The organism is Brooklawnia propionicigenes (assembly GCF_030297015.1).
GTDB lineage: Bacteria > Actinomycetota > Actinomycetes > Propionibacteriales > Propionibacteriaceae > Brooklawnia > Brooklawnia propionicigenes.
This window is the reverse complement of sequence record NZ_AP028056.1, coordinates 2299642-2356939: the sequence shown is the minus strand read 5'-3', so window position 1 is coordinate 2356939 and position 57298 is coordinate 2299642. Positions and strand designations below refer to the sequence as shown.

Here is a 57298-nt window from a genome sequence, read left to right as displayed (position 1 = left end):
CCGCAGCCGATTGCGAACCAATACGGTGCGCCGGTGGACGGTGCACTCAGATACTGATCGCCATTTGACGGCGCTCCGACTGAGGTCGGCAGCGTAGACTTAATAGGTGGCCCCCGGACGCTAGCGTCCGGGGGCCACCCACTTGTCTGCAGGCCGGAGATCTGCGGGACCGGATCGCTCGGACCCGATTCCTTCTGGTGCAGGACTGCTGGGCTGCGCCTGGCGGGGAGGCCTCACCAGAGTTGCATGCGATAACGATTATCGTTATTGTTCGGTGGTCAACTCGCTCACCTAAGGTCCTGCCTGCATGATCCTTTCTCGTCGCCAGATCCGCTGGCTCATGGTGCTCGCCGCGGCCGTCACTGTCGGGGCGGTCGCAGCCATCTGTATCGGCCCGGTCAATGTGCCCACGAGTACCGCGCTTCATGCGGTTGGCCGAATGCTCGCGGGCACCAGCGACGGCGCACGCGACGCCCTGATCACCCAGATCAGGCTGCCGCGCATTCTCATCTCGATCCTGGTGGGAGGCGGCCTGTCGGTGGCCGGCGCCGCCATGCAGGCAGTCTTCGGCAATCCCCTGGCCGAGCCGGGTATCACCGGTGTCTCAGCCGGCGCAGCGGTCATCGCGGCCGGCCTGATCGTGACCGGCATGGTCGGCGCCACCTCCTGGCTGCTGCCGGTCGGCGCTTTCGTTGGGGCGCTGGGCGCGACCGCGATCGTCCAAGGTGTCGGCTACGGACGAGCCAGTAGGTCGACGGCTTCGCTGCTGCTGGTCGGCATGGCCCTCAACTCGTTTCTCGGCGCGATCACCGCTGCGCTGATCGCCAACGCGCCGGACGCGGAGAACGCCAGATCGGCCATGTTCTGGCTGAACGGCGACCTCACCGGGCGGACGATGGCCGACGTCTGGATGGTGGTGGCCCCGCTGATGATCGGAGTGAGCGGTGTGCTGTTCTTCGCCCGCGAACTCAACATGCTGGCGCTGGGAGAGGCCACCGCACAATCAGCAGGCGTGAACGTCCGTCTGGTGTCCAACCTGGTCTTGGCGTTCGCTGCGCTGGCCACCGCCGCGGGAGTGGCGGCCACCGGGATCATCGCCTTCGTCGGCCTGGTGGTACCGCATCTGGTGCGTCTGGTTTTCGGCGCCGATCACACCTTCCTGCTGCCGGCATCGTTCTTGGTCGGGGCCATCTTCTTGACCAGCGCAGACACCGCCGCCCGAATGATCTTCAACCCCGTGGTGCTTCAGACCGGAACCATCACCTCGCTGATCGGTGCGCCATTCCTGCTCTTCCTGGTCTTGCGCAAGAAGGATCCCAGATGAGTGCGGGGCTATCGCTGACCGGGCTGACGGTGAGCTATGGGCCGCGGACCGTCCTGAATGAACTGTCTGTCGATCTGACACCCGGCAGAGTCCATGGTCTGATCGGACCCAATGGAGCAGGCAAGTCCACCCTGGTGAAGGCTGTTCTCGGGTTGATCGCGTACGAAGGCTCCGTGACGGTGTCCGGGCGCAGTCTGGCCTCCATGAACCCTCGGCAACGAGCCCGGCACCTGGCCTATCTTGCCCAGGAGACTTCCTCGCCGGCCGATTTCACCGGGCGTCAGCTTGTGGAGATGGGGCGCTACGCGCGCCAGTCCCGGTTCGCAGCAATGAGTTCGGCCGACGAACGCGCCGTGGACGCCGCCCTGAGACTCACCGGCGCCGACGCATGGGCGCAGCGACCGGTAGCAGGCACCAGCGGCGGGGAGCGTCAGCTCACCGGCCTGGCCAGAGCACTGGCTCAGGAGGCTCCGGTGCTGGTTCTCGACGAACCGATCTCGGCGTTGGACATGTCACACGAGATGGCCGTGCTCTGTCTGCTGCACCCCTGGCTCGACGAAGATCCGGCGAACAGGCTCGTCGTAGTCGTCCTGCATGATCTGTCGCTGGCCGCTCGGTTCTGCGACGACCTCATCCTGCTCACTCCCGGCCGGCACGGAGCCGTGATCGCCGCTCACGGAACCCCCGACGACGTGCTCACCGTGGACCTCCTGCGGGCCGCCTACGGCATCGATGTCGACGTGCGTCGTTCGCCGGTCACCGACTCTCTCAGCGTGACCGCTCTATGACTTCCAGATGAAAGGACCCATGACACGACCTCTTCACCCACTCAAGGCGCTGATGGCCCTGGTGGCCGGCGGAGCGCTGTTGGTCGGCTGCTCGGCCCCGGGCGCGGCATCGGCCGCCGCCCCGGCCACCAGCCAATCCGAGGCGTCAGCCGACATCGTCCGGCCTCAGCGCATCGTGGCGATAACCAGCGAAACCGCGGACATGGCATTGCTGCTGGCCGGTCCCCAGTCGATGGCAGCCATTGCCGTTGGTTCCCAGTCGCCGACCATGGGGATGGTCCCCGATCTGGCCCGACAGGTCGAGACCACGCTGCCGGCCGGAGTGACTCCCGATCCCGAGCAGATCTTGTCCTACCAGCCCGATCTGGTGCTGACCACCTCGCGCCACGGCGGCGAAAAGACCGCCAACGAGCAACTCGCCGCCGCGGGAGTGCCGATGATCACCTTCGAGTCGGCGGATTTCAACACGCCCGAGGCCTATGAATCCGCACTGCGCACCGTGGGAGACGCCGTCGGACAACCCGAGAAGGCCGAAAAGTACGCCAGTGAACTGCACGATGCCATCGCCGAGATCGACTCGCAGCGGTCCGACAAGCACCCCAGCGTGCTGGCGCTGATGGCGCGAGGGGGCAACGTGATGGCGATGTCGTCGGACAATATGCTGCCAGGCCTTGCGCTGCGCGCCGGTGCCAGCGATGCGGCACAAACGGCAGGCATCACCGCCACCGGGACGATTGATGCCGAGCTGTTGATACGAGCCAACCCCGACATCATCTTGCTGGAGGATTTCCAGGGAAGCGGCCAGGCTCCCTTCGCCGAACTCCTCGCCAACACGGCCGTGCAAGATGTGCCGGCCATCGCCAACCAGAATGTGCACCTGATTGCGATGACGGAGGCGTCCTCCTTGGCCGGGATCAACCTGCCGGTCGGATATCGCAAGATCGCCGAACTCATCGCGCAGTAAGCTCTGCCACCGCGGCAGCAGCTGCAGTGCTGGGCCCGCCCGTCACCCCGGGTGGGCCCAGCACTGTGTGCGACGACTAGGACGAACGGGTTACGACCTCATCGCAGAGGCGGTCCAGCATGTCCTTGGCGGGACCGGCGGGCAGCGGGGTCAGGTAATCGCGGGCGACCGACGCGCGACGGGCGATCTCCGACCGGGTCTGATCGATCACGGCACTGGCCCGAAGCGCCGCGAGCGCCTCGGCCAGATCGCCATCATCGTCCAGGCCGGCGGCAATACGCTCAGCCAACTCGTGATCGCCAACCGCCGGCGACGAGGCCAACAACAGCGTCGGCAAAGTGGGGATGCCCTCGCGCAGGTCGGTGCCCGGGGTCTTGCCGGTCGTGTCGGACACGATGTCGATCAGATCGTCCGAAAGCTGGAAGACCATCCCGATCTCGAAGCCGAAGCGTCCCAGGGCGTCCAACGCCAGATCCGAGACGCCCCCGACCATGCCCCCGAACAGCGCAGATGCCCGGATCAGTGAGGCGGTCTTACCCGCCAGCACCTTGAAATGGTGATCGATCGGGTCCTCACCGGCCAGCGGCCCGGTCGTCTCGGCCATCTGTCCCTCGACCAGCTCGGCGAAGGTCTGCGCCTGCAGATCGACGTACTCGGGGCCCAGCCTGGCCACTTCACGAGAAGCCCGTGCAAACAGGTAATCGCCGACCAGGATCGCCGTCGAGTTGCCGTATCGGTTGTTGGCGCTGGAAACGCCGCGCCGCAGGTCCGCCTCGTCCATGACGTCGTCATGATAAAGACTCGCGACGTGGGTCAGTTCCATCACCAAGGCCGCGCCGATCACCTCGTCGAGATCGAAATCGGAGCCGAGGTGGGCAGCGGTCACCACCAGGGCCGGACGAAATCGCTTCCCCCCGGCCGAGACGATGTGCTGGGCGGCTTCGGTGACGAACGAATACTGCGAAACTGTTGCCTCCATCAGCCTGTCTTCGATGAGGGCAAGCGTTTCGGCAACAGTTTGCGCAAATAGTTCGTCAGCCATTGTCAGCGTATGAATCCTGCAGAGTTGATCGCGATATCCAGCAGCGGGCCAGGTAGCACACCAAGAAGAAGCGTACCGGCAACACCCACCCAAATCACTATCTGGGTGCCGATTCCGGGGCTCACCAGGGCGGTCTCATCATTGGGGTTCGGCCCGAACATCACCCAGATGACATGGAAGTAGAAGCCGGCAGTCACCAGGCTGGCGATCACGGCGATCAGCACCAGCCAGGAATAGCCACCGTTCCAGGCTGCCGCGAAGACCGCCACCTTGCCGATGAAACCACCGGTCAGCGGGATGCCGGCCATGCTCAGCAGGAAGATCGTCATCAGCACACCGAGCAGCGGATCACGGCGTCCCAGCCCCGACCAGGCGGCGAAGCTGGTGGCCTCGGCACCCGAACGACGAACCAGGGTGACGATCGCGAAGGCGCCCATGGTGGCCAGTCCGTAGGCTGCGAGGTACACCAGAATCGCGGCAACCGAGCCGACCCGGTCGTCCGCAAGACCATTCGCGGTGGTGACAGCGCCGACCACACCCACCAGGATGAACCCGGCGTGCGCGATGGACGAGTACGCCAGCAGCCGCTTCACATCGGTCTGGATGAGGCCGATCAGCGAGCCGACGACCATGGTGGCCACCGCGATGACGGCCAGCGCGGTCTGCCAGTCCCAGCGCAGCGACCCCAACGCCACGTACAGCAACCGCAGCAGGCCGACGGTCGCCGCCAGCTTGGTGCAGATCGCCATGAAGGCAGTGACCGGGGTCGGTGCGCCCTGGTAGACGTCCGGCACCCAGTTGTGGAAGGGCACCGCGCCCATCTTGAACAGCACCCCGACGCCCAGCAGGGCCAGACCGGCGAGCAGCAGCCACGGCGACTGCGCATTGGACTGGACGGCCAGATCGATGTCACGGAAGTGGAAGGAGCCCGCATATCCGAAGGTCAGCGCCACACCGTACAAGAAGATGGCCGAGCTGAGCGCGCCGAGCAGGAAGTACTTCAACGAGGCTTCCTGGCTCAGCAGCCGGCGGCGCCGTGCCATACCGCACAAGACGTACAGCGGGAACGACAGCACCTCGAGAGCGACGAACATGGTCAGCAGATCGTTGGCGGCGGCGAAGACCATCATGCCGGCAAGCGAGAACAGTAGCAGCGGGAAGACCTCAGTCTGCTCCTGACGGGCGGCGATGGCCTCACGCTCGGCCTGGGAACTGGGCACCGCGGACGCGTTGGGCGCGAACGGCGACTCGCCGCCGCCGACCCGCCGCTCGGCGAACAACAGCACCGCGAGCGCTCCGAAGAACAGCAGCAGCATCCAGGTCAGCTGGGCCGGGCCGTCAAGCGTCAGCGCGTTCATCGCGGCCAGCTGTGGCGCATTGGCCGACCAGTTGACCAGCGTCCAGCCGAATGCGCCGATCAGCACCAGCAGCGCCCAGGCCGCCTGAACCGTCGGACGAACCAGTCGCGGTACCGCACCTTCGAAGACGATGGCGATCGTGCCACCCAGCAGCACCAGCAGGACCGGTGCGGCGGGCAGAAACTCCTCGAGCATCACTTTCCTCCCATCGACCCGGGCAGCGGATCGGTCATGCCTACGACGTTCATGGTGGTACTGGCCGTCTGCTCGACCACGTTGATCATCGGCTGCGGGTAGAACCCGAACAGCAGCAGCAGCGCGATCAGCGGGCCGATCACGAGCTTCTCGCGACCACCCAGATCACTGGTGACCGACTGTTTCACCTCGTCGGTGGGCTGGCCGGTGAACACCCGCTGGTAGGCCCACAGCACGTAGACCGCAGCCAGCACGGTACCGAGCACGGCGATCACGACGGCCGCCGTCTGGCGCTGCCACGAGCCGGTCATGATCGAGAACTCGCCGACGAAGTTCGCGGTGCCGGGCAGGCCGAGGGTGGCCAGGCCCGAGATGAGGAAGACTCCCGCCAGCAGCGGGGCGAGTTGCTGCACGCCACCGAAATCGGCGATCTCGACCGATCCGCGGCGGTTCAGCAAGAACCCGACAGCCAGGAAGAGCGCCGCCGAGCTGAAGCCGTGGGCGAGCATGTAGAAGATCGAACCGCTCATCGCGGTGGTGGTGAAGGCGAAGATGCCCAGCACCATGAACCCGAAGTGGCTGACCGAGGTGTAGGCGACCAGCCGCAGCAGGTTGGTGCTGGTAATGGCCAGCACTGCACCGTAGATGATCGAGATCACCGCGAGCACCACCACGAACGGGGTCGCCCACAGGCTCGCACCGGGCAGCATGCCCAGGCAGATCCGGATCATCCCGAAGGTGCCGATCTTGTCGAGGATGCCCACCAGCAGGGCGGTCGCGCCCGGGAGCGCCTGTTCGGCGGTGTCCGGCAGCCAGGTGTGCACCGGAACCATCGGCGCCTTCACCGCGAAGGCGATGAAGAACCCGGCGAACAGTACCTTCTGCACGGTCTCGCTCATCGGGATGGACGCGAAGTCGTCGATCAGGAAGCTGGGCTGTCCGGCGCCGGCCGTGATGCCGTAGACGCCGATCACCGCGAACAGCATGACCAGGCCGCCGGCGAGCGAGAAGAGCAGGAACTTCATGGCTGCCCTGCCCCGCTTGGCCCCGCCCCATCCGGTGATGAGGAAGAACATGGGGATCAGGGTCGCCTCGAAGAAGATGTAGAACAGCAGCACATCGGCCGACATGAAGACGAACAGTGCGAAGCCTTCCACCAGCAGGGCGAGGGCGCCGAAGACGTTGCCGCCCCAGCGGGGTTCGGCATGTGCCTCGGCCTTCTTCTGGTCGAGCGTCCACTCGGCGCCCAGGACGATCGGCACCAGGATGACGGTCAGCAAGACCATCGCCCGGCCCATGCCGTCCAGCGAGAGCGCGTACCAGGCGCCGATCTGCGGAATCCAGGGAACCAGCTCCGAAAGGTCGCCAGAACCTGCGGCGAAGAACGCCCACACGCCCACCGCGAGGGTCACCAGCGAACCGACCAGCGCGAGCTGTTTGCCGGCCTTTCCGCGCACCACGAAGGCGATCAACGCGAAAGCCAGCGGCAGCACACCGAGGATCGTCAGCAAGGGGATCGAGTTACTCATCTCAGCTCCTCCCCTCAGGCCAGCCGGCCGAGGATCAAGACCGCGCCGACCACGACGACGCCGATTACCATCGTCAAGCCGTAGCTTCGTGTGTAGCCGTTCTCCAGCTTGCCGAGCGCGCCGCCCAGGCTGGTGGCCAGCGTTGCGGTGCTGCGCACCCCGCCATCGACCAGGAGATCGTCCACTGCCGCCACACCGGCCGCGGCCTTGCCACCGCCACGGACGAAGACCGCGTCGTTGAACTTGTCGGCCAGCAGATCGTTGCGTCCGATGTAGACGATCGGATTGGTGGTGTGCGGCTGCTCGAAGCTGATCTCACCGCGATACATCAGGTAACCGATCGCGACACCGACCAGGACGACCAGCAGCGTCACCCAGCCCTGCCACGGAATCTCCCACAGCGCGGCGTCATGCGGATGGCCGCCGGTCGGTGGAGCCAGCCAATGCTGGATCGAATTGTTGAGAATCATGCCGAGCACCGCGGCGCCGATCGACAGCACCACCAGCGGGCCGACCATGATCTTCGGCGACTCGTGCGGGTGAACGCCGTCGGCCCACCGCTTCGTCCCGAAGAAGGTCATCATCATCAGCCGGGTCATGTAGAAGGCCGTGATACCGGCACCCACGATCGCCAGCACACCGAAGTACCAGCCGCGTTCCCAGGCCGCAACCACGATGTGGTCTTTGGAGTAGAAGCCCGCGAACGGCGGGATGCCGATGATGGCCAGGTAGCCGATCGCGAAGGTGATGAACGTCCACGGCATCACCTTGCGCAACGCACCGAAGTGCCGCATGTCGGTGTCGTCGTTCATGGCATGCATCACCGAACCGGCACCCAAGAACATGTTGGCCTTGAAGAAGCCGTGGGTGAACAGATGGAAGATCGCGAATGCGCCGCCGGCCGGGCCGATGCCCGCGGCCAGCATCATGTAGCCGATCTGGCTCATGGTCGAACCGGCGAGCACCTTCTTGATGTCGTCCTTGGTGGACCCGATCCAGGCGCCGGCCAGCAGCGTGACCACACCGACGATGCAGACCGCCAGCGAGGCGGCGGCGGTCAGCTCGTAGATCGAGTGGCTGCGCACCACCAGGTAGACGCCGGCGGTGACCATGGTCGCGGCGTGGATGAGCGCCGACACCGGGGTGGGGCCCTCCATCGCGTCCAACAGCCAGGACTGCAACGGCACCTGGGCCGACTTGCCACAGGCGGCCAGCAGCAGGAACAGACCCAGCGCAGTCAGCCAGCCGGAGCCGGCGGAGCTGGCCGCCTGGTTGACCTCGGTGAAATTCACCGAGCCGAACAGCGCGACCATGGTGAACATCGCGAGCAGCAGCCCGAGGTCACCGATGCGGTTGACCACGAAGGCCTTCTTGGCTGCCAGTGCCGCGGAATGCCGCTCTTGCCAGAAACCGATCAGCAGGTAGGACGCCAGGCCGACACCCTCCCAGCCGACGAACAGCAGCGCGTAGTTGTCGGCCAGCACCAACGTCAGCATCGCCACGATGAACAGGTTCAGGAATGCGAAGAAGCGACGGCGGTTCGGGTCGTGGGCCATGTAGCCGACCGAGTAGATGAAGATCAGCGATCCGACCCCGGTCACCAGCAGCGCGAAGAGAATCGACAGCTGGTCGACCAGCAGGGCGGCCTTCAGATCCAGGCTGCCGACGCTGATCCAGTCGAACATCGGCACGTGCACCGCCCGCTGGTCGACCGGTGCACCGAGCATCTGGATCCACAGCACCGCCGTGACGACGAACGAACCCAACGCGCCGAGTACCCCGAGCCAATGGCCCCAGGCGTCGGTGGCTTTGCCGCCGAGCAGCAGGATCGCCGACACCACCAGGGGTATCGCGATCATCAGCCAGGCGTAGGAGAACAGCCCAGTGGCTTCCACCGGGATGACGATTTCCAACAGACTCACCACAGCCCCCTCAGTGCTTCAGCTGGTTCTGGTCGTCGACCGAGGCCGAGCGGCGGGTCTTAAAGATGATCATGATGATGGCCAATCCGATTACGACTTCACAGGCGGCGACGACCATCACGAAGAAGGCGCCGACCTGGCCCAGCAGAGTGCCGTTGGCATAGCTGAAAGCAACCATCGCGAGGTTGGCGGAGTTCAGCATCAGCTCCACCGACATGAAAGCGATCAGGACATTGCGGCGGATCAGGAAGCCGAGCAGCCCGATCGAGAAGAGGATCGCCGACAGCACAACGTAGGCGTTCGGGCTCATCACTGCTCCTTGGGGGTGTCAGGATCGCCATCGGTCGTCTCGATGGCGGTGCGCTCCACAGAACCCGGATCGGCGAGCTCTTCGGCGACCTTCGGCGCCTCATCGCTGCCGGTGTTCTCGTCTTGAACCTCGACGAACTCGGTGATCGCTGCTCGATGCGCGGCACGCAGACCGTCGTTCTCGACGACCGCGACTCCGCGGATGGCCAGCGTCGGCGAGACCGACTTCTCGGCGATCGACCCGTCCGGCAGCAACGCCGGGTACTCGATCGAGTTGTGCCGGGCGTAGACACCGGGGCCGGGCAGCGGACCAGGATCCTTCCCGGTCTCGGCGAACTCCAGAGTCTTGCGGCGGGCCCGTTCGGCCTGGGTCTCACGCTTGCGCAGCGACTCACCGTGTGCCAGGACGATGGCTGCCAGCGCGGCGACCATCAGCAGGGCGGCGGTCAACTCGAAGGCGAAGACGTAGGTGCCGAAGATGATCTTCGCGATGCCTTCGACGTTGCCCCCGGCATTCGCCGTCTCCAGGCCACCGGCACCGGTGACGATGCCGTTGCCGGCCACCACGATGATGAACGCCGCGAAAGCGAAGACGAAGATCGCTGCGGCGACCCGCTGGCCGCGCAGCGTCTCGATCAGGGAGTCGGTCGTGTCAACGCCGACGATCATCATGGTGAACAAGAAGAGCATCATGATGGCGCCGGTGTAGACGATGATCTGCGCGACGAACAGGAAGGGCGCGTCCAGCGAGGCGTACAGGCAGCCCAGCGCCACCATCATGCCTGCCAGGCTGATCGCCGAGTGCACGGGCTTGCGGGCGATCACCATGCCCAGGGCCCCAGCGATGGACAGGGGCGCGAAGATCCAGAACGCCACCACCTGCCCGGTTATGAGCGGAATCACTTCTCAGCCTCCTTGGCTGCGGGCTGGCCGGTCCGGGTGTCGGGCTGGCCGGTGGGCGGAAGCCCCAGGAAGTAGTCCTTTTCGTCAGCGCCGAGCCTGCGCGGGTGTGGTGGCTCCTCCATGCCAGGCAGCAGAGGCGCCAGCAACTGATCCTTCTCGTAGATCATCAGCTCGCGAGTCCGGTTCGAGAACTTGAAATCGTTGGTCATGGTGAGCGCGCGCGTCGGGCAGGCCTCGATGCAGTAGCCGCACAGGATGCAGCGCAGATAGTTGATCTGGTACACCTTGCCGTAGCGCTCACCGGGCGAGTAGCGCTCCTCCTCGGTGTTGTCGGCGCCTTCGACGTAGATGGCGTCGGCCGGGCACGCCCAGGCGCAGAGCTCACAACCCACGCACTTCTCCAGTCCGTCGGGCCAGCGGTTCAGCTGGTGACGGCCGTGGTAGCGCGGAGCGGTGATCTTCTCCTCACCTTTTTGCGGGTAACCCTGCGTGAAGGTCTTGCGGAACATCGTCCTGAAGGTGATGCCGAATCCTGACCAGGCGCCCATTACAGTTCAGCTCCATTCGATGTCGCCGCGCGCCGGGCGGACGAGGCCGTCGCCCCTGCCGGCTCGGCGGTACCTTCTGCCACCACCGCGGTGATCAGCTTCTGGCCGGGCATCGGCGGTACCGGATAGCCCCCGGCGAAGGCGTCGAACTCGGCGTCCAGGTCGATCGGCTCGGCTTCGGGTTGCGGTTCGGGACCGCTGAACCAGATCGCCGCCACCACCGCCGCCAGGAAGACGATCAGGATGCCGATGAAGATCGGGTCGGCCCACCAGCCGTGCACCGATGCGCCGCGCACCAGGGCGAGCAGCACGATCCACGCCAGGTTCGCCGGAATCAGCACCTTCCAGCCGAGCTTCATCATCTGGTCGTAGCGCACGCGAGGAACCGCTGCCCGCACCCACGCGACGGTGAAGATCATGATCTGCACCTTGAGGACGAACCACAGCAGCGTCCACCAGCCCTGATCCAAGAAGGTGCCGTTCAACGGCCACGGTGCGTGGAAACCGCCGAGGAACAGCGTCACCGACACCGCCGAAACGGTCGCGACGTTGATGTACTCGGCGAGGAAGTAGAGCGCGTAACGGAAGCCGGAGTAGTCGGTGATGTGTCCCGAAACCAGTTCCGATTCGCATTCGGGCATGTCGAACGGCTGACGGTTGGTCTCGCCGAACATCGAAACGTAGTAGATGACGAAACTCGGCAACAGCAGCAGGCCGTACCAGCTCGGCAACGCGATCGTGGCGCCGAACAGATTGATCGGCTCCGCCTGAGCCGCGACGATCTGGCTGGTCGACATCGTCCCCGCGTACATGAAGACGGCGACCAGGGAGAGACCCATCGCGATCTCGTAGCTGATCACCTGCGCGGTGGCGCGCATCGAGCCGAGCAGCGAATAGGTGCCGTTGGACGACCAGCCGGCCAGCACGAAGCCGTAGAAGCCCACGCCGGCGATGGCCATGACCAGCAGGGCTGCCACCGGCAGATCGGTCAGCTGCAGCCGGGTCTCGATCCCGAACATCCGCACCGGGCCGCCCAGCGGGATGACCGACCAGGAGGCGAATGCGGCGACCGCGGTCAGCATCGGTGCGATGTTGAACACCAGCGCGTCGGTGCGGGCCGGGCGGAAGTCCTCCTTGAAGAGCAGCTTCACGCCGTCGCCGAGCGCCTGGCCCAGGCCGAGGGGGCCGTTCATGATCGGGCCCTTGCGGTTCTGCATCTTGCCGAGTACCCGGCGCTCGAACCACACGTTGAAGATGGTCCAGGTCAGCAGCAGGACGAAGACGCCCACCACCTTGATCAGGATGAGCCACCAGGGATCGTTGAGGAAGACCGTTTCCATGCTGGTCATGCCGCACCTCCTGCGGTCTTGACTACCGCCAGCCGGACCCGGTCACCCGGGCGGGCATGCAGCGTACGGAACAATTCGACGCCCGAGTTGGTCGGCGCCCAGACCACGTCGTCCACCATCGAGGCGGTGACCGCCGCCGGTAGCACGACCTCGCCGCTGTCGGTGCCGATCGTCACCGGCTCGCCGTCGCGCACTCCCAGCGCGGCCGCGGTGGCCGGCGAAATCCGTGCCAGCGGGGCCGGGGCGGTGAGCCGCAGGGTTTCGGCACCGTCGAGGCAGCGGGAGTCATCGATCGCCTGATGCCAGCTGGCCAGCTTCAGGCCCTCGCCGCCGGCCTGGGCCGGTGCGCCGGCCGCGGCGGTGAAGCCGGGCTTGGCGCCCTCCCAGTCGGTGATCTCGTAGTAGGCGGCCTGCGCCTGCGGCGGCGTGCGCATGCCCAGGTCGGATCCGAGCGCATCGGCAAGTGCCGCCAGCACCCGCACGTCGGTCATCACCGATGGCGCGTCGGTGTTGATGATGTTCACCGGACGAAGCCGGTGCTCCCAGTTGATGAAGGTGCCGAGCTGTTCTTCGAGCAGCGCGACCGGGAAGACCACGTCGGCCACCTCGGTCACCGCGCTGCGCCGCTGTTCGAGGCTGACGACGAAGACATCATCGCTTGCCAAGGCGGCGTAGGCGGCTTCGGGATCGGCCATGTCGGCCAGATCGACAGCCGCGGTCACCAGGGCCTTCAGCGAACCCGCGGCAGCCGCCGCGAGCATCTGCTCGGCGTCCAGGCCAGCGGTATCGGGCAGATGGTCGATACCCCAGGCAGCCTGCAGGTCGACGCGCGCCGACGCATCGGAGGCGGGGCGTCCACCCGGCAGCAGCTGCGGCAGGCAACCGGCTTCCAGGGCGGCCAATTCGCCGGCCCGGCGCGGAATCCACGCCCAGCGCAGGCCCTTGGCGGCGTACTCGCGGACCTTCGGCAGCAGCCCGGGAACCAGTCCCGCCCGCTCCCCCACCAGCACGATGGTGCCTTCGTCGAGTTCGGCAGCGATCGAGTCGAGTGCCTGCACTTCGTCGCCGGGCGCCGTGGGAACCAGAACGGCACCCAGCTTCCGTGATCCGTTGGTCAGGAATGGCGCGACCGCGAGGATCCGCGTGCCGTTCTTGCGGTTGCCCTTGCGCAGCCGCAGGAAGACCGCCGAGGATTCCTCCTCCGGCTCGAAGCCGACCAGCACGACCTTGGCAGCGTTCTCCAGGTCGGTGAAGGTGACGTCGATCTCGCGGCTGGTGACCTCGGCGGCCAGGAAGCCGGCCTCGTCGGCGCCGTAGGGGCGCGTCCGGAAGTCGATCGAGTTGGTGCCGAGTACCGCGCGTGCGAACTTCGAATAGGCGAATGCGTTCTCCAAGGTCAACCGGCCGCCGGTGAGCACACCGGACGAGGCTCCGGCGGCTTTCAGGCCGGCGACTGCCGCGTCGATGGCCTCCGGCCAGCTGGCGGGTACCAGTTCACCGTCGCGGCGTACCAGCGGATAGCTCAGCCGGTCGGCCTGTCGTCCGTAGTAGAAGCCGAAACGGCCCTTGTCGCAGTTCCACTGCTCGTTGACTTCGGGGTCGTCGCCGGCCAGTCGCCGCTTCACCTGGAAGTGCCGGTGATCGGTGCGCAACTGGCAGCCGCTGGCGCAGTGCTCACACGTCGTCGTGGTGCTGACCAGGTCGAACGGGCGAGCCTGGAAGCGGTAGTCGACGCTGGTCAGGGCACCGACCGGGCAGATCTGGACGATATTGCCCGAGAAGTAGCTCTCGTAGGGATGACTCGCGTAGATGTTGATCTGGCTCAGCGCGCCCCGCTCCGACAGCGAGATGAAGTCGTCGCCGCTGATCTGTTCACCGAAGCGCGTGCAGCGTTGGCACAGCACGCAGCGCTCCCGGTCGATGAGGATCTGCGCCGAGATGTTCACCGGCTTCGGGTAGGTGCGCTTGAGGCCCTCGAACCGCGATTCGCCCGGACCATGACTCATCGTCTGGTTCTGCAGGGGGCATTCGCCGCCCTTGTCGCAGATCGGGCAGTCCAGCGGGTGGTTGATCAGCAGGAACTCCAGCATGCCCTGCTGGTGTTTGGCGACCTTCTCGTTGGTGGCGGCGGTCTCGACGACCATGTTCGGCATCACGGTCAGCGCACAGGCAGGCTGCGGCTTCATCGGACGCCCATTGCCTCCGTCGGGCACCTCGACCAGGCACTGCCGGCAGGCGGCGACCGGATCGAGCAGTTCGTGATCGCAGAACCGCGGGATGTCGATGCCCAGCCGCTCGGCAGCCCGGATGACCAGGGTGCCCTTCGGCACGCTGACCTGGATGCCGTCGATGGTGGCGGTCACCAGGTCGGCCTTGGCCACCTCGCCGTCAGGCTTCTTGACGTCGGTGCTCACTGGTCTGCCCCCTCACTGACAGCGATCCTCTCGCGTTCGTACGGGAAGTAGACGCTCTTCTCGTAGGGGAACAGTTCCCAGGCCGGGGTGTGGTATCCGGCCTCGAACTCGTCCCGGAAATACTTGATGGAGCTGGTGATGTTGGCCACGAAGCCGTCGGCCAGGGTACAGAAGCTCTTCATCGTGACGTTGTCGCACAGGTCGAGGATCTTCTCGATGTCGCCCTCGTGGCCCTTGCCCTGCTCGAGATTGTGCAGGGTCTGCACCAGCCACCAGCTGCCCTCTCGACATGGCGTGCACTTGCCGCAGGACTCGTGCTTGTAGAACTCGGTCCACCGCAATGTCGTGCGTACCACCGAGACCGTCTCGTCGAAGGTCTGCAGCGCCTTGGTGCCCAGGATCGAGCCGGCCGCCGCGACGCCCTCGTAGTCGAGGTGCACGTCAAGTTGGTCGGGGGTCAGGATCGGGGTGGACGAGCCACCCGGTGTGAAGAACTTCAGCTGGTGACCGTCGCGGATGCCGCCGGCCAGGTCGAGCAGCGTCCGGTAGGTGGTGCCCAGCGGCGCCTCGTACTGTCCGGGGCGCTTGACATGACCCGAGACCGAGTAGATCGTCGAACCCGCCGACTTCTCGGTGCCCATCAGCTTGTACCAGTCGGCCCCACGGGCCACGATGGCCGGCACCGAGGCGATGGACTCGGCGTTGTTGACCACGGTCGGCGATGCGTACAGGCCGGCGACCGCCGGGAACGGCGGGCGAAGCCTGGGCTGGCCCCGGCGTCCCTCGAGGGAATCGAGCAGCGCGGTTTCCTCACCACAGATGTAGGCGCCGGCACCGGCATGGACGACGATGTCGAGGTCGTACTCGGTGCCGAAGATGCCCTTGCCCAGGTAGCCGGCCTGGTAGGCGTCCGCGACGGCCTGCTGCAGCCGGCGGATCACATGCAGCACCTCACCGCGCACGTAGATGAAGGCGTGATGGGCGCGCACCGCGTACGAGCTGATGATGACGCCCTCGACCAGCGTGTGCGGGGTCGCCATTAGCATCGGCATGTCTTTGCAGGTGCCCGGCTCGGACTCATCGCAGTTGATGACCAGGTACTTGGGCTTCGGGTTGGTCTGCGGGATGAAGCTCCACTTCACGCCGGTCGGGAAGCCGGCGCCGCCACGACCGCGCAGTCCGGAATCCTTGACCAAGGTGATGATCGCATCCGGATCCATGCCGACCGCCTTGCGCGCGGCCTGGTAGCCGCCCTGGGCGACGTAGTTGGCGATCTTCCATGCCTCGGGCTGATCCCAGTTATCGGTCAGAGTCGGGGTCAGGACGTCAACGCTCACTCGGACGCACCTCCATCGAGAGCAGCAGAAGTGGGAGGAACCGGCGAAACCCAGCCCTTCTCGCGGGCGATGTTCAGACCTGCCAGCGACGCCGGGCCCGCGGTGGGACCTTCGTCGGCCAGCCCGTCCGGGAATCCCGCGAGCACGCGTTCGGCCTCGGCCCAGCTGGTGATGTGCGCTCCGCGGGTGGAGCGGACCTCGCGTCCGGCCTCCAGGTTGTCGATCAGGGCGGCGGCCTTCTCGGGGGTCATGGAATCCATGAACTCCCAGTTGACCATCATCACCGGGGCGAAGTCGCAGGCCGCGTTGCACTCGAGGCGCTCCAGGCTGAACATGCCGTCCTCGGTGGTCTCGCCCTCGTCGATGCCCAGCCGTTCCTTCATCTGATCCAGCAGGATGTCGCCGCCCATGACCGCGCAGACCGTCGTGGTGCACACCCCGATGTGGTGATGGCCGGCAGGACGCCGCTTGTACATGGTGTAGAAGGTGGCCACGCCGTTGACCTGGGCGGTGGAGATGCCCAGCAGGTCGGCGCAGATCTGCACGCCGGCATCGGTGACACGTCCGTCGACGGACTGCACCAGATGCAGCATCGGCAGCAGCGCCGAGCGCGGTTCGGGATAGCGCGCCATGATCTGGCGCAACTCCGCGATCGTGTCTTCGCCGATATTGGTGCGGTCGTCATGCACGTCAATACCGGAGGCATCGTCGAATGCCGCGACGAACTCATGCCCGCTCATCGAGTCTCACTCCTTGTCAGCAAGATATCCGTCATCGGTCGACGCCTCCCATGACCGGGTCGATGCTGGCCAGCGCCATCAGCAGGTCGGACAGCATCGCACCTTCGGACATGATCGGCAGGGCTTGAACGTGGTTGAAGCCTGGGTCGCGCATATGTGCCCGGTACGGCCGGGTACCTCCGTCGGAGACCAGATGAGCGCCCAGCTCACCGGCGGGGCCTTCGATGGCCACGTAGACCTGGCCCGCCGGCACCTTGAAGCCTTCGGTCACCTTCTTGAAGTGGTGGATCAGCGCTTCCATGGACTCACCCATGATGTGCTTGATGTGCTCGTTCGAGTTGCCCTGGCCATCGGCGCCCACCGTCAGATCGCTCGGCCATTCGAGGTCGGGATCCTGTACCCGGAAGGGCTCGCCCTGGCTTTCGACCAGCTCGTCGCGCACCTGCTCGAGGATGCGCAGCGACTGCATCATCTCGTCGCAGCGGATCTTGAAGCGTCCATAGGCATCGCAGCTGGTCTCGGTGCAGACATCGAAGTCGTAGTGGTCGTAGCCCAGATACGGCTGGGTCTTGCGCAGATCCCAGGGGTAGCCGGTCGACCGCAGCACCGGGCCGGTCATGCCGAGCATCATGCAGGTGCTCAGATCCAGCACGCCGATGTGCTGAGTGCGGGCCTTGAAGATCGGGTTGTCGAGCATGAACAGCGCGATCTCGGGGACGTTGATCCTCAGCTGCTTGATCAACTCGTCCAGCAGGTCGATGCCGTCGTCCGGCATGTCGTTCTGGACGCCGCCCGGCCGAATGTAGGCGTTGTTCATGCGCAGACCGGTCAGCGCCTCGGTGAACTCGAGGATGCGTTCCCGCTCGCGCAGGCCGACCTCCTGAGGTGAGGTGGCGCCCAGTTCGAGGCAGTTGGCGCCCACCGCGGTCAGGTGCGAGGCGATGCGGTTGGTCTCCATCGCGAGCACCCGCAGCTGGTTGCCGCGCCGCGGGATGTCATCGGTGATGTCGAGCAGCTTGTCCACGGCCAACGAATAGGCGGCCTCATTATGAATGCCGCCTACGTAGTTCATCCGGGTGAAGAAGGTCGAGCCCTGCGTCCAGGTGCGGTACTCGGAGTTCTTCTCGATGCCGGTATGCAAGAATCCGATGCCCGGACGACAGCTCATCACGTTCTCGCCGTCCATCTCGAGCACCAGACGCATCACGCCGTGGGTCGAGGGGTGCTGCGGGCCGAGATTGACCACGATGATCTCGTCGGCGCGTTCGCGCTGGGATTCGATGATCTGGTCCCAGTCGGCACCCGAGGACAAGTAGGCCTGATCGGCGATCGGCTCGCCCGGTACCGCGAAAACGTCCTCCGAGCCGGGAACGCCCGCACTCCGCTTCGTCTGTTCGCTCATGCCTGGTAGCTCCTGCGCTCGTCCGGGGGCGGCACGACCGCTCCCTTGTACTCGACCGGAATGCCGCCCAAGGGGTAGTCCTTGCGTTGCGGATGACCGACCCAGTCGTCGGGCATCAGGATACGGGTCAGCGCCGGATGGCCATCGAAGATGATGCCGAACATGTCCCAGGTCTCGCGCTCGTGAAAGTTCGCCATCGGGTACACCGGGACGACGCTGGGAATATGAGCGTCACCATCGGGGCAGGTGACCTCCAGCCTGATGCGGCGGTTGTGGGTGTAGCTGAGGAGGTCGTAGACCGCGTGCAACTCGCTGCCGGTCATCTCCGGGTAGTGCACACCGGAAACGCTCATGCAGACCTCGAAACGCAGCGCGGGATCATCGCGCAACGCCTTGACCACCTCGAGCAGCTTCTCCCGCAGCACGACGAAGGTGATCTCGCCGCGCCAGATCATCACCCGGGACGCGAAGTGCGGCACCAGCTCGGCCACCCGGTCGGCGACATCATCGAACCAGCCGCCGAACGGCGGGGTGGCGGTGCCCGGCATCTCGATGATGCGGGTCATGCCCGAGAAGCCGCTGGTGTCGCCGGATCCGTGGCCGGGACCCCACATGCCCTTGCGGACCGTGACCACGGGGCCTTCGGTCGGGGCCTGGGGCACCAGCACCCGGTCCAGATGCGCGTGCGGCCCGCTCGCCAATTCGCTGGCCGAGCCGGTCCCCTCGGCGATCAGTTGGCCCTTGGTCACTTCTTCGGGACCGGCGACCGGGTTGTCTGCCGTACCGACCACCTTCGGATCCCTGCCTTCGGAGTTCTTCTCGCTCATCGCATGAGCCCCTTCTGCTCAAGCAGCGCCGGAGCCTCGAGAGCAGCAGCCTCCTTCTCGGAGATCGCCTTGTCGCGATCGGCACCGATCGGGCCCCACTGCAGTTCTTTCTCACGCAGCTTGAAGACTGCATCGATCAACATGTCGGGACGCGGCGGACAACCCGGCACGTACATGTCGACCGGGACGATGTGATCGACGCCCTGAATGATCGCGTAGTTGTTGAACATGCCGCCGGTGCTCGCGCACACGCCCATCGAGATGCACCACTTCGGGTTGGGCATCTGGTCCCACAGCTGGCGGACGACCGGCGCCATCTTCTGGCTGACGCGTCCGGAGACGATCATCAGATCCGCCTGGCGGGGTGAGGCGCGGAAGACCTCTTGACCCCATCGTCCGGCATCGTGACGCGGGCCGCCGTATTGCATCATTTCGATGGCGCAGCAGGCCAGGCCCATCGTGAGTGGCCAGAACGACGCCTTGCGCGTCCAGCCTGCGATCGCTTCGACGGTGGTCAGCAGGACACCCGAAGGTACGTGGTCTTCGATACCCATGAGTACTCCCCTTCCGATTCAGTCCCAGTCCAGGCCACCACGACGCAGGTCGTAGTAGTAGGCAACGACGACGGTGACGATGAACAAGATCATGGCGGCGACGGCGAGCGTGTCCAGCGCACCGAAGGCCACCGCCCAGGGGTAAAGGAATACGATCTCGATGTCGAACATAATAAACAACATTGCTGTTACGTAATACTTCACCGAGAAGCGACCGCCATTTGTGGGCTGAGGCGTCGCCTGAAGCCCACACTCGAAGGAGTCGTACTTGGTGCGGTTGTATCGCGCGGGCCCGATTACCGTGCTCAGCGGGATCGCTGCCAGCACGAATACCGTAGCCAGAACCACCATCCCGGCAATGGGAATATAGGGGTTCATGTCTGCTCCGCCCTTCTCTACTTTTTCGCGATCAACAATGGGTGGCGATCAAGGACCATTCTGTCCTATCACGTCGTGATCGTCATGTCGAAGGCGCCACCCTGGACATTAATGCAATAAGACGATCACTTAAATCAGCCGGTGGCTCATCGGTGAGGTGCGCCAACAGTTTATGCACCAGGTACATCAGGTGCTTACGCGGGAGTCCATACGTGACGCACAGGTGCATGATCTCGGGCCGCCCGATCAACTGGACGAAGACCGTGCCGAGCCGGTAGTAGCCTCCCCAGGCCTGCTTCACCTGGTTCGGGTAGGACTGGAAGGCCAGTTCGGCGCCCGGGCTGCCGAAGCCGCGTGCCCGGGCGTCCACGATGGCACGGGCGGCCATCTCGGCCGACTCCATCGCATACGAGATGCCCTCGCCGTTGAACGGATTGACCATGCCGGCGGAGTCGCCGACCAGCATCAGGCCGTCGCGGTACAGCGGGGCCCGGTTGATCGCCATCGGCAGCGCGGCGCCGCGGATCGGTTCGAGCCGGTTGGCTTCGCGGAAACCCCACTCCTCGGGAGTGTTGTCGAGCCAGGTGCGCATCAGCTGGCGGTAGTCGGTCTTGCCGAAGGCCTTGCTCGAATCGAGCATGCCCAGCCCCACGTTGGCCGAGCCGTCACCCAAGCCGAAGACCCAGCCGTAGCCCGGCAGTAGGTTCGACTCGCCGGGCTTGCCGTCCCAAAGCTCGAGGTAGCTCTCGATCCACTCCATGTCGGATTTCGGGCTGGTGTAGTAACTGCGTACCGCCACTCCGAGCGGCCGCTTGGCCAGCCTGGTGCGCCCGGTCGCCTCGGCCAGCCTGGACGAGACACCGTCGCAGGCGACCACGATGGGCGCCCGGTACTCGCGGCCGCGCGCATCGGTGACGCCGACCACGCGGCCGCTGCGGTCGTCGACGATCGGGGCGCTCACCCGCACGCCGGTGTGCAGCCGCGCACCGGCCTGCACGGCCGTGCCGGCCAGCAGGTCGTCGAAGACCGAACGCGGACAGACCAGGCCGAAATCAGGAAATGCCGTCAGCTCGGGCCAGGCCATCGTGAACGGCTCGGTTCGTCCGCCGTGGATGCGCAGCCCCTTGTTGCGAACCCATCCCGACGACGGGCTGGTGTCGATGCCCAGCCTGCCCAGCATCCGCACGGTGCGCGGGGTCAGCCCGTCGCCGCACACCTTCTCACGGGGGAACTCGGATTTCTCCAAGAGCAGAACATCGAGACCCTGACGGGCCAGGAACGTCGCCGCCGATGAACCGCCGGGTCCGGCGCCGACCACGACCACATCGGCGTCCTGGGTGGCTTGTGGATCGGCAAACGTCATCGCCGACGCTCGTGGCCCAGCGATACTCGAGGCACGGGAAGCTTCCGGCATAACACACCTCCTCGACCTGTGATCCACTCGGGGAAGTCTAGCCCGCGGGCATCGCCCAGCCCTAACGAGGTCGCGCCCCCCGGGCCCGGTCGCTGTCATCAGGTACTGTCGTGCAGGTGATCATCAACCCGGGGTCATCTCGTCTGCATGCCTCCACTATCTGGATCGACGACCCTGGCCCGCTCACCGACTTCCTCTGCGCCGAAGACGCCTGCTTCCTGCGGGGCTCCGACGGCTTCGTCGCCCTGGGCGAAGTCGCGCGCCACGAAAGCACGTCGATGACCGAGGCGGACGCCTGGTGGCGCCAGATGGTGTCCGAGATCGAGAACGAGTCGGAGATGCCGGGGCGCTTCGGCACCGGTCCGCTGACCTACGGCACCTTCTGTTTCGATCCTGGCCACACCGAGTACTCCTCGGTGCTGATCGTCCCGGAGATCATCATCGGCCGGCACCGGGGCCACTCCTGGCTGACCCAAATCGGATACGACCGGGTGAGCCCCGAGTTGCCGCCCTGCCACTCGAAGCCCAGCCCACCCACCGGGTTGCGGTTCAGCTCCGGAAGCATCACCGAGAGCGAGTGGATGGGCGTGGTCCGCGACATGACCCTGCGCATCCGCGCCGGCCAGGCGAGCAAGGTCGTGCTGGCCCGCGACATCGAGGCGCGCACCGACGGCCCGATAGACCCCCGCTGGCCGCTGCGCCAGCTGCTGGCCAGCTACGGTTCCTGCTGGAATTACCTGATCGACGGGCTGGTCGGGTCGACCCCCGAGATGCTGGTGCGCCGTGAACGCGGCCTGACCACCTCGCGGGTGCTGGCCGGCACCGTTCCCCGGGTCGAGGGAGTGGACGACGCCCAGCGGGCCGCCCAGCTGGTCTCGTCCGCGAAGGATCTGGAGGAACACCGCTTCGCGGTGAACTCGGTGATCGAGTCCCTGCGCGGGCATCTGCTGGCCATGCATGTGCCCGAGGCACCCTATGTGTTGACGCTGCCGAATGTGCTGCATCTGGCCACCGACATCTGCGGCATCTCGGAGCCCGGGCTGAGCACGCTGGCGCTGGCCGACGCCGCCCATCCGTCGGCCGCGGTCTGTGGTGCACCGACCGATGTGGCCCGGCAGCTGATCGCCCACTACGAGCAGTTGGACCGTGGACGGTTCGCCGGGCCCGTGGGCTGGATGGACGCCCAGGGCGACGGCGAGTGGGCGGTCGCGCTGCGCTGCGGTCAGATCGACGCCACCGACGCCACCCGGATGCGGTTGTACGCAGGCGGAGGGATCATGGCCGCGTCCGACCCGCACGCCGAACTGGTCGAGACCGACGCCAAGTTCTCGCCGATGAAAGCCGCCTTGCGCGAAACACTGTGATCGCCTCCAGCTGAGCGTCCTACGCTTGGTGCCGTGCCAGCGACCCGAACGCGCCGTCCCAGCGACGGGCCCGCAGTCTGGACGCTCACCGGCACCGGAGCCACCCTGGCGTTGGCCATGAGCTGGGTGGCGCTGTCGCCCAGCCTGCTGCCCCGCAACTGGTGGGCCACCGGTATCACCGTCGGATTGTCGGCGATCGTGGGCTACGCGGTCGGCACGCTCGTCCAAGCCGGCTGGGTGGCGCTCAGCCGGGCGTCCAAGCTCACCGTCAGCATCAGCCCCGGTTGGAAGCGGTGGTTGCGTCGCGGCTGGTTCGGTGCGCTGGTGGTGCTCACCGCCGTCTCATGGTGGGCCAATGTGCAACGCCAGCAGGGGCTGGCTACCAGCGTCGGAGTCTCCTCGGCCGGCTGGCGAGGACAGTCGCTCGGGCTGTTGCTGGGCATCGTCATCTTCGCGCTGCTGCTGGGCGCCGGCCGCACCACGCTGTGGATCGCTCACCTGATCGGGCATCGCCTGCGCCTCGTGCTGCCCGGCTGGCTGGCTCTACTCACCACGGTCAGCACCGTCACCCTGATCGTGGTTCTGCTCGCCCGCGGCGCTGTCATCTTGCCGCTGCTGGACGAGATCACCAAGGCTGCCGCGGCCAGCAACGGCATCACCGGGTCCGGGCGCCAGCCACCTGTCGAACCGGAGCGTTCGGGCAGTGCAGCCTCGAACGAGTCCTGGGAGTCCCTGGGACGCCAAGGCCGGGCCGTAGTCGCTGACGGCCCTCGCGCGGCGGACATCGCCCGCGTCACCGGCGAGCCGGCCATGGAACCGATCCGGGCATACGCGGGGCTGAGTGCGGGACGCGATATCGAGGCGACCGCCCAGGCCGTGGTCGCCGAACTCGACCGCACCAACGCGTGGCAGCGTTCCTATCTCATGGTCGCGACCGCCGTCAGCAACGGCTGGACCGAGGAGTACACGCTGGCGTCGGTCGAGTACCTGACCCGTGGCGATGTCGCCTCGGCCAGCATGCAGTATTCGTTCCTGCCCAGCGGCGTGGCCTACGTCATCGACCGCAGCAGCGCCGCAGAGGCCGGCCGGGACCTGTGGCAGGCCATCTACCAGCGCTGGCTGCAACTGCCGGCCGATCATCGTCCGAAGCTGCTGGTCAGCGGGGAATCGATGGGCGCCTTCGGCAGCCAGGCCGCCTTCGACTCGCCCGGCGAACTGCTGGACGAGGCCTACGGCGCGGTCTGGGCGGGCACTCCGCGCTTCACTCCGCTGTGGGCACAGCTGACCGCGGCCCGCCGGATCGGCTCCCCGGAGGTCGCCCCGGTGATCGACAACGGGCGCAGTATCCGATTCGCCACCAACGTGGCCGAGTTGGAGCACGACCATTTCGGCGGCCTGTACGAACCATGGCAGCAGCATCCCCGGGTCGTGTACCTGCAGAATGCGTCGGATCCGGTGGTCTGGTGGTCGGCGGATCTGCTGTGGCGCGAGCCGGACTGGATGCGGGAACAGACCAGCAACCAGTCGGGGGCCACGATGACCTGGATGCCGTGGGTGACGTTCTGGCAGATCACCCTCGACATGCCGGACGCCCTCACACCGCAGGCAGGTCAGGGACACCAGTACCAGAGCGAGCTGATCCCGGTCTGGAACGCCGTGCTCGGCCAACCGGCCTCGGACGCCGAACTGGCGGCGATCGCGCAGGCGATCAACGCTTCCCTGGTGCCCCGCTGAGGCTGGCTCATTCCTGGTGCCCCGCTGAGGCCTGCCCGCAGATCACCCCGGGCGCCCCAGGGCGATCCATCGATACCGCTCGCGGGTCAGCGCTTGCTGCGGGTGTAGGTGATCTTCTCCCGCTGCCCGGAGACACCGCCGCCCTTCTTGGCGGCGGCCAGCTGGCGCTGCGCCTCCTCGTTCTGCTCCATCAGGTCCTGGGTATTGATACCGCCGGAGCGCAACACCATGTAACAGATGATCGCGATCACGATCGAGATCATCGGGCTCCAGCCGAACAGCACCGGCAGGGTGATCAGGGCGATGACGTCGAAGCCACGCACCAGGTTGAACATCAGCCCGGGCGGCAGCGCACCGAAGCCGGTGGCCACCATCGGGGACGAGTAGTCGGCCGACTTGGCCGTCACCCAGCGCATCGCCGCGATGTACCCGGCCACCGCCGTGATCAGACCCTTCATCAGGCCGTTGCCGAGCCCTGCGGGGGTCGGGGCGTCCGGCCCGATCAGCACGAATGCGGGTCCGGCGGCGATCGCCCACAGCAGCGCCAGAACGGCCGGCACCACCGTCAGCGAACCGTTCAGCTGGGAAGTGGACATCGGGAAGGCTCGCGCCAGGCCCCGGGTGCGGCTCAGCACCCGCAACGAGTCGAAGAATGGCACCATCACGAACATCAGCACGATCGCCGAAACCGCCGGGGTCAGGTTCCCCAATCCCAGCGACAGCAGCGCGTAGGGCACCACCGCGCTGACCAGCAGGACGACCACGCCGCGAGGATTGCGCAGCAGCCGCTCGACCTCACGCCAGATCAGCGCCGCGCGTCCGGACGAGCGTCCCTTCGACGGATGAACATGGCCTTTCGCCAGCCAGCGGCGGTTCACCACGATGTCGCGCATCAGCCCGAAGTCGAGCGCGAACATGGCGCCTTGCATGCCCGACAGCAGGTCACCGCCCGAGACCAGGCGGGTCCGCCGGACATTGTGCAGGTTGCGGCGGGCGATCACCGAGCAGACGATGGCAGCCACGCCAGCGACGGCCAGCACGCCCACGCCGAACTCCTCGGTGTGCGCCGGATCGATCGGCAGGCTGATCCAATCGGAGGCCACCGCGATCATGGCGACCAGCACGCCCATCGCGAGCACGGAGATCACTGCCTGCAGCACGGCCAGCACGGTGGTGCGCTCGGCGGCCTGTTCGATGGCCGCCAGAGCGACCACCGCGGCGGTGGCCAGGCCGATCGCCGCTGCCCAGGTGCCGATCGCGGTCCAGCTGAGTCCGGTCACCATGGTGACCGCACCACCCAGCACCACACCGATCGCGCAGGCTCCGATCACCACGGCCCACAGCCGCCGGTTGAGCAGTCGGCTGCGCCGCACCGGGGCGTCCAGCAGCCAGAAACCCTCGGCGGCCGAGGCGATGACCGGCCCGAAGATCCGTGACACGCTGACACCGACGACGACCACCAGCGTAAGAACCAGCCAGGGCAGCAGACCGCGCGCCGTCAGGCAGCCGGACGTGCTGCAGCCGGCCGCCGATTGCTGAACCGACATGATGCCGCTGACGATCATCGCCATGATGACGACCAGCGAGAAGATCACCACATAGCCGTCGGTGATCATGTCCCAGATGGTCCGGGTGGCCCTGCCCTTGCGCCAGTCCTTCATCAGCAGCTGAAGCTGCTTCTCGTCGGCCAGTCCGGTCTCGAAGTCCTCCACGTCGGCGAACGCGGTCTGACGCTCGTAGAGCACGGGCTCGGGCGCGGCCGGCTCCGGCTGTGCCTGTTCGGGGCGGGGGGCCTGCTGGGGCTTGGGTTTCGACTGACGCCGATTGCGTTTGCTGGTGCGACTCACAACTCGTACTCCGGTTCGACCTGCGATTCGCTGGCCTCGGCGGCTGCACCGAGGCGCACGATCCGCGCCCCCAGCGCGTTCACCAGCGTCGGCTCATGGCTGGCCATCACGATCGCCAGGCCCTTGCTCATCTCATGCTTCAGCCGAGCGCCCAGCCAGGCGACGCCCTCGACGTCGAGGCGCTGCTCGGGTTCGTCCATCACCAGCAGCTTGCGCGGACGGACCAGGGCGGTCGCCAGGGCGAGCCTGCGCCGCTGGCCACTGGACAGCGTGCCGGGCAACTGAGCCGACTGCGGGACGAGTTGCACCTCATCGAGCACCTCGTCGACCAGCGCGTCGGGATCGGCCAGTCCGTGGGCACGCGCGAGCAGATCGAGATGCTCGACGACCGACAGGTCGGGGAAGAAATCCAGGTCGTCCACGATGGTGGCAACATCGCGGCGGAATGCCGGGTCGGTTTCGCTGACCTTGCGTCCAAATGCCTCGACCCGCCCCTCACTGGGACGATCGGCGCCGATGATGCAGCGCAGGACGGTCGACTTACCGGAACCGTTGCGTCCGGTCAATGCCACAGCCTCACCCGAGTACACAGTCAGGTTGAATCGGTCGACGATCACATGATCGCCATATTTCTTCATCAGGTCGGTCACCTTGAGGACCGTCTCGCGCTTGGCCATGGCTCCCATTGTGGCCTTCGGACCCAACCGGTTTCACCTCAGGTCATCGACATGGACGGCCCGGCCGCGTGCAGCAGGCGAACCAGGCAGAGAAAAGGCAGGACCCGGCGCTTCGCAACGAGGTGACGATGGGTTGTTTTGGGAGGGAAACCCATCCGTTGGAGTGCCGGGCCCTGCTCAAGAGCCTCCTCAGCGCGACCGTGGATTCGTGCTGGAGGCGGAAGGGAGCGATCGACAAACAGGCCGCGTGCTAGCACGGAGGGAGCTAGTGGGACTACGCATCGTGATGCCTCTCGGTTCCCGAGCCTTGTGCGACATTGCTTGTCCGGGGAGCCCGAGGGCTGGCCCAGTCTCGCTTTACCGCGACGAGACGGTTCTCTTACTCTCCACGTTTCGGTCCGGCTCTCGGCTTTTGCGGCCAATGACGGTTGCGGGTCAGCTCGGGAATTTCACCCGATTCTCCACGCGGATTGACATCAGCATAGCAGCCCGGCCGCACATTGCACCGATTGGCGACCGGCCGGCACGCTACTTTCGGCGCGGGCTGTGGCAATGTAGTGGGGTGCCAAACCGCGCAGATCTCGATAAGCAGCCCGGCGATGTCGCCGGCATGTTCGACGACGTTGCCCGCCGTTACGACCTGATGAACGACCTGATGACCTTCGGCCAGGTCAGGTTCTGGCGCAAGGCCGTGCTGGCCGCGATCGCACCCCAGCCGGGCGAGCGCATCCTCGATCTGGCTGCCGGCACCGGCACGTCGTCCGAACCGCTGGCCCGAGCCGGTGCCATCGCGTTCCCCACGGACCTGTCGCTCGGCATGCTCACCGAAGGACATCACCGCTACCCCGATCTGCGGTTCGTGGCCGGCGACGCGCTGGCGCTGCCGTTCGCCGACGACAGCTTCGACGCGGTGACGATCAGCTACGGCCTGCGCAATGTGCACGACACCCGGGCCGGGCTGGCCGAACTGCTGCGGGTCACCAGGCCGGGCGGACGCATCCTGGTCTGCGAGTTCAGCACCCCCACCTGGACGCCGTTCCGCGTCGCCTACCGCTGGTACATGCATCATGTGATGCCCCGCTTCCGGGTGGTCTCGTCGAACGCACCGGCCTACGACTACCTGGTGGAGTCGATCCTGGCCTGGCCCGACCAGCGCAGCCTGGCCGAGCTGATGACCGAGGTGGGCTGGCGGGACGTCCAGTGGAAGAACCTGACCGGCGGCATCGTCGCCATGCATCGCGGCTGGGTGAAGTGAGCCTGCCGGACGATCCGGTTCTGCTCGATTCCTACGCAGCGATCCGTTGCCCGGTGAAGGTGCAGAACCATTTCGATACCTCGATCTCGTCGCCGGTGGGCGGCAGTATGGCCGGGGTGCGCATCAGCAGCGAGCTTCAGGCCGAGCGTTTCGCCAGCCGGGAGTTCATCGACCAGATGCTCGACCGGCTGGCCCGCGTCACCGGAGCGCTGGATCTGCGGCTGCTGGCCGGTGAAGACCTGGCGGTCATCCGCGACGCCACCCGCGACGCGGTGGGCTCGGGTGTGCCGCTGATCATCGCCCCGCAATTGCCGATCGACTACGCCGGACACCGCTGGGGCAGCCCGTCGGTGCTGGTCCGGGGCGCCGACCATGCCGAGGGAACACCCGGCTATCTGCCCGTCCACGTGAAGCCGAAGCGGATGCTGGAGCGCCACAGCCGCGCCCATCAGCTGGCCGGCAGCCCGCTGGCGACCCCGTGGCACGGCGAGCGGCTCGAGATGACCGATGCCCGGCTGCGCACCGGACGCGAGAACGATCAGCTGCAGCTCGCCCACTTCTGGCGGCTCCTGGAGGCGGCCGGCTGGCAGTCGGCCGGGGAGCCGGTCGCCGGCATCATCGGCAAGGACACCGTGCGCCGCACCTTCTTCACCGAGGGTGAGCGGGCCAGCGAACCGGCGCTGAGCCTGGCGAGCGGGCCGGGATCATCGGGAACCCAGATGGTCGCCTGGGTGGAGTTGAGCCGCAAGCAGATCCGCACCTTCTCGCGAACATCATCGTCCGGCTGGACGCTGCGTTCGCCGCTGGAACGCTACGACCACGAGCACACCTTCCGGGTCAACCTGGCCCGGGCGGCCCGCGAGCGCGCGCACGGCGAGACCGGCGTCGGCCCGATGGTGCGGCCCATCTTCGTCCGCGAATGCAGCTCCTGCCAGTGGTGGGCGGTATGCGCGCCGATCCTGGGTTCGGACGATCTGTCGCTGCGCATCGACAAGTCACCGCTCGACGTCCGCGAGGTCAGCGTGCTGCGCAGTCTCGGCATCCAGTCCATCCACGACCTGGCGACCACCGACCTGGACGCGCTGCTGCCGCGTTATTTGCCCGAGGTGCGCCACCGCGATCATGCGGACGACCGGCTGCTGCTGGCTGCCCGCCGGGCCCGGATGATCAGCAGCGGGGTCGACCTGGAGCGGACCACCCGTGGTGCCATCGGGTTGCCGTCGTCGCAGATCGAGATCGACTGGGATATCGAGACCTCGGCAGCCGACCGGATCTATCTGTGGGGGTTCTGGGTGGCCGGCAGCGACGACTGGCAATCGGGGCGCTATGCCTGGTTCGGTGAGTTCCGCGATCTGGACGCCGAGGGCGAGATCCGGCTGGCGATCCAGGCGATGAGCTGGCTGACCTCGATGCTGGCCGAGCATCCGCACACCCGCGTCTATCACTACTCGGACTACGAGATGGTGCACCTCACCAAACTCGTTCAGGTCTCCAAGTCCCCGGAGCTGCGCCAGGCCCTGGACCTGCTCCGCAGCGCCCATGTGGACCTGTTCACCGTGATCAGGAAGCACTTCTTCGGCGCGCACGGGCTCGGCCTGAAGACGGTCGCGCATGCGGGTGCGGGATTCAGCTGGCGCGACGACTCCCCCGGTGGGCTCAATTCGCAGAGCTGGTTCGCCGAGGCTGCGCACGGTCCCGACCCGCGGACCCGGGACGACGCCCGGCAGCGCGTCCTCGACTACAACGAGGACGACGTACGGGCGACGGCCGCACTGCGGGCCTGGCTACGCGCCGAACACGGCGACCAGCACCTCGATGCCGTGCACCGGCCGGCCGAGATATTCGAGTAGCTCATCGACGCCGTCGACGCGTCGGGCGGGCCAGCCGTAGCCTTCGGCGATCGCGGCCAGATCGCGTCCGTGGGGCATGGCGAAAAGCGGCTGGTAGCAGGGCGCATCGGCGACCTCGAGCGTGCCGAAGATGCTGCCACCGTCGTCGTCTCCGACCACGATGCGCAGATCAGGCACCGGCTGACCGGCCGGGATGTGCAGGGAGCCGGCGTCGTGCAGGAAGCCCAGGTCGCCGATCAGCACGGTCGCGGGGCGAGCGGTGGCCAACGCGATGCCCGCGGCGGTCGAGATCACCCCGTCGATGCCGGACAGTCCCCGGTTGGCCCAGCAGATGGTCGGCGGGTCGTCGGGTACCGGGTCGGCGATCGGGGAAAGGTCCGCGTTGCGGATCAGGCTGGACGCGCCGAACACCAAGTTCTGCGGTGCGGACGCGACCACGGCATCGGCGACCGACTGCCCGGTCAGCACACCGCCGCCACGGCCTGCGGCGCGCCGGCCGGCCGGACTCGGGTCGGTGGGCAGCTCGCGGTCGACCAGCCGCCACTCGTTCAGCCAGTCATCGTCGCCGGGAGCCAGCTCGACATCATCGCAGACCTGGCTGGCGGCCCATCCCGGATCCGGCCAGCTCGCCGAGGGGCTGACCACGACCAGTTCGATGTCGCGCCGGCTGAGCAGCCGATGAACCGGCCTCGACAAGGTGGGATGGCCGAAGACCAGGACGCGCTCGATGCGCTCGCCCAGTGCGGTGTCGAGCAGCAGCCGGTACCCGGCGATCGCGCACCGGCCCGAACGTGCATTGCTGGACGGTTCGGCGAAAAGCGGCAGCCGGGCGGTCTCGGCCAGTTCGCGGGCGCGGTGCCCGACCTGGGCGGGGGCGTCCCCGGCCAGCACGACGGTGCGCGGGCCCGCGACCAGCTGGGCCGGCACGGCCGGACGCGAACGGGCGACCGAGGTCAGCCTGGTCGGCTCCGGATCGGCCATCAGATCATCGACGAAGGGTTCGGTGAAGGCGGCGTTGATGTGCACCGGGCCGGGCTCGCGGGTGCGCAGCCCGAACCCTGCCGCGAACAGCCGCGACAGTTGCGCGGACCACGCTGCGGGCGCGTCGTCGCTGCCGGCCAGCGCCAGGTCGCCGACGACATGGCGGCCGAAGATGCCTACCTGATGGGTGGTCTGGTTGGCGCCGGTGCCCACCAACGTGGCCGGACGATCGGCCGTGATGACCACCAGCATCACCCCGGACGCGCGGGCCTCCATCACCGCCGGCATCAGATTGCCGACCGCGGTTCCCGAGGTCACCAGCACCGCCGCTGCCCCGCCCGCCCTGGCCAGCCCCAGGGCGAGGAAGCCGCCAGCGCGTTCATCGGTTCTGGTGTGCAGCCGGACTCTGCCCTCGCCGGCCAGGCGGGCCAGGGCCAGCGCCACCGGCGTGCTGCGTGAACCCGGGCAGACCACGACCTGCGTGATGCCCGCCGACGCCAGCCCCTCGGCCAGCGTCAGTCCCAAACCGGCTGAGCCCATCAGTGCTTGTCCATGGCCAGTGCGAGGCAGCGGTTGAGCCGGTCGCGCCACCAGGTCTGGCGCGCGGAGTCCGCGCGAACACGCAGCAGCGCGATGGGCGACGGTATCGGGCGCTCCCCCAGCACCAGATAGCCGTCGGTGGCGATCAGGGGCTGATCGATCACATCGTCGGCGAGCATCTTGACGGTGTTGAGGCCACACGCCAGGTCGAGGGACGGCAATGCTGCCGCGGCCTGCAGGCCCGCCCAGATGCCGACACTGGTCTCCAAAGCAGAACTGATCACAGCAGGCAAGCCCAGATCGGTGGCCAACTCGACGCAGCGACGCCAGCCACCCAACGGCTGGGTCTTCAGCACGATCACGTCGGCGGCATCGAGTTCGGCGACCCGGTAGGGGTCCTCGGCCCGGCGGATCGACTCGTCCGCGGCGATCGGCACGTCGATCTGCTTGTCTCGCAGCCGGCGCCGCAGCTCGGCCAGCTCTTCGACGCTGGCGCACGGCTGCTCGGCATACTGCAAGTTGTAGGCCGCCATCGCGGTCAGCGCCCGTTCGGCGCGATCGACACTCCAGGCGCCATTCGCGTCCACCCTGACCGCACCCTCGTCGCCGAGTGCGGCACGTACCGACGCGAGCCGCGCGAGGTCGTCTTCCAGGCAGGAGTTGGGGTCGGCGACCTTGACCTTGGCGGTTCGGCAGCCCGAGCAGCGCACCAGGTCGGCTGCGCGGCGCGGCGAGACGACCGGAATGGTGACATTGACCGGGATACGGTCGCGCCTGATCTCCGGATCGGTTCTCAGCAGCGATGCCTGCAGCCAGCGGGCGGCGTCGGCGTCCGAGTACTCGAGGAAGGGGCTCCACTCGCTCCACCGGTCCCGGCGACGCAGCAGCATGCCTTCACGGGTGGTGATATTGCGCATCGGCAGACGCATGGGGATGCTGTAGACAAATACCTCGTCGAAGACTCCGGCGAACATTTCAGGCTCCGATCAACATTCCGGCAAAAATGCCCAGGCCACCGGCCAGCTCGGCGAAGCCGGTGAATTTCAGTGTGCGGACGAGCGTCAGGCCCTGGCCACCGCCGAGCACATGCTGGGTGGCAGGGATGAGGAAGATCACCATGGCGAGGCCGGCCAGCGCCCACCAGGTGGTGCCGGCGGCGGTGGCGATCACGGCCAGCACTGCGATGCCGGCGAGGATGGCGTAGAAGATGCGGCTGCCGCGCTCACCCAGTCGAGTCTCGAGGGTGCGTTTGCCGGCGGCCTTGTCATTGGCGATGTCCCGCAGGTTGTTGCAGACCAGCACGGCGCAGGCGAGCGCTCCCATGCCTGTGCCGGCGGTCCAGGCGGGCCAGGGCGCCTGCCCGAGTTGCACATAGGCGGTTCCGACGGTGGCGACCAGGCCGAAGAAGATGAAGACGAACACCTCGCCCAGTCCGAGATAGCCGTAAGGATGCTTGCCGCCGGTGTAATACCAAGCGGCCAGGATGCAGGCAGCTCCGACTCCGATCAGCCACCACTGGCCGGCCAGGGCGACCAGTACCAGCCCGAAGACTGCAGCCAGACCGAAACAGCCGAACGCCGCCGCTCTCACCTGCCCCGGACGGGCCGCTCCGGACCCCACCAGCCGCTGCGGGCCGACCCGCTGCGCGTCGGTGCCCCGCACCCCATCCGAATAATCGTTGGCGTAGTTGACTCCGACCTGCAGCCCGAGGGCGACCAGCGCGGCCAGGATCGTGCGGGTCGCGCTGAACCCCTGCTCGTGAATCGCGATACCGGCACCCGCCAGCACTGGTGCGACGGCTGCGGGCAACGTCCGCAGACGCGCGCCCTCGATCCACTCGGCGACACTCGCCACGTTCAATTCCCCCTCGGCTCGGCTGGCCGGTTTCAGCGCTGAGGTCCCTAATCTTGCCACGCTCGGCGTGCCTATCCTTCTTCACTTGGGGCCGCTCGGGCCCGGATTCGGCTTTTGGATCGATCCAACGCGCCAACTGAAGAAGATCTGTCACGATCTGCCCGGCTGAGCGGCCCATTCGGCGAGCCGCCGGCGATCCAGCTTGCCCGAATCGGTACGCGGGAAGGCCTCGACCACGAGCAGCTGCCTGGGCAGCGCGGCCGGCTCCAGGTACGGACGCAGTTCGTCGCGCCACTGGCCGATCACGGCCTCGTCGCTGGTCGTCGCGACCACGACTCTGGTGCCCCACTCGGGATCGGGCACTCCCACGACGACCGCGGGACGATCGATGCGGGCATCCAGCACCCGTTGCAGCCGGGCGAGATCGACGTTGACACCACCCGAGATGATCACATCGTCGATGCGCCCGAGCACCCGCAGCTGCCGCTGCCCGTCGTCATCGATCACCCATTGCCCCCGGTCGTTGGTCAGCAGCCTGCCGTTCACCAGGACCTTCGCCGTGGCTTCCGGGTCCAGCCGGTAGCCGGAGAACAGCATCGGGCCGCCGATGTCGATGCGCCCGTCGTCGCCGATTGCGATATCGGCACCGGGCAGCGGGCTCCCATCGAAGGCCACCCCGCCACAGGTCTCACTCATGCCATAGCTGGTCAGCACCGCGATGCCGGCGGCCTCGGCCTGGTCGAGCAGCGCGGGCCGGATGGCCGCTCCCCCCACCAGCACCGCGTCGTAGGCGGCCAGTTCGGCGGCCGAGGAAGGCTCGCGCAGCGCCCGCACCAGCTGGGTCGGCACGATCGAGATGGCGGTGCGTCCATCGGCATAGGGGCGGTCGAGCAGATCACGGGCCTGCACCATCAGGCCCGCCACGTGCTGGGCGCCCAGCACGCAGGTCCAGCTGAAGGCCCCGTAGCGCTGCCGGAAGGCGCTCGCGGACGCCCGGATCGCGGACGCGGACAAGACGACCTGTTTGGGATCGCCGGTCGAGCCGGAGGTCGTCACGATGACGGCGGCGTCCGGCTCGGTGACCGGAACGGCAGCATCGATCAGTTGCGCCGCACGATCGTCGGCGACCGGCGCCAGCACGAACTCACCGTCCAATGCCCGCGGCAGCAACCTGCCGGCATCGCGAGGGTCACACAGCTGCAAACGGGAGGCCACGTAGCCATGGTAGGTAGACTGGAGCCATGGCCCGCATTATCCCGATTCTCGTGCTGATCGCGTTGACGATCTACTGCACGATCGAGGTGGCCCAGGCACGTACCTGGGAGGTGCGGCGCGCACCCAAGTGGCTGTGGGCTGTGGCCGTCATCTGCGTGCCGGGCATCGGACCGCTGGCGTGGCTTTTCTTCGGTCGTCCGCTGCCACCGGGACGTGGTAATCCGCCGCCGCGCTCGCTTCCGCCGGACGAGAACGAGGATTTTCTGCGCGGGCTGTGACCCGGGAAGCGGTTTCCGGCTGGGCATAGCCTTGGCCTGACATGAACGCGACTTTCAGCTCCCTGGCTCTCCCTGGTTACCGTCGGTATTTCACTGGTGCTCTGACGAGCAATACCGGCACCTGGGTGGGCCGCACCGCCGTCTCCTGGCTGGTGCTGATGGAGCTGACCGACGGCAGCGCCTCGGCGTTGGGCATTGTCACCGCGATTATGTTCACTCCGCAACTGGTGCTGTCCGCCTATGCCGGGTCGATCGCCGACCGCTTCCCGAAGCGGCGCATCCTGCTGGTCACCCAATCGATCATGGCGATGGATTCGATCATCCTGGCGGGCCTGGTGCTGAGCGGGCACGCCCAACTGTGGATGGTCTATCTGCTGGCGCTCAACGATGGCTTGGCGAATACCTTCGACAATCCGGCCCGGCAGTCCTTCGTCAGCGAGGTGGTGCCGCCGGCCAATCTGCCGAACGCCATCGGCTTGAACTCGGCGAGCTTCAACACCGCTCGACTGATCGGGCCTGGCGTGGCAGGCCTGCTGATCGAACTGGTCGGCACCGGCTGGGCGATCGCCGTCGATTCGCTGAGCTATGTCGTGATGCTCACCTGCTTGGCGATGCTGAGAGAAGAGCACCTGCACCCGGCGCCGGTGGTCAAGGGACGCGGGCGCACCCGCGAGGGTCTGCGCTATGCGTGGCATCGTCCGGACCTGATGATCTTGCTGGCCTGCGGATTCACGGTCGGCGGGCTGGGATTCAACTATCAGATCTCGAATGCCGTGATGTCGACGCAGTTCTTCGACCGTGGTCCCGGCGAGTTCGGCATCGTCGGTTCGGCGATGGGCCTGGGTGCGCTGTTCGCTGCGCTGTGGGCGGCCGGACGCGAGCGTCCGCGGTTGCGTTTCGTGCTGGTGGGGATGGGCGGCTATGTGCTGTTCAACGTGCTGGCGGCATTCGCGCCGCAGTTTGGCTGGTTCGTGGGCTGGCAGATCCCGGTCGGCTTCGCCACCATCACCGTGCTGGTTACCGCAAACACGATGCTGCAGTCGGCCACCTCACCCCAGATGCGGGGACGCGTGATGGCGCTGTGGGGTCTGGTGATCATGGGCGTCACTCCCCTGATCTCGCCGGTGGTCGGATGGTTCGGTGACAACGTCGGCCCGCAGTCGACGGTGCTTTTCGGGGTCTTCTTCGTGGCACTCGGACTGATCATCATCACCTGGGTGATCATGCGGACCGATCAGCTGCGGTTCAGCTTCGACCCGCATCGTCGTGGCTGGCTGCATCTGGAGCGCGGTAGCCTCAGTGAAGAGGTCGATGGCGGGACAACCCGGTGATTGTCCGACGAACAGAGAGGTCTCGATGGCCGACCAACGTGAGGGGCTCCGCAAGAGCATCGTGATTGATGACGAGGGTTCGCGCATCGGAAGCGTCGGCCGGATCTATCTGGACGATGCCACCGGTGAGGTGACCTTCCTGACCGCGAGGGCGGGATTGTTCGGCCAGCGTGAGGTCTTCGTCCCGCTGGCGGGAGCCCTAGTCAGCGATGGCTTGGTCGAGGTGCCTTTCAGCACCGAACTGGTCAAGCGAGCGCCGCTGGCTACCGATGATCCCCACTTGACCCCCGATCAGGAGGCGGCGATCCTGCGACACTACGGTTTGCCGTTCATCCTGCCCGAGCCCAGCAGCCTCAACTAATCTTGGGCATGAATGAAAGGATTGCCGCTATGGCCGATAACGCTTACGAAGAACTTTTCAACTGCGACGTCATCGACGTGAACGGCGACCGGGTCGGCAGCGTCGGCCAGGTTTACCTCGACGATCAGACCGGACAGCCCAGCTGGGTGACGGTCAAGACCGGGCTGTTCGGTTTGAAGGAGACCTTCGTACCGTTGGAGCAGGCAATCGTGGCCGACGGCAAGATCACCACTCCGTACTCGACGGAGAAGATCAAGGAAGCCCCACGAGTCGATCCGGACAAGCATCTGGACGCCGATGAGGAAGCCCAGCTGTACAACTATTACGGGATCGCCACCATCGTGGCAGTGGAACCGGATGTTGCCGCCGAGGCCGCCAGCGAGGACGACACCGCTGACGAGGCCGCCAAAGACATCGTCGATGTTCAGGTGGAGGCCACCGAGACCGAGCCACTGACGGAGGCCGACGACCTCGGCCTCGCCGAGGACCTGACCACCGCCGAGGATGCTGCAGCCGCGGAGATCACCCAGGACGACGTGATCACCGAGGTGGCCGACAACGATGCCGTGGCCGAGGTCACCGACGACGACACCGACAGCGCGGATCTCGACGTGACCGAGGACGATGTGACCGGCGAAGTCATCGAGGGCGCAGCCGGGCAGCCGACGGAGTTCACGACTGGCTCAGCTGGGTCGGCCACCGCGGATGCGCCCGAGCAGGCCGCCGCCCAGCAGGACGAAGCACAGTCGGACGATGCCGAGGCCGGCGAGCCGACCGTCGCGATCAACGGCGAGGATCTCTACGACGCCCGCTGACAACCGGTCGCGTTGACCGGGGACGGCCAACGCACGACCACTGACCGGGACGGCCACGCACGCCCACTGACCGAGGACGACTACTGAGCAACCCTCAGTAGTCGTCCTCGTCTGCGTAGGAGCGTGGATCGTCGATCGGCTCGAGATGGGCGGAGACCCGGATGTCCGGGACGACCTCGACGAGCGCATCGATGACGTCCTCGGTGAGATCGTGGCCGCGATAGACGCTCCAGGTGCCGGGGACGAGCACATGGACGTCCATGAACTGACGGCTGCCGGCGCGCCGCGTGCGGAAGGCGTGGAATTCGATGGCGCCGGGCTGACGGAAGCGGTCGAGGACTGCTTCGAGTTTCTCGTTGGTCTCCTCGGGCAGGGCAATATCCATCAGGCCGTTGACGGAGTCGCGGATCAGCGCGATGCCCGTCCACAAGATGTTGAGGCCCGCCAGCAACGCGACGATCGGGTCGAGTCGCGGCTGCTGGGTGATGGCGACCAGCGCAACCCCCAACAGCACCGCCGCCGAAGTGACGACGTCGGTGAGCAGGTGTTTCCCGTCCGCGAGAAGGGTCGCCGATCGGGTCTCACGGCCCTTGCGCAGCAGCAGGTATCCGACCACACCGTTGATGATCGCGGCGACCACCGAGATCATCAGGCCCAGACCGAGCCGCTCCAGCGGACGCGGATTGATCAGGCGCTCGACCGACGTCGCGATGATGAAGGCCGCAGCGACGAAGATCATCACGCCTTCGATGACCGCGCTGAAGTACTCAGCCTTGCTGTGGCCGTAGGGGTGGTTGTCGTCCGCGGGCTTGATGCTGACCTTGAGTGCGACAAAGGCGACGATGGCAGCGACCAGATTGACAAGTGACTCTGCGGCGTCCGAGAGCAGGCCGACCGAGCCGGTGAGCCAGGCAGCGCCACCCTTGAGGATGATCGTGACGACAGCCGCCGCGATGGACAAGATCGCGTACTTGCTGAGGTCGGGCGGTGGTGCGTACCGAGGCGAATGGTCGGGCTCGGGTTCGATAGGACGTCGTGGGGTCACTGACCAAGTATGTGCACGTCACGACGACCCGGCCAAGGACCGTCTCACGACAGCGCCCGCGGCCCGCTACAGGTCGGCGATCACCAGCTTCTTCATGGCGAGCATTCGCTGGTAGGCGCCGGGTCTGGTCATCAGCTCGGCCATGTTCGCCGGGACCAGCTGCCAGCTGAGCCCAAACCGATCGGCGCACCAGCCGCATGCCTCGGCCTCGGGTACCGCACTGAGCCGGTCCCAGTAGCGGTCGATCTCGCCCTGATCAGCGCACTTCACCAACAAGGAGACCCCGCAGTTGAACGTGAACTGCTGATCGGCCGAATCCATCGCGGCGAGCCACTGGTCGAGGATCCGGAATTCGGCGAAGTTGACCTCGCCGGCTACCGCACCTGCCTCGGCCGGGTAGAAGGTCGCCGTCTCGATCGTCCCGCCGAAAACTCCCGTGTAGTAGTCGATCGCCTCCTTGGCCCGCCCCTGCACGCTGCTCCCGAACATGATGCTCGGCACGATGAACGGCCTCGGCCCGGCCGACCCGTCGGTCAGCATCAGCTGCCAGCTCACCGAGTACTTGTCCTCGATCCAGCCGAAGTGCGGGCTGAAGTCGTAGGCCTGGAGGGGCATCAGCGCCCGTCCGCCCTCCACGAGCGCAGCCCACAATTCGTCCAGATGGCTCCGCGCCTGCGGATCACGCGATGAGTCGAACAGCACCATGAAGGAGACCGACGGATTGACTGTGAACTCCGGGCCGGCATTGATCGCCGTGAACCGGTATCCGGCCAGTTCGAAATCAACCGTCAGCACCTCGCCTGCCAAGCCCGCCTGAAAGTCCGGCAGGCCTTCGGTCGGGTAGTACTGGGTGTCAAGCACCCGGGCGTCCGGGAAGACAGCGGTGTAGAAGTCGGCCGCCTCAGCTGCATTGCGGTCGAACCAGATGTTGGGAATGATGCGCTGCATGGCAAGTTCCTCTCGTCGGCGATGACCGTTCACCTACAATTCTGTACGCGGGGAGAAACGCAGTGACGCAAATGATCATGGGCAAAAGCCTGTCCGACTGGCTGGCGGACTGTCCCCCGCTGGACGATGTGGTCCGGCTCCGCGAGACCACCTGGTTCAATCCTGCCTTGCTGCCGGCGGCCGAGGGGTTGGCCGCGGTCGGGTTGACTGCGGTTGACATCGACGATGCAGCCGACCGCCTGAAGCGGTTCGCGCCCTATCTGGCCGAGGTCTTCGCGCAGACGCGACCCAGCGCGGGAATCATCGAATCGCCGTTGGTGGCGATCAGCGGGATGCAGCAGGCCCTCGGCCACAGATACGGATTCACCCTGCCCGGTCAGCAATTCGCCAAGCTCGACAGCGTGCTGCCGATCAGCGGCTCGATCAAGGCCCGCGGCGGCATCTACGAGGTACTCGCCCACGCAGAATCGCTGGCTGTCGAATCCGGACTGCTGACGCCCGGGGCCGACTATCGCGCCCTCAACAGCCCCCAGGCCCGCGAGTTTTTCAGCCACCACACCATCGCTGTCGGATCGACCGGGAACCTCGGGCTCTCGATCGGCATCATGGCGGCCCAGCTCGGCTTCCGGGTGACCGTGCACATGTCCGCAGACGCCCGGCAGTGGAAGAAGGATCTGCTCCGCTCCCATGGCGTCAATGTCATCGAATACGACGCCGACTATTCGATGGCCGTGGCGGCCGGACGCCAGCAGGCCCTCGACGATCCGTTGACCTATTTCATCGACGACGAGAACTCTGCCCGGCTGTTCCTCGGCTATGCCGTCGCGGCCAGACGGCTGGCGGGTCAATTGCAGGCTCTCGAGGTGCAGGTGGACGCCGACCATCCGCTGTTCGTCTATCTGCCCTGCGGTGTCGGCGGCGGCCCCGGCGGCGTGGCGTTCGGGTTGAAGACCCTGTTCGGGGACGACGTGCACTGCGTCTTCGCCGAACCGACGCACTCATCGAGCATGCTGCTGGGCATGGTCACCGGCGCCCACGAGCGGGTCAGCGTCGCCGATTTCGGGATCGACAACGTGACCGCCGCCGATGGCCTCGCCGTCGGGCGCCCATCCGGATTCGTCGGTCGCCGGATGCAGCACCTGATCGACGGCTGCTACACAGTCTCCGATGACGAACTTTTCCGGCTGATCTGGTTGCTGCACGAGGCCGAGGGCCTGGACGTCGAGCCTTCCGCAGCGGCCGGGCTGCCCGGACCCTGGCGCCTACTGAGCGATCCTCACTACCGTGAGGAACACGACCTCGACAGCGCTCGGCTGGCGCAGGCCACCCACATCGCGTGGGCGACCGGCGGCGGCATGGTTCCCGCGCCCGAGATGGCGTCCTACCTCGACCGCGGCGCCGCGCTGGGCTGATCCCACGACGCAGACGTCGTCATCGCCGGCCGTCGAGCAGGTAGCGCGCCGTCCGCGCGACCGCAGCGTCCGGATCGTCCAGCAGGCTGCGCAGCAGGTTGCCGGCGGACTCGCCGGGTACCTCGCCGAGGGCTTGGACGAGCCGACCGCGGCCGGACGCATCGGTGCCCGCGGGTCCGGTCTGCTCAAGCGCCGCCATCCGCGACTCGACTAGGGCGATCACCGTCGCTGCGGTGTCTGGCGAGCGCGCCGCCAGTGCGGCTCTTCACGATTGAGGGTGTAGTTGGGGTCTGAATCCTCCGGCCTCGAGGAGACTGCGGGCAATGTAGTTCGTCAGGTTTCGGAAGCCCAAGGCTGAGCCGCGCAGGTGTTCCAGTCGGCCATTGAGGGCTTCTGTCGGGCCGTTGGAGGTGTGGGGGCGCTCGAAGTAGGCCAGGACGTCTGTGGCGCGCCGCTTGAGGGTGCGCCCCAGGGTGATGATCTCAGCGAGGGCGGCGGGAACGCCGCGGCTGATGACCTCGATGACGTGGGCCAGCTGGGCTCGCCCGGCCTTGGGGTCGGGATCGCGGTAGGCGGCCACGATCTTCTGGTAGATGCCCCAGGTGGCTTCCACCCCGACGTGAGCGTCCTGGGCGAAGACGCCCTCCAGGCGGGTGCGTTGCTTGTCTGTGAGGAGATCCATCCCGGTGTGCAGGGTCTTGCGCACCCCGTACAGGGGGTCCCCGGACCGGCCTCGATGTCCGGTGGTGTCTTGCTGGACGCGCTGGCGGCAGTGGTCCAGGGCATCGCCGGCGAGCTGGACGACGTGGAAGGGATCCATGACCTCCACCGCGTCGGGGAGTTCTTCCTTCGCTGCGGTCTTGAACCCGGTGAAGCCGTCCATGGCGACCACCTCAATCCGGTCGCGCCACGCAGGGTCTTGCTGGCTGAGCCACTCCTTGAAGGCCTTCTTGGAGCGGCCCTCCACCATGTCCAACAACCTGGCAGGACCCCTTCCCTCGCGCAGCGGGGTGAGGTCGATGATCACGGTGACGAACTTGTCGCCCCTGCGCGTGTGCCGCCACACGTACTCGTCCACCCCGATCGTGGTCACACCCTCGAAGCGATGCTCATCGTTGATGAGGACCCTGCGTCCCTCCTCCAGGACGGAGGTGTTGGCGCAGTCCCAGGACACGCCCAGACCCTCAGCGACCCGGGCGACGGTGAGGTGTTGGACGACGATGCCCGCCACGGGCCCAACGCAGTCCGCCCCGGGACAGTTTCGAGCGCGGCTGGGCCGCCCCAGTGGTGTCCTGCCTCCACACACGCCCACACCCCGAACAGCGGTAGCGACGCACTCGCACCACCAGTGTCACCGGTCTCCAGCCCGAGGGCTCGTGGGCGAGGCGACGGACCACGGTGTCGCGGGGGATCCCTTCGCACCCACACTCGCGACACCACCGGTCATCGTCCACCACCCGGCAGGCCACCTCGCAGCGATCCGGGAGGACTCTCTGGCCCACCACCACGAGGCCGAGGTCATCCAGGCGGGCGAACGTGGTCAGATCGGGGGCAGCAAAGGTAGCGTGGGACACGTCGGGGTCTTTCAGATGGGCAGCGTAGGAACTCCCATCATCGGAAGACCCCGACCCTCACACCCACCCCGACACGCCAGCCAGACTCAACCCCCCGCTACACCCCGGATCGCGAAGAGCCGCCAGTGCGCCCAGCTTCTCGGCGGCGTCCACATCGTCGATGCCCGCGGCGATCATGTCCACCAGTCGCGAGCACATCTGTTCCAGCCCGGGCCCCGGCTGCGGCGGCTGGCGCGAGGCAAGTGCCAGCACCGCGCGGCCGGCGATCCTGGGCACCGGGTCATCGACGAAGCCCGCCAGGGCCGCCGACGACGCAGCGGAATCGACCGCGGTCAACGCCCACACGATGCGCGAACGGACATCGGGATCCGCATCGGTCGCGCGAGCGGCCAGCAGGGCCACCGCAGGCCCGCCGGCCTGCACGATCGCCCACCGCAGCGCGCCGGCAACGCTCGGCTCGGTCTCGGCGAGGTAGGCGTCCACCAGCTGTCCGAGAACCGGCTGCGGGGCCGCTCCGGAGCGGAGCGCCGCCGACTGCCGGTCGCTCGCGGTCCCCGATCGCAGCCCGGTGAGCAGCTCGACGACATCCAGTGCCTCGTCCCAGCCCTGCGGAGCCGTGGCCTCGATCTCCCGCAGCCGGCCGAGCAGCTGCCGCTCGGCCGAGATCCGCGCCTCGGTCTCGCCGATGAGCCTCGACAGTGCCGCGGCGGCGTCGAATTCCGGGTCATCGAGGGCAGCAGCGACCTGTGCCAGCGGCAACGACAGCGTCCGCAGCGCCTCCACCTGGAACAGTCTGCGCAGGTCGGCCTGGGCGTACTCGCGGTAGCCTGCGCCCGTCCGCGCCGATGGCCTGACCAGCCCGATCCGGTCGTAGTGCCGCAGCATCCGCACGCTCACTCCCGACCGACGCGAGACCTCACCGATCTGCATGCCTACGAACCTAACGCAAGGACCCTCTTGGCTTCGGCGAGCGCCGCATCGAAGCCCGAGTCCGGATCGCTGACCAGCCGTTGGGTGGCGGCGGCATGCAGCCGCGCCACCGGGCTACCTCGCAGGGCAGCCTCCGCCAGCACATCCTCGGCGGCCGCACCCAACGCCACGAACGCCCTGCTCAGGCTGAGCTGCACGTCGCGTCCGCCGCGACCCAACTGCCCGGCAAGTCGGCGGGCCAAGTTCGCCCGCTGCCCCGCCGGCACCAGCCGAACCGCGGCCCGCCACGCCGCCCGGGCCACCTCGTCGTCGGGCGCGCCGAGCAGACCGTCGGTGATCTGTGGCCACGCCCGGGCGTCCCCGATCTTCGAAAGCGTGTGCAATGCCTGAGCGCAGGCTTGCGGGTTCGGTGAACCCAGCTCGGTCAGCAGCAGGGGCACCGTCCGATCGGCCGGATGGCAGGTCAGTGCCCACGTCAGCATGTCCCGGACGAAGAAGTCCAACTCGGTCCCGCAGTGCGCGATCAGCACGGGCACATCAGCGGGCATCGGGTCGCTTCCCGCGGCCAGCGCGGCACGCAGCCGCAACGAGGCATCGGGCGACTGGAGCGCTGAGTCCAGCCGAGTGGTGCGATAGTCTGTCGACGTCATGTCATTCCCCTCCTGACGACCACCCAACTACCTGCCACCGTGTCAGGGTCAAGGTGCCGTGGAGGAAGCGTCAGCGGCGACAGCCCGCAGACGATCAACGTGAGCTTCGAAATCGTGGAGGCCGGGTGCTGGAGAAAGAGGTGCGGTCGATCAACCACAGCGATCTGACAAGCCAGGATGCACCGGAGCCCGAGACACCGGCCTCGGCTGAGCAGACCACGGTGCTGCCGGCCGCGACGGCGTCGTTCGCCCCGGTCGTCCGGCCGGCCGGCGGACAGGTGGCGACCAAGGACCGGAAGCGACATAGCCGGGATCGGCTGATCGTCCGGCGGATGCTGAGGATCGCGCGCGGCTGGGGCAGCCACGGCGGCCCTGCCAAGCCGGTGCAAGTGAGCATGTCCATCCCGGACCTGCTCGGCAGTCTCGGGCTCGCGATGCTCTCGTCCCAGCTACCGACCAGCGACATCGAACGCCAGCTGGGTGAGATCGCGCGCGCCTACGGCCGTCCCGATCTGCGAATGGTCGTGCTGCCCACCGCGATCCTCGTCGAGGACCCCGCGCAAACACACACCGGTGTCTTCCCGCTGGTTTCCGCGCCGTATCGGCTCGATCAGGCCGGGGCGATGGAGAAGCTGGTGGTCCGGGTGATCAACGAGCATCCCGAACCCGCCGAAGCCATCCGCGAGATCACCCGGATCGAGCAAACCCCGGCCCGGTTCAATCGGCCGACGATGATCCTCGGCCATACAATTCTCACGCTCGGTTTCGGCATGGTAATCAATCCGACGGCAACGGCAATCCCGGTCTACCTGGTGCTGGGCGCGTTCGTCGGTCTCATGATCACCTTCACGCGCGGACGCACCTCGGTGCAGCTGTTGCTGCCGGTTCTGACATCGTTCGTGCTCACGTTGATCACTCTGCTCGTGCTCGACGGCCTGGTGCCGGATGACCCCCTGCGGCTGGTTGCCCCCGCGCTGCTGGCCTTCCTGCCCGGCCACATGCTCACCGTGGCCGCGGTGGAGCTCGCGAGCAACCAGGTCATCGCCGGCGCCAGCCGCCTGGTCTACGGATTCGCGCAGCTGGGCCTGCTGGCGTTCGGTGTGTACGTGGCGTGGGTCATCGTGAACGCGCCCGAGCCGGTCGGAATCGCCCCCACGCTGGGGCCCTGGGCGCCCTGGGCGGGTGTGGTGCTCACCAGCATCGGATTCAACCTCTATTCCGTGGCGCCGAAGGGTGCACTGCGCTGGATCCTGTTCGCCAATGTCATCGTCTACGCGGCGCAGGTTCTGGGATCGCTGCTTGTGGGGGCGGCATTGTCCGGTTTCGCCGGCGCGATGGTGCTCGAACCGGTAGCCCGTGCGGTTCAGCGATTCGGTTCAGCTCCGCCCAGCGTCGTGCTGCGAACCTCCGGCTATTTCCTGCTGGTACCCGGTGCTCTCGGATTCATCGGCGTCAGTGAGGCCGCATCGCAGACCGGCTCGCTCGGGCTCATCGTCCAGGTCTTCATTTCGCTGCTCGCCATCGCCCTGGGAACACTTGTCGGCGCCAGCCTCAGCCGCGAGGTACGGGCCGCAGTGCACACCTGGCGCTACGCGGCCTGATCCTCGCCTGCTTGAGCCCGGCAGCGGCGGCCGCTCACAGCACGGCGACGAGCGGGGCCACCACGATGAGGTACAAGATGGCCAGCAACACCGAGTGCGCGGTGCAGAACCCCAGCGCCTCGCGGATGTGCCCCCGCTCGGCGAAATAGCCCACCAGCTTGCGGACGAATGAGATCGGGTGGCGGATGTCCCAGCTGTTGAACCGGATATAGCGGCCCAGATACATCCCGAAGGTCACCAGCACGAGCACCACGACGGACATGACCCACGAGTCCGGATGACGGAGCGGGTGATCGTCGTTCGGCCTGACCACAAGCACATACAGGCTCTGCGCCAGCGCCAGATTGAGCAGGGTGTTGAAAACCCCGGACAGCGCCAATGTCAACACGAGGACGATGTCGTACCACAACGGCACGCGTTCGGATTCGTCGCGGTGCGAGAAGTTCAGTTCAGTGATCAGATAGGCCGAGTTCGGCAGCATCAGCAACCACCCGGCAGCGCCCACGGCGATCACCGCCCACAGCGCCACCGCTGAGGGTGCGAGCAAGGTGATGCCAATCATGGCGCCCAGCACCGCGATGAGGATGGCCGTCGGGGTCAGCGACAACCCGATGTTGACGATCATCGGACGATACACAGCAGTCCCGAAGACGGGAGCCCTCAGCAGCACCAGGCACAGCGCATAGAGGCTGAGCAGCAGCGTTCCGACGGTGAGCAGCACCACAGCGTTCACGTCGTCTCCTTCGGTTCAATGCCGGACGCAGTCAGCTCCACAGACCGACAACGGCCGGTCCGTCGCGGGATATTCCGTCCATCGGTAGCTCACTGGCCATCGATGACATGGATGGACAGGCACATCTCGCGCATCCGCCCCGGGCTATTGCGTCCATCGGTCGCTCACCCCCACCGGGCTAGCCTGGATAGACACCGGAAAGGAGCCGGACATGCCTTATGGACTGTACTTCTCCATCGCCGGCCTTGGCATCTTCGTTGCAGCCGCGCTGTGGCCGCCGCAACGCCCGCGCGTGCTTGCCAACATCACTTACATCCTCGGCATGGTGATCAACGAGATACCCCACTACGGCGCCCTCCTGCTGGCCATCTGGCTTGGCATCTCCATTGTGAGCGGCGATTTCGGGACGCCAGCCGACATCACGGTGGCTGTCGCGCTGACCGCGCTGGTGGCTGCCGGCCTGTTCGCACTCGGATGGCGGGCCCGCACTTCGCGGGCGATCGTGGCGGCGGCACTCCGCGACGCCGGCATCGAGCCGGCACGGTCGAGCAATGAACATGCCACCCGGCGCGGCTGGCAGATCACGCTCTTCCCGTTCGCCGTGCGGCCACGGTCGGTGGTGCGGGAGCGCAATGTGAGCTACGGGCCGCACCGCAAGCAGCAGTTGGACGTCTACTACCGCAAAGACCGGCCCACCGGAGGCCCGACGCTGCTCTACCTGCACGGTGGCGGCTACTTCCTGGGCAGCAAGCATCACGAGGCCCGGGGGCTGCTGTACCGATTCGCCGATCGCGGCTGGGTCTGCGTCAGCGCCAACTACCGGCTGCGACCGCAGGCGGGCTTCCCCGATCACATGGCGGACGCCAAACGGGCACTGGCTTGGCTGCATGAGCATGCCGGCGACTACGGCGGGGATGGCCGCCGGGTCGTGATGTCGGGAAGTTCGGCCGGCGCGCACATGAGTTCGATCTCCGCGCTGAGTCAGCAGGACCCCCGCTACCAGCCGGGATTCGAGTCGGCGGACACCTCCGTGTCAGCAGTCGTCGGACTCTACGGCTACTACGGGCCGTACTACGGCGACGACTGGAACGCTGCGCTGCCGTCCTCGCCGCTGGTGATGGACGCCTCGTCGGCCCCGCCGTTCTTCCTCACCCATGGCACGGTGGACAACAATGCATCGGTCGAGAACTCCCGCGAACTCGCCGCCAAGCTGCGCGCCGAGGCGCCGACGCGTCCGGTCTATGCGGAGCTCCCCGGCGCCCAGCACGGCTTCGATCTGGTCAGTTCGTGGCGTTTCGAGGCGATCCTGGATGGCATCGAAGACTTCACCGATGCCGTTCTTCCGGTGTCCGTGAACCGCCGCTAGTGCTGCCGAGCAGGCATTATCCCTGATCACAGGCATTGGCGCATTAGTCCTGATCAGCGGGCACCGGTCCTGATCAGCGCACTAGTCCTGATGAGCAGGCACTGGTCCTGATCAGCAGTAGCGGATGACCAGGCTCGCGCCCGCGGTGTGGGCCTCGACCAGATCGGCATTGCGCTGATCGGAGACGGTCGCCCGGCGGCGAGCCGCGCCCTCGGAGTCCTTGAACTGCATGTGGCGCTCGATGAGGCGGCCGATCCTGGACTCGTCCGGCAGTGTCACATACCAGACCTCATCCAGCAGGTCGCGGATCGTGTTCCAGGGGGCGTCGTCCAGCAGCAGGTAGTTGCCCTCGGTGATGACGACCCGCACCTCGGAGGTCACCGGGATCGCGCCGGCAACCGCGTCGTCGATCTCGCGGCGGAACTCGGGTGCATAGATGGTGTGGTCGGCCTCATGCTGCAGTCTGGACAGCAACGCCACATAACCGTAGGCGTCAAACGTCTCGGGTGCTCCCTTGACCTCGGCGAGCCCGGCACGCTCGATGACCGATTGGGCCAGATGAAAACCATCCATCGGCACCAGTGCCACCTGACCAGGCAGTTCGCGTTCCAGAGCCGAAGCCAGCGCCGCCGCGATCGTCGACTTCCCGGCGCCGGGAGCCCCGGCCAACCCGACCATCACCCGTTTCCCCGCGGCGGGCAGGCCCATGATCCGAGTGGTCAGCACCGAGACCGTGGATGTCGTGTCCCAGTCGACTTGCGGAATCTGCACGCCCTCCATTGTGCCCGCACCCCGCATCCACGTCCGCACGCCCCACACCCACGCCCCCACACGCCCCCACCCCCGCGGTCGCACCGCCACCCGCGTACTTGGGTCTACCTATCCGCGGCCCCTGCAGACAGGTCGACCCACGAATGAAGAAAAGATGTTTGTCAGGTACTTGACATATCGGTCGGGGCCGCGCACTATTGATGTCAGGTACCTGACAGAAGGTGAGGGCCATACAACCAGAAGGACAACAACAATGACTGACCACATCAACGAACAAGAACAGACTGAACAATCCGACACCCGCCGACTGGCGGCCGAGCGGCTGCGGCACGTGGCCGTTCTCCAGTTCCGCAGGCAACGCAGAGGCCCCGGCGGCGAGCCCTGGCGCGATCCGCGAAACGGACAGGGTCGCGTACTGGCCGTGCTCAAGCTGAAGCCCGAAATGACTCAGCGTGAGCTGACCTACCTGATGGGCATGTCCCGTCAGTCGATGGCCGAACTACTCCGCAAGCTGGAGACGCAGGGCCTCATCAAGCGCGAGCCGTCGCCCGACGACCGCCGCGCCGTCACCGTCACGCTCACCGAGGCCGGGCACAACGCCGCTCAGGACACCGATCCCGACACCGCCGCCCGCCTGACGTTCCTCGAGTGCCTGACCGATGACGAGGTCGCGCAGCTGGCCGACTACCTGGGCCGCATCATCGAGCGCCTGGAGCAGGAATCCGATGACAACTTCAAGGAGCGCGTCCAGGTGCTTCAGGAGTTCCGGCGCCATCACGGTCGCGGTCCCCGCGGACGCGGCGGATTCCCGGGATTTCCCGCGGACGCCTTCCCCGAGTTCGGCTCGGCGCCAGACGATGAGTTCGGACGCGGACCCTGGGGTCCCCGTGGTGGACGTCCCACTCCCCCGGCGTCGCAGGACCCGCACGAGCATCATGGCCCGCACGGCCATGGCGGCCACGGCCCACAAGAAGACTGAACCTAGCGACAGGCTGGACGAGGCGCGACAGCGTTCTCGTCCAGCCTGCATGCACTGGCGCTGACAACGATCTGAGCCGTGAACGATCGGCGCCCTCGCTGAACGGATCGAGTGAGGGATGTACCACCCGAACGCTCGACCGGTTGACGACCGCCGGCTCGCCCGAAATCCGGCTATCGGTTACTGGTAAAGCGCGAATCCATTCGTCCAGCCGATCTGCCCGGAGGCGGCCAGCGCGATCTGGAGGAAGCCGAGCGCCTCGAGTTCGGCAGCACGCGCCAGGCCACCTACGTCGTATGCCGCAGCCCCGGACGCGGTCACCACGTCGCTGAGCGCCTTCTTCGCTTCTGCGTCGTAACCGGCGATGAGCACCGAGATGGGAGCAGACGCAACAGAACCGCTGGCCAGGGTGGCCGCGAAGTTCGTGTTGAACGCCTTCACGACGTGGGCACCCGGCAGGGCTGCGGCATACTCGGCTGCGGCACTGCCCGCTTCCGGCCTGATCAGCGTGAAGCTCGCCGCGTCGACCGGGTTGCAGATGTCGACAACGACCTTGTCGCTCAGTTCATCACCCAGCTTCGCCACGATGTCGAACAGCGCCGTATACGGCACTGCCAGGACGACGATGTCGCCTTCGACCGGTGCCTTGGTGGACTCCTTGTGGTTGATGACCTGGACCTGTGAGCGGCTGCGCTCGAACAGTGTCTGAAGTGCCTTGGACATATTGCCGGTACCGATGATCGTGATGCTCGCCATGTTGAGTCTCCGTTCCGCAGATACGTAGACAGGAAACACGCCATCACCGCGTGGTTATTCCGATCGCCCGGTTCCGCAGCGTGCCACCAGTGCTCCCGGCCGGCGCCCAGCGTCAGGGCTCCCGGCCGCAACCTCGGCAGCCCGGACATTGATCCGCGGCGACGGTTCGGCCTCAGGCCACCGGGAGGCGGAGGATGCGATCGTCGTCTGCGGCGGGGCGGCCTCGTCCATCGGTGTTGTTCGTGAGTACCCAGATCGACCCGTCGGGTGCCGCCACGGCATCGCGCAAACGGCCGTACTCGCCGACCAGGAGTTCGGTGGCGGTGCTCGGATCGGCGAGGGGCACTGCACGTAGTCGCTGGCCACGGAGGTTGGCGACATACAGGGTGTCTCCTGCGATGGCGATACCGCTGGGGCTGGCATCGGCGGGACGCCACTGCTGCACCGGATCGATGAACGCCTCCTGTCCGGCGATGCCCTCGACCTGCGGCCAGCCGTAGTTGCCCCCGGGTTCGATGATGTTGAGTTCGTCCCAGGTGTTTTGGCCGAACTCGCTGGCGTACAGGGTGCCCTCGGCATCCCAGGCGATCCCCTGCGGATTGCGGTGGCCGTAGCTGTAGACCGGTGATCCGGCGAACGGGTTGTCGTCGGGCACGTCCCCGCTCGGGGTCAGCCGCAAGATCTTCCCGGACAGCGCGTCGAGGCTCTGGGCGCTGGCTCGATCATTGGCGTCACCCGCGGTGACATACAACATGCCGTCCGGGCCCAACGCGATGCGGCCACCATTGTGGACGCCTGCGGCAGGCAGCCCATCCAGGATGGTCTCGGCCTCACCCAGGCTCAGCGAGCCGGGCTCGCCGATGAGCTCGAAGCGCTCGACCCGGTTCTCACCGCTCGCGGTGAAGTACGCATACAGGTAACCGTCGTGCACGGCGATCCCCAGCAGCCCGCCTTCACCACGCGCCACGACGCCGGCGATGGTGGCGATTTCGCGGCCGTTCCCCTCGCCATCGAGTTCGAGGACGCGGCCGCTGTCGCGCTCGCTGACCAGGGGCGTGTCGTCCAGGAAGGCGATCGACCAGGGCGCAGCAAGACCGGTCGAGATGATCTCCACCGCGCCGCTCACCGATCCTGTGGTGCCCGGGGCCGCTGTGCCTGTGGCGTCCGTCGCCGCTGTGCCTATACCGGGGTCGGGTTCGACGGTGCAGGAGGCCAGCAGGACAGCGGCCACCGCGGTGACCAGGAGATCGCGGGCACGCCGCGCGGTGGAGCGCCGGCGTATTGGGCGGGTTCTCGGGCCAGCGACCGTCATCGGTGTCATGATCGTCCTTCCGACAAGCACTTCGAGGAACGAGCCTGTCACCAGGGTAGACAGAATCGTCGGCCGATCACGACAAAAACGATCGGCCGTCCCGGGACGCCTGGAGTACCGATGGGGGGCCAGGCGCCGGCCGGGGCGGCCGATCGATCAGCGACGTGCCGTTCAGTCGAGCAGGTCGGAGTACAGCGGAGTGGACAGGTAGCGCTCGCCCCAGTCAGGGACGATCACCACGATCGTCTTGCCGGCATTGGCGGGATCGGCCGCCAGATCGGCTGCAGCGCGCAGGGCGGCACCGGACGAGATGCCCACCAGCAGGCCCTCCTCCTTGGCCGAGCGGCGAGCCCAGGCCAGCGCATCCTCCGACGTCACCTGGATAATGCCGTCGATGACGTCGCGGTCGAAGATCGAGGGAACGAAGCCGGGGCTGATGCCCTGGATCTTGTGGACGCCCTTCTGGCCACCCGACAGCACCGGGGACTCGGCTGCCTCCACGGCGTAGATCTTGACCTCGGGCTTGTACTTCTTGAGCACCTCGCCCACACCGCTGACGGTGCCACCGGTACCCACACCGGACACGACGATGTCGACCCGGCCGTCAGTGTCGGCCCAGATCTCCTCGGCCGTCGTCTTGCGGTGGATCTCGACGTTGGCCGGGTTGTCGAACTGGCGAGCCAGGATGGCACCCGGAGTGTTCGCGGCGATTTCCTCGGCGCGCTTGTTGGCACCGGGAACACCCTCGGCGGCCGGGGTCAGCACCAGTTCGGCGCCGAAGGCGCGCAGCAGAGCGCGGCGCTCCTTCGAGAAGCTCTCCGGCAAGGTGATGATCACCTTGTAGCCGCGGGCGGCGCCCACCCAGGCGAGCGCGATGCCGGTGTTGCCCGACGTGCCCTCGACGATGGTCCCGCCCGGCTTCAGGGAGCCGTCGGCCTCGGCTGCATCGACGATGGCCACGCCGATGCGGTCCTTGACCGAGTTGGCGGGGTTGTAGAACTCGAGCTTGCCGAGCACCGTGGCGTCGGAATCGCCGTAGAGCCGGTTGATCTTGACGAGGGGTGTGCGGCCGATGAGCTGGGTCGCGTCTTCGAAGTACGCCATTTGCCTTGCCTTCTTTCTACTGTGCGGTTGTGTAAATGATTGTGCGGTTGTGTAAATGGTTGCGGTTGTAGCTGGTTGTGCGGTTGTGGATGAGATGCGCAATGACTAGCAGGTTTGCTACCTGGGTCGAGGCGATGTGATGTCTGCATGCACCAACGGGCGCGCAATCAATGGTGAAGGATCACGATTGAGATGTCGGGGTGGAAGCGCCCATGACGAATGCTCACAAAGCATCGCCTTGGGGTGCGAACGTTCGGAAGGAACAGTCAGCAGGCCGGACATGCCATCGACGCACGGCAACAGCACATGGTTGCAAAGCGCATCGTGATCATGGGGGCAGCCTAACCTCCATCCGCGACCTGACGCAACTTTCGCGACGCGGGCTCATTCACCGCGCCTCGCGCGCAGGCCGTGCAGTTGACCTGCGTGCACGTCGCTGACCCATTCCCAGCCGGGCTTGGCCGAGGGGCCGATCCGCGGATCGTCCGGATCAAAGCCGTCACGCAAGGCCTGCAGGTACGCCCGGTCCTGGTCGATTCGCGCGCGCACCTGATCGGCGTCGCCGACCGACCCGTGACCGGGGACGAGGACGTCGACCTCGTCCGCCACCGCATCGAGCAGCCGCAGCGCGGCCAGGTAGTCCCCGATCGGATCGGCCGTGCTCAGGTCGAGCATCGGGATCAGGACATCGGACAGCATGTCGCCGGCCACCAGAACCCCGCGATCCTCGATCAGCAGCGCCGCATGGCCAGGGGCGTGCGCCTGATGCTCGATGATCCTGGCCTCGGGGCCGTCCCAGAGCAGGCGCGTGGCTCCGGCGGGCAGACCGGCAATGTGGCCGAGCAGGTCGAGCGGGATGTCTTCGGCTGCCTCCGGCGGCAACTCCTCGGCGACGTCGTCCCTCCAGTTCGGATTAGACAAGAAGGCTTTGACCACGGCCGCCGCGCGCGCCGTGCCGTAACGCGGCGCGTCGCCGAACTTGGGGTGCCAAAGCAGATGATCCCAATGCGGATGCGTGGAAAACGCCGCCACGACCGGCCCGCCCAGCGCGCCGAGATCGTCCGCGATGGTGACCAATTCCGCGTTCGTGATTCCGGGATCGATGAGCAACACGCCGGCTTGCCCTTGCACAACGACAGCGTTGCTCTGGATGGTCGCGCTCTCGTGCACGAGAATGCCCTCAGCGACTTGGTTCAGCATGGCGCTCCTCCGACTGTGGTGGAAACCCCTCGTCCCATAGGCCTGGGTAGATCGACACTAGCCGCCGTCCGGCTCAGACTGACGACTATTCAATCGTGGTCCGGACCATCGTGCGGGTCACGATGCATCGCCTGATTCGATGGCGTGCCGGGGACGCTCGCCAGCGCCGCTGCCAGCCGGGTGATCCCGAACTCGTAGGCGCGATCAATGTCACCGCCGAGGCGGAAGGCCCCGGCGAGCTCCATGCCGATGAACCCGGTCGCCCATGCGGTGACGGTGCGGGCCGCGTCGAGTGCGCTGTCGGGTCCCGCGAGTTCCGTTGTGATCCGCAGCAGAGGCCCGACCGAGTGGGTGAGTGCTTCGGGCTCCGGTCTGGTCGCCTCGCAGGTCGGAGCAAAGATGAGCCGGTACTCGTCGGGTCGGGCGCGCGCGAAGGCGCGTACTGCGTGGGCGAGTTCGGTGAGCTGGGCCTGCGCGTCCGATGTTGCGCCAGCTCGGCTCACCAGGGCATCGAGCTGATCGCCGAGTTCGTGGGCGACGGTCGTGGCGATGAGGCGGACGAGGTCGTCGCGGCTGCGCACCCTCTTGTACAGGGAGGGGGCCCGCACGCCCACCCGGTCGGCGACGGCCTGCATCGTCAACGCGGGAAGTCCGTCGGAGGCCAGGATGTCGCGGCCGGCTTGGACGATGTCGTCGAGCGAGGTGCGCGCTGGGGTCGGCATGAGTCTCCTTTGGCGGGCTATCGTCCGTATAGCTATTGACCGTAGCTATGTTGGCTATGTATCGTAGCCATCATAGCGAGAGCGCAGACCTGACACCACACGACCAAAGGGAGGGCGACCATGAAACTTGGACCTGGACTGCACCGGATCGGCAACGACATCGTCGCTGCCTATCTGGTCGAGACGGATGCGGGCGTCACTGTCGTGGACGCGGGCCTTCCGGGTCATTGGCGAGAACTGCTCGCCGAGCTCGCGGCCATGGGCCGGTCGCTGGACGACGTCCGCGGACTGATTCTCACGCACGGCGACAGCGACCACATCGGCTTCGCGGAGAGATTGCGGCGTGACCACGGCGTGCCGGTCTTCGTCCACACAGCCGACGCGGCGCGCGCCTGCGGCGAGAAGCCTCCGGCAACCCCGCGACCCCCGATGAGGCTGCGCGCGACGCTGGGGTTCTTCGGATATGCCCTGCGCAAGGGAGGGGGCCGGACGACCCACCTCACCGACGTGGTCGAGGTGCACGACGATCAGGTGCTGGACCTGCCGGGCAATCCCCGCATCATCGCCATGCCCGGCCACTCGCCGGGCAGCATCGCGATCCATGTCCCGGCCGTTGACGCCTTGTTCGTGGGTGACGCGTTGACCACGCGGCATGTGCTCACCGGGCGGCGGGGGCCGCAGCCGGCGCCCTTCACCGATGAGCCGCGGCAGGCGTTGGACTCTCTCACCCGGCTCGACGGCATTCGCGCGAGCTGGGTGCTGCCCGGTCACGGGACGCCCTGGACGGCCGGAGTGGACGAGCTGCTGGGGCAATTGCGAGCAGCGGCGTCGGTCCAGCCATAGGCGCGCTGGGGCAGGAGTCTGCGTTCACATCCGGCCGCCATTGGCATCTCGCGATCTCGGTCGTGCCCTCGGCGGACAAGACACGGAGTTGTTAGAGGATTCACTCTATTAGAGCTATGCTGTGGCCATGGTTGATGCTTCCCCGACCTCGGGTGCTGCTCGTGTGCCGCAGCGGGCGGCGCCTCGTCGTGAGGCGATCCTGCAGACCGCCCGGCGCCTGTTCGCCGAGCACGGGATCGGTCCGGTCACGACGAACCGGATCGCCGAGGAGGCCGGAATCAGCCCGGGCAACCTGTACTACTGGTTCGCGTCGAAGACCGAGATCGTGCGCGCGCTGTTCGCGGAATGGAGCGAGCAGATGCGCATCCCGGACACCGAGACCCACGATCTGCCCGGGGTCCTGCGGATGCTGTGGCATCGGATCACCGAGCTGCCGCAACCCGATCCCGACTACGCCTTTTTCCTGCGCGATCTGTTTCCGCTGCTGCACTCCGATCCAGTGCTCGCCGAAGCCTTCCGCGACGCGTATACCGCGCGCCGCGACGAGTTCGTCGTCCTCGTGGAGCAGCTCGTCGACGCGGATCTGCTGCGGGCGCCCGAGCCGCCGACCACGGTGCGGGACATGGTGAGCCTGCTGTGGCTGATATCCGAGACGGCGTACCCGTTTGCCGAGGCGGTTCAGGACGAGCAGGTCGATGCCCGCCGTTACGGCCGAGCCGTGATGCAGCCGCTGCTCACCGATGCGGGCCGACGTGCGCTCGAGGCTCCCAGGCGACAACGCGAGGCTCCCGGACGACAAGGAGACCGGCCATGACCACCAACCAGCCGGTGCCGGATGGGTCAGATGTCGATCCGCAGGCGACGCAGGGACAACAACGGCGGATCTCCCGCCGTGCGGTGTTGAAGGCGGCCGGGATCGGCGGTGGCGCATTCGTGATCGCCGGAGCGGCCGGCGTCGGTATCCGAGGGGGCATCAACGGCGTGTGGAACCAGGGACAGGGTGAGCCGTACGAACTGTGGCACAGCAGGCAGGACACCGACGGCCTGGTGCGGCTCGTCGCGGCCGGGACGCTGGCGGCCAACCCGCACAACATCCAGCCGTGGTCGTTCGTCGTCGACCGCGACAGCATCGATCTGTATGCGGACCCGGGGCGCATCATGCCGGTGAACGACTCGGACGGGCGCGAGCGGATCGCCGGATACGGCTGCGCGATTCACAACATCATCCTCGCGGCTCGCTCGGAGGGACGCGATGCCGAGGTCACGCCCTGGCCGGACGGCGATCCCGACCACATCGCGCGGATCGAGATCGCGGCGGGCGCGCCTGCCACCGAGCGGGAGCAGAAACTGGCGCAGGCGATCTCCACCCGGCATTCCAATCGCGGGCCCTACGCCGCAAGGGCCGTCGGGCAGGACATGCTCGATTCGCTGGTCGACGATGCGCCCGATGGTGCCGAACTCGTCTGGATCACCGAACCGGCCGCGCTGAGCGAGCTCGCTGACCTGTACGTGGAGGCCACCCAGGCGATCGTGGACGACGAGGAGGTGTCGATCGAGGCGTTCTCCTGGTTCCGCAACGACCGGGCCGAGATCGATCGCCACCGCGACGGGCTGACCCTGGACTGCCAGGGCCTCGACGGATTCACCCTGTTCATGGCGAAGCTTCTGCCCGCCCAATCCCGCCGGAGCGGCGACGCCTTCTGGGTCAAAGCCGCGCGCACCACCCACACCGCCACCGCCCGGGCGTACGGCATCGTCCGCGTCGAAGACACCGACGATCCCCGGGCGCGGCTGGCCGGCGGGCGGCTGCTTCAGCACGCGCATCTGGCGGCGACCGCGGCCGGCATCGGATTGCAGCACATGAACCAGGTCACCGAGCGGATCGCCCGTGACGCCGCCCTCGGCAACCCCGACCGGTTCTCGGCGCGCTGGGCTCATGCCACGGGCATCCCC

Annotated in this window: 53 protein-coding genes and 1 pseudogene (2 of these 54 running past the window's edge); 19 read left to right on the top strand and 35 right to left on the bottom strand. The window is 66.8% G+C overall.

The genetic code is table 11. The annotated features are described in order from the left end of the window. From QUE25_RS10730 to QUE25_RS10715, 4 genes are all read left to right on the top strand, one after another. Window positions 1-57 carry the 3' portion of a DUF805 domain-containing protein gene (locus tag QUE25_RS10730; protein ID WP_286264835.1) on the top strand. It extends 327 nt beyond the left edge of the window, so 57 of the gene's 384 nt are visible here — the last part of the coding sequence; its start codon lies off the left edge, out of view; its stop codon occupies window positions 55-57. Between the two features lie 250 nt (window positions 58-307). Next, window positions 308-1324: a FecCD family ABC transporter permease gene (locus QUE25_RS10725; RefSeq protein ID WP_286264833.1), complete on the top strand. Its 1017-nt coding sequence runs from the start codon at window positions 308-310 to the stop codon at window positions 1322-1324. Further along, complete coding sequence (locus tag QUE25_RS10720; RefSeq protein ID WP_286264831.1) at window positions 1321-2112, top strand: ABC transporter ATP-binding protein; 792 nt, start codon at window positions 1321-1323, stop codon at window positions 2110-2112. The genes QUE25_RS10725 and QUE25_RS10720 overlap by 4 nt, the downstream gene beginning before the upstream one ends. Window positions 2113-2131: 19 nt before the next feature. Then, window positions 2132-3076: an ABC transporter substrate-binding protein gene (locus QUE25_RS10715; RefSeq protein ID WP_286264829.1), complete on the top strand. Its 945-nt coding sequence runs from the start codon at window positions 2132-2134 to the stop codon at window positions 3074-3076. 76 nt (window positions 3077-3152) lie between these two features. Here QUE25_RS10715 and QUE25_RS10710 read toward each other — a convergent pair whose 3' ends face one another. From QUE25_RS10710 to QUE25_RS10635, 16 genes are all read right to left on the bottom strand, one after another. Continuing rightward, window positions 3153-4118 carry a polyprenyl synthetase family protein gene (locus QUE25_RS10710; RefSeq protein WP_425332711.1) on the bottom strand — a complete coding sequence of 322 codons (966 nt, stop codon included), beginning with the start codon at window positions 4116-4118 and terminating at the stop codon, window positions 3153-3155. 2 nt (window positions 4119-4120) lie between these two features. Next, complete coding sequence (gene nuoN, locus QUE25_RS10705) at window positions 4121-5671, bottom strand: NADH-quinone oxidoreductase subunit NuoN (protein ID WP_286264825.1); 1551 nt, start codon at window positions 5669-5671, stop codon at window positions 4121-4123. After that, the gene (locus QUE25_RS10700; RefSeq protein WP_286264823.1) at window positions 5671-7200 is read right to left on the bottom strand and encodes an NADH-quinone oxidoreductase subunit M; all 1530 of its coding nucleotides are present in this window, start codon (window positions 7198-7200) and stop codon (window positions 5671-5673) included. Before QUE25_RS10700 ends, nuoN begins: the two co-directional genes overlap by 1 nt. 14 nt (window positions 7201-7214) lie before the next feature. Next, complete coding sequence (gene nuoL, locus QUE25_RS10695) at window positions 7215-9101, bottom strand: NADH-quinone oxidoreductase subunit L (RefSeq protein WP_286268547.1); 1887 nt, start codon at window positions 9099-9101, stop codon at window positions 7215-7217. Window positions 9102-9132: 31 nt separating this feature from the next. Further along, window positions 9133-9432, bottom strand: a complete 300-nt coding sequence (gene nuoK, locus QUE25_RS10690) for an NADH-quinone oxidoreductase subunit NuoK (protein WP_286264822.1) — start codon at window positions 9430-9432, stop codon at window positions 9133-9135. Beyond that, window positions 9432-10334, bottom strand: coding sequence for an NADH-quinone oxidoreductase subunit J (locus QUE25_RS10685; protein ID WP_286264820.1), 903 nt, complete (start codon window positions 10332-10334; stop codon window positions 9432-9434). Before QUE25_RS10685 ends, nuoK begins: the two co-directional genes overlap by 1 nt. Then, window positions 10331-10882: an NADH-quinone oxidoreductase subunit NuoI gene (gene nuoI, locus QUE25_RS10680; protein ID WP_286264818.1), complete on the bottom strand. Its 552-nt coding sequence runs from the start codon at window positions 10880-10882 to the stop codon at window positions 10331-10333. Before nuoI ends, QUE25_RS10685 begins: the two co-directional genes overlap by 4 nt. Further along, window positions 10882-12231 (bottom strand): NADH-quinone oxidoreductase subunit NuoH, encoded by a 1350-nt coding sequence (nuoH, locus tag QUE25_RS10675; RefSeq protein WP_286264816.1) that lies wholly within the window; start codon window positions 12229-12231, stop codon window positions 10882-10884. The genes nuoI and nuoH overlap by 1 nt, the downstream gene beginning before the upstream one ends. Beyond that, the gene (locus tag QUE25_RS10670; protein ID WP_286264814.1) at window positions 12228-14645 is read right to left on the bottom strand and encodes an NADH-quinone oxidoreductase subunit G; all 2418 of its coding nucleotides are present in this window, start codon (window positions 14643-14645) and stop codon (window positions 12228-12230) included. The genes nuoH and QUE25_RS10670 overlap by 4 nt, the downstream gene beginning before the upstream one ends. Further along, window positions 14642-15982: an NADH-quinone oxidoreductase subunit NuoF gene (gene nuoF / locus QUE25_RS10665; RefSeq protein ID WP_286264813.1), complete on the bottom strand. Its 1341-nt coding sequence runs from the start codon at window positions 15980-15982 to the stop codon at window positions 14642-14644. The genes QUE25_RS10670 and nuoF overlap by 4 nt, the downstream gene beginning before the upstream one ends. After that, entirely contained in the window at window positions 15979-16722 is a 744-nt protein-coding gene (gene nuoE / locus QUE25_RS10660; RefSeq protein ID WP_286264811.1) for an NADH-quinone oxidoreductase subunit NuoE, read from the bottom strand. Before nuoE ends, nuoF begins: the two co-directional genes overlap by 4 nt. Before the next feature lie 31 nt (window positions 16723-16753). Beyond that, on the bottom strand, window positions 16754-18124 hold the full coding sequence (locus tag QUE25_RS10655; RefSeq protein WP_286264809.1) for an NADH-quinone oxidoreductase subunit D: 1371 nt from the start codon (window positions 18122-18124) through the stop codon (window positions 16754-16756). Continuing rightward, window positions 18121-18951 carry an NADH-quinone oxidoreductase subunit C gene (locus QUE25_RS10650; protein ID WP_286264807.1) on the bottom strand — a complete coding sequence of 277 codons (831 nt, stop codon included), beginning with the start codon at window positions 18949-18951 and terminating at the stop codon, window positions 18121-18123. The genes QUE25_RS10655 and QUE25_RS10650 overlap by 4 nt, the downstream gene beginning before the upstream one ends. Then, window positions 18948-19505: a NuoB/complex I 20 kDa subunit family protein gene (locus tag QUE25_RS10645; RefSeq protein ID WP_286264805.1), complete on the bottom strand. Its 558-nt coding sequence runs from the start codon at window positions 19503-19505 to the stop codon at window positions 18948-18950. The genes QUE25_RS10650 and QUE25_RS10645 overlap by 4 nt, the downstream gene beginning before the upstream one ends. 18 nt (window positions 19506-19523) lie before the next feature. Then, window positions 19524-19883: an NADH-quinone oxidoreductase subunit A gene (locus QUE25_RS10640; protein ID WP_286264803.1), complete on the bottom strand. Its 360-nt coding sequence runs from the start codon at window positions 19881-19883 to the stop codon at window positions 19524-19526. Between the two features lie 82 nt (window positions 19884-19965). Continuing rightward, complete coding sequence (locus QUE25_RS10635; protein WP_286264801.1) at window positions 19966-21246, bottom strand: NAD(P)/FAD-dependent oxidoreductase; 1281 nt, start codon at window positions 21244-21246, stop codon at window positions 19966-19968. Between the two features lie 167 nt (window positions 21247-21413). Between QUE25_RS10635 and QUE25_RS10630 the strand changes: the two genes are divergently transcribed. Further along, window positions 21414-22661 (top strand): isochorismate synthase, encoded by a 1248-nt coding sequence (locus QUE25_RS10630; RefSeq protein ID WP_286264799.1) that lies wholly within the window; start codon window positions 21414-21416, stop codon window positions 22659-22661. A gap of 33 nt (window positions 22662-22694) precedes the next feature. Continuing rightward, a complete protein-coding gene (locus tag QUE25_RS10625; RefSeq protein WP_286264797.1) occupies window positions 22695-24395 on the top strand; it encodes an alpha/beta hydrolase in 1701 nt (566 codons plus the stop codon). A gap of 86 nt (window positions 24396-24481) precedes the next feature. Here QUE25_RS10625 and QUE25_RS10620 read toward each other — a convergent pair whose 3' ends face one another. Together QUE25_RS10620 and QUE25_RS10615 are read right to left on the bottom strand one after the other, a co-directional pair. Then, entirely contained in the window at window positions 24482-26242 is a 1761-nt protein-coding gene (locus QUE25_RS10620) for a DUF6297 family protein (RefSeq protein ID WP_286264795.1), read from the bottom strand. Then, on the bottom strand, window positions 26239-26928 hold the full coding sequence (locus QUE25_RS10615; protein ID WP_286268546.1) for an ABC transporter ATP-binding protein: 690 nt from the start codon (window positions 26926-26928) through the stop codon (window positions 26239-26241). The genes QUE25_RS10620 and QUE25_RS10615 overlap by 4 nt, the downstream gene beginning before the upstream one ends. A gap of 601 nt (window positions 26929-27529) precedes the next feature. Here QUE25_RS10615 and QUE25_RS10610 point away from each other — a divergent pair. Next, window positions 27530-28174 (top strand): class I SAM-dependent methyltransferase, encoded by a 645-nt coding sequence (locus tag QUE25_RS10610; protein WP_286268545.1) that lies wholly within the window; start codon window positions 27530-27532, stop codon window positions 28172-28174. Then, window positions 28120-30024 (top strand): TM0106 family RecB-like putative nuclease, encoded by a 1905-nt coding sequence (locus QUE25_RS10605; protein ID WP_286264793.1) that lies wholly within the window; start codon window positions 28120-28122, stop codon window positions 30022-30024. The genes QUE25_RS10610 and QUE25_RS10605 overlap by 55 nt, the downstream gene beginning before the upstream one ends. Here QUE25_RS10605 and menD read toward each other — a convergent pair. From menD to QUE25_RS10585, 4 genes are all read right to left on the bottom strand, one after another. Beyond that, on the bottom strand, window positions 29959-31545 hold the full coding sequence (gene menD / locus QUE25_RS10600) for a 2-succinyl-5-enolpyruvyl-6-hydroxy-3-cyclohexene-1-carboxylic-acid synthase (RefSeq protein ID WP_286264791.1): 1587 nt from the start codon (window positions 31543-31545) through the stop codon (window positions 29959-29961). The genes QUE25_RS10605 and menD overlap by 66 nt on opposite strands. Next, complete coding sequence (locus QUE25_RS10595) at window positions 31545-32519, bottom strand: o-succinylbenzoate synthase (RefSeq protein ID WP_286264789.1); 975 nt, start codon at window positions 32517-32519, stop codon at window positions 31545-31547. Before QUE25_RS10595 ends, menD begins: the two co-directional genes overlap by 1 nt. Before the next feature lies 1 nt (window position 32520). After that, a complete protein-coding gene (locus tag QUE25_RS10590) occupies window positions 32521-33399 on the bottom strand; it encodes a 1,4-dihydroxy-2-naphthoate polyprenyltransferase (protein ID WP_286264786.1) in 879 nt (292 codons plus the stop codon). 150 nt (window positions 33400-33549) lie between these two features. Next, on the bottom strand, window positions 33550-34614 hold the full coding sequence (locus QUE25_RS10585; protein WP_286264784.1) for an AMP-binding protein: 1065 nt from the start codon (window positions 34612-34614) through the stop codon (window positions 33550-33552). A 26-nt stretch (window positions 34615-34640) separates the two neighbouring features. Between QUE25_RS10585 and QUE25_RS10580 the strand changes: the two genes are divergently transcribed. Genes QUE25_RS10580 through QUE25_RS10565 form a run of 4 tightly spaced genes read left to right on the top strand, consistent with a single transcriptional unit; the run spans window position 34641 to window position 37399 of the window. After that, entirely contained in the window at window positions 34641-34892 is a 252-nt protein-coding gene (locus QUE25_RS10580; protein ID WP_286264783.1) for a PLD nuclease N-terminal domain-containing protein, read from the top strand. A gap of 41 nt (window positions 34893-34933) precedes the next feature. Then, window positions 34934-36223, top strand: coding sequence for an MFS transporter (locus QUE25_RS10575; protein ID WP_286264781.1), 1290 nt, complete (start codon window positions 34934-34936; stop codon window positions 36221-36223). A 25-nt stretch (window positions 36224-36248) separates the two neighbouring features. After that, window positions 36249-36584: a PRC-barrel domain-containing protein gene (locus QUE25_RS10570; protein WP_286264780.1), complete on the top strand. Its 336-nt coding sequence runs from the start codon at window positions 36249-36251 to the stop codon at window positions 36582-36584. Between the two features lie 29 nt (window positions 36585-36613). Further along, on the top strand, window positions 36614-37399 hold the full coding sequence (locus tag QUE25_RS10565) for a PRC-barrel domain-containing protein (protein ID WP_286264778.1): 786 nt from the start codon (window positions 36614-36616) through the stop codon (window positions 37397-37399). A 94-nt stretch (window positions 37400-37493) separates the two neighbouring features. Here QUE25_RS10565 and QUE25_RS10560 read toward each other — a convergent pair whose 3' ends face one another. Together QUE25_RS10560 and QUE25_RS10555 are read right to left on the bottom strand one after the other, a co-directional pair. Next, the gene (locus tag QUE25_RS10560; protein ID WP_286264776.1) at window positions 37494-38444 is read right to left on the bottom strand and encodes a cation diffusion facilitator family transporter; all 951 of its coding nucleotides are present in this window, start codon (window positions 38442-38444) and stop codon (window positions 37494-37496) included. 66 nt (window positions 38445-38510) lie between these two features. Next, window positions 38511-39392, bottom strand: a complete 882-nt coding sequence (locus QUE25_RS10555) for a VOC family protein (RefSeq protein WP_286264775.1) — start codon at window positions 39390-39392, stop codon at window positions 38511-38513. 71 nt (window positions 39393-39463) lie between these two features. Here QUE25_RS10555 and QUE25_RS10550 point away from each other — a divergent pair, with 71 nt between their 5' ends. Next, window positions 39464-40804: a D-serine ammonia-lyase gene (locus QUE25_RS10550; RefSeq protein WP_286268544.1), complete on the top strand. Its 1341-nt coding sequence runs from the start codon at window positions 39464-39466 to the stop codon at window positions 40802-40804. Between the two features lie 19 nt (window positions 40805-40823). Here the strand turns inward: QUE25_RS10550 and QUE25_RS10545 are convergent, their stop codons facing one another. From QUE25_RS10545 to QUE25_RS10530, 4 genes and pseudogenes are all read right to left on the bottom strand, one after another. After that, the gene (locus QUE25_RS10545) at window positions 40824-41027 is read right to left on the bottom strand and encodes a hypothetical protein (RefSeq protein ID WP_286264773.1); all 204 of its coding nucleotides are present in this window, start codon (window positions 41025-41027) and stop codon (window positions 40824-40826) included. Window positions 41028-41069: 42 nt separating this feature from the next. After that, window positions 41070-42378 (bottom strand): annotated as a pseudogene (locus QUE25_RS10540) (ISL3-like element ISPfr8 family transposase). Window positions 42379-42435: 57 nt separating this feature from the next. Beyond that, entirely contained in the window at window positions 42436-43308 is an 873-nt protein-coding gene (locus tag QUE25_RS10535) for a MerR family DNA-binding transcriptional regulator (RefSeq protein WP_286264771.1), read from the bottom strand. A gap of 2 nt (window positions 43309-43310) precedes the next feature. Continuing rightward, window positions 43311-43958, bottom strand: a complete 648-nt coding sequence (locus tag QUE25_RS10530) for a HEAT repeat domain-containing protein (protein ID WP_286264770.1) — start codon at window positions 43956-43958, stop codon at window positions 43311-43313. Between the two features lie 125 nt (window positions 43959-44083). Here QUE25_RS10530 and QUE25_RS10525 point away from each other — a divergent pair, with 125 nt between their 5' ends. Then, complete coding sequence (locus tag QUE25_RS10525; RefSeq protein ID WP_286264769.1) at window positions 44084-45559, top strand: threonine/serine exporter family protein; 1476 nt, start codon at window positions 44084-44086, stop codon at window positions 45557-45559. 34 nt (window positions 45560-45593) lie between these two features. Here the strand turns inward: QUE25_RS10525 and QUE25_RS10520 are convergent, their stop codons facing one another. Further along, entirely contained in the window at window positions 45594-46292 is a 699-nt protein-coding gene (locus QUE25_RS10520) for a DUF1361 domain-containing protein (protein WP_286264768.1), read from the bottom strand. A gap of 211 nt (window positions 46293-46503) precedes the next feature. Here QUE25_RS10520 and QUE25_RS10515 point away from each other — a divergent pair, with 211 nt between their 5' ends. Continuing rightward, entirely contained in the window at window positions 46504-47658 is a 1155-nt protein-coding gene (locus tag QUE25_RS10515) for an alpha/beta hydrolase (protein WP_286264767.1), read from the top strand. 111 nt (window positions 47659-47769) lie between these two features. Here QUE25_RS10515 and QUE25_RS10510 read toward each other — a convergent pair whose 3' ends face one another. Beyond that, entirely contained in the window at window positions 47770-48429 is a 660-nt protein-coding gene (locus tag QUE25_RS10510; protein WP_286264766.1) for a nucleoside/nucleotide kinase family protein, read from the bottom strand. A gap of 253 nt (window positions 48430-48682) precedes the next feature. Between QUE25_RS10510 and QUE25_RS10505 the strand changes: the two genes are divergently transcribed. After that, window positions 48683-49408, top strand: a complete 726-nt coding sequence (locus QUE25_RS10505) for a MarR family winged helix-turn-helix transcriptional regulator (RefSeq protein ID WP_286264765.1) — start codon at window positions 48683-48685, stop codon at window positions 49406-49408. 180 nt (window positions 49409-49588) lie between these two features. Here QUE25_RS10505 and QUE25_RS10500 read toward each other — a convergent pair whose 3' ends face one another. The 5 genes from QUE25_RS10500 to QUE25_RS10480 form a co-directional block, all read right to left on the bottom strand. Beyond that, window positions 49589-50164: an NADPH-dependent F420 reductase gene (locus tag QUE25_RS10500; RefSeq protein ID WP_286264763.1), complete on the bottom strand. Its 576-nt coding sequence runs from the start codon at window positions 50162-50164 to the stop codon at window positions 49589-49591. A gap of 172 nt (window positions 50165-50336) precedes the next feature. Then, the gene (locus tag QUE25_RS10495) at window positions 50337-51485 is read right to left on the bottom strand and encodes a PQQ-dependent sugar dehydrogenase (protein WP_286264761.1); all 1149 of its coding nucleotides are present in this window, start codon (window positions 51483-51485) and stop codon (window positions 50337-50339) included. Window positions 51486-51647: 162 nt separating this feature from the next. Next, window positions 51648-52580 carry a cysteine synthase A gene (gene cysK / locus QUE25_RS10490; protein WP_286264760.1) on the bottom strand — a complete coding sequence of 311 codons (933 nt, stop codon included), beginning with the start codon at window positions 52578-52580 and terminating at the stop codon, window positions 51648-51650. A 384-nt stretch (window positions 52581-52964) separates the two neighbouring features. Next, on the bottom strand, window positions 52965-53780 hold the full coding sequence (locus QUE25_RS10485; RefSeq protein WP_286264759.1) for an MBL fold metallo-hydrolase: 816 nt from the start codon (window positions 53778-53780) through the stop codon (window positions 52965-52967). A gap of 89 nt (window positions 53781-53869) precedes the next feature. Next, on the bottom strand, window positions 53870-54502 hold the full coding sequence (locus QUE25_RS10480) for a TetR/AcrR family transcriptional regulator (RefSeq protein ID WP_286264758.1): 633 nt from the start codon (window positions 54500-54502) through the stop codon (window positions 53870-53872). A gap of 120 nt (window positions 54503-54622) precedes the next feature. Here QUE25_RS10480 and QUE25_RS10475 point away from each other — a divergent pair, with 120 nt between their 5' ends. From QUE25_RS10475 to QUE25_RS10465, 3 genes are all read left to right on the top strand, one after another. Continuing rightward, entirely contained in the window at window positions 54623-55345 is a 723-nt protein-coding gene (locus tag QUE25_RS10475) for an MBL fold metallo-hydrolase (RefSeq protein ID WP_286264757.1), read from the top strand. Window positions 55346-55472: 127 nt separating this feature from the next. After that, window positions 55473-56159: a TetR/AcrR family transcriptional regulator gene (locus QUE25_RS10470; RefSeq protein ID WP_286264755.1), complete on the top strand. Its 687-nt coding sequence runs from the start codon at window positions 55473-55475 to the stop codon at window positions 56157-56159. Beyond that, window positions 56156-57298, top strand: the 5' portion of a protein-coding gene (locus QUE25_RS10465) for an Acg family FMN-binding oxidoreductase (protein ID WP_286264753.1). The gene runs 99 nt beyond the window's last position; only the first 1143 of its 1242 coding nucleotides appear in the window; its start codon is at window positions 56156-56158; its stop codon lies beyond the right edge, outside the window. Before QUE25_RS10470 ends, QUE25_RS10465 begins: the two co-directional genes overlap by 4 nt.

Coding starts and splice junctions, on each gene's coding strand:
- QUE25_RS10575 (WP_286264781.1), top strand. CDS start 34,934: ATGAACGCGACTTTCAGCTCCCTGGCTCTCCCTGGTTACCGTCGGTAT.
- QUE25_RS10470 (WP_286264755.1), top strand. CDS start 55,473: ATGGTTGATGCTTCCCCGACCTCGGGTGCTGCTCGTGTGCCGCAGCGG.
- QUE25_RS10570 (WP_286264780.1), top strand. CDS start 36,249: ATGGCCGACCAACGTGAGGGGCTCCGCAAGAGCATCGTGATTGATGAC.
- nuoI (WP_286264818.1), bottom strand. CDS start 10,882: ATGGGCGCCTGGTCAGGATTCGGCATCACCTTCAGGACGATGTTCCGC.
- QUE25_RS10650 (WP_286264807.1), bottom strand. CDS start 18,951: ATGAGCGAGAAGAACTCCGAAGGCAGGGATCCGAAGGTGGTCGGTACG.
- QUE25_RS10500 (WP_286264763.1), bottom strand. CDS start 50,164: ATGGCGAGCATCACGATCATCGGTACCGGCAATATGTCCAAGGCACTT.
- QUE25_RS10715 (WP_286264829.1), top strand. CDS start 2,132: ATGACACGACCTCTTCACCCACTCAAGGCGCTGATGGCCCTGGTGGCC.
- QUE25_RS10700 (WP_286264823.1), bottom strand. CDS start 7,200: ATGAGTAACTCGATCCCCTTGCTGACGATCCTCGGTGTGCTGCCGCTG.
- QUE25_RS10580 (WP_286264783.1), top strand. CDS start 34,641: ATGGCCCGCATTATCCCGATTCTCGTGCTGATCGCGTTGACGATCTAC.
- QUE25_RS10720 (WP_286264831.1), top strand. CDS start 1,321: ATGAGTGCGGGGCTATCGCTGACCGGGCTGACGGTGAGCTATGGGCCG.
- nuoK (WP_286264822.1), bottom strand. CDS start 9,432: ATGAGCCCGAACGCCTACGTTGTGCTGTCGGCGATCCTCTTCTCGATC.
- QUE25_RS10495 (WP_286264761.1), bottom strand. CDS start 51,485: ATGACACCGATGACGGTCGCTGGCCCGAGAACCCGCCCAATACGCCGG.
- QUE25_RS10565 (WP_286264778.1), top strand. CDS start 36,614: ATGGCCGATAACGCTTACGAAGAACTTTTCAACTGCGACGTCATCGAC.
- QUE25_RS10535 (WP_286264771.1), bottom strand. CDS start 43,308: ATGCAGATCGGTGAGGTCTCGCGTCGGTCGGGAGTGAGCGTGCGGATG.
- QUE25_RS10475 (WP_286264757.1), top strand. CDS start 54,623: ATGAAACTTGGACCTGGACTGCACCGGATCGGCAACGACATCGTCGCT.
- QUE25_RS10530 (WP_286264770.1), bottom strand. CDS start 43,958: ATGACGTCGACAGACTATCGCACCACTCGGCTGGACTCAGCGCTCCAG.
- QUE25_RS10550 (WP_286268544.1), top strand. CDS start 39,464: ATGATCATGGGCAAAAGCCTGTCCGACTGGCTGGCGGACTGTCCCCCG.
- QUE25_RS10645 (WP_286264805.1), bottom strand. CDS start 19,505: ATGGGTATCGAAGACCACGTACCTTCGGGTGTCCTGCTGACCACCGTC.
- QUE25_RS10610 (WP_286268545.1), top strand. CDS start 27,530: ATGTTCGACGACGTTGCCCGCCGTTACGACCTGATGAACGACCTGATG.
- QUE25_RS10505 (WP_286264765.1), top strand. CDS start 48,683: ATGACTGACCACATCAACGAACAAGAACAGACTGAACAATCCGACACC.
- QUE25_RS10710 (WP_425332711.1), bottom strand. CDS start 4,118: ATGGCTGACGAACTATTTGCGCAAACTGTTGCCGAAACGCTTGCCCTC.
- QUE25_RS10655 (WP_286264809.1), bottom strand. CDS start 18,124: ATGAGCGAACAGACGAAGCGGAGTGCGGGCGTTCCCGGCTCGGAGGAC.
- QUE25_RS10615 (WP_286268546.1), bottom strand. CDS start 26,928: ATGGGAGCCATGGCCAAGCGCGAGACGGTCCTCAAGGTGACCGACCTG.
- menD (WP_286264791.1), bottom strand. CDS start 31,545: ATGGGCTCAGCCGGTTTGGGACTGACGCTGGCCGAGGGGCTGGCGTCG.
- QUE25_RS10595 (WP_286264789.1), bottom strand. CDS start 32,519: ATGTTCGCCGGAGTCTTCGACGAGGTATTTGTCTACAGCATCCCCATG.
- QUE25_RS10635 (WP_286264801.1), bottom strand. CDS start 21,246: ATGACGTTTGCCGATCCACAAGCCACCCAGGACGCCGATGTGGTCGTG.
- nuoH (WP_286264816.1), bottom strand. CDS start 12,231: ATGACCAGCATGGAAACGGTCTTCCTCAACGATCCCTGGTGGCTCATC.
- QUE25_RS10480 (WP_286264758.1), bottom strand. CDS start 54,502: ATGCCGACCCCAGCGCGCACCTCGCTCGACGACATCGTCCAAGCCGGC.
- QUE25_RS10725 (WP_286264833.1), top strand. CDS start 308: ATGATCCTTTCTCGTCGCCAGATCCGCTGGCTCATGGTGCTCGCCGCG.
- cysK (WP_286264760.1), bottom strand. CDS start 52,580: ATGGCGTACTTCGAAGACGCGACCCAGCTCATCGGCCGCACACCCCTC.
- nuoN (WP_286264825.1), bottom strand. CDS start 5,671: ATGCTCGAGGAGTTTCTGCCCGCCGCACCGGTCCTGCTGGTGCTGCTG.
- nuoE (WP_286264811.1), bottom strand. CDS start 16,722: ATGAGCGGGCATGAGTTCGTCGCGGCATTCGACGATGCCTCCGGTATT.
- QUE25_RS10485 (WP_286264759.1), bottom strand. CDS start 53,780: ATGCTGAACCAAGTCGCTGAGGGCATTCTCGTGCACGAGAGCGCGACC.
- QUE25_RS10555 (WP_286264775.1), bottom strand. CDS start 39,392: ATGCAGCGCATCATTCCCAACATCTGGTTCGACCGCAATGCAGCTGAG.
- QUE25_RS10640 (WP_286264803.1), bottom strand. CDS start 19,883: ATGAACCCCTATATTCCCATTGCCGGGATGGTGGTTCTGGCTACGGTA.
- QUE25_RS10515 (WP_286264767.1), top strand. CDS start 46,504: ATGCCTTATGGACTGTACTTCTCCATCGCCGGCCTTGGCATCTTCGTT.